At 33.9% G+C, this 57,671-nt stretch carries 45 protein-coding genes (2 of these 45 running past the window's edge); 38 read left to right on the forward strand and 7 right to left on the reverse strand.

Annotated features, from left to right (window positions below):
• A protein-coding gene (locus LDM93_RS01105) for a M48 family metallopeptidase (RefSeq protein ID WP_223890078.1) crosses the window boundary here: on the forward strand, window positions 1-835 show its 3' portion. The gene continues 275 nt to the left of window position 1, outside the view; only the last 835 of its 1,110 coding nucleotides appear in the window; the start codon falls outside the window, past its left edge; its stop codon occupies window positions 833-835.
• 4 nt (window positions 836-839) lie between these two features.
• On the forward strand, window positions 840-3,269 hold the full coding sequence (locus LDM93_RS01110; RefSeq protein WP_223890079.1) for a hypothetical protein: 2,430 nt from the start codon (window positions 840-842) through the stop codon (window positions 3,267-3,269).
• Window positions 3,270-3,487: 218 nt separating this feature from the next.
• On the opposite strand, the gene LDM93_RS01115 is transcribed toward LDM93_RS01110, so the two are convergent.
• A complete protein-coding gene (locus LDM93_RS01115; RefSeq protein ID WP_223890081.1) occupies window positions 3,488-4,960 on the reverse strand; it encodes a hypothetical protein in 1,473 nt (490 codons plus the stop codon).
• 303 nt (window positions 4,961-5,263) lie between these two features.
• Between LDM93_RS01115 and LDM93_RS01120 the strand changes: the two genes are divergently transcribed.
• The 4 genes from LDM93_RS01120 (at window position 5,264) to LDM93_RS01135 (ending at window position 14,453) form a co-directional block, all read left to right on the forward strand.
• On the forward strand, window positions 5,264-8,440 hold the full coding sequence (locus tag LDM93_RS01120; RefSeq protein WP_223890083.1) for a helicase-related protein: 3,177 nt from the start codon (window positions 5,264-5,266) through the stop codon (window positions 8,438-8,440).
• Window position 8,441: 1 nt separating this feature from the next.
• Window positions 8,442-11,915 (forward strand): Eco57I restriction-modification methylase domain-containing protein, encoded by a 3,474-nt coding sequence (locus tag LDM93_RS01125; RefSeq protein ID WP_223890085.1) that lies wholly within the window; start codon window positions 8,442-8,444, stop codon window positions 11,913-11,915.
• A complete protein-coding gene (locus LDM93_RS01130; RefSeq protein WP_223890087.1) occupies window positions 11,916-13,775 on the forward strand; it encodes an AAA family ATPase in 1,860 nt (619 codons plus the stop codon). It begins immediately after the preceding gene.
• Between the two features lie 459 nt (window positions 13,776-14,234).
• Window positions 14,235-14,453 carry a hypothetical protein gene (locus LDM93_RS01135; protein ID WP_223890088.1) on the forward strand — a complete coding sequence of 73 codons (219 nt, stop codon included), beginning with the start codon at window positions 14,235-14,237 and terminating at the stop codon, window positions 14,451-14,453.
• Window positions 14,454-14,630: 177 nt separating this feature from the next.
• Here LDM93_RS01135 and LDM93_RS01140 read toward each other — a convergent pair whose 3' ends face one another.
• Window positions 14,631-14,819 carry a hypothetical protein gene (locus tag LDM93_RS01140; protein ID WP_223890089.1) on the reverse strand — a complete coding sequence of 63 codons (189 nt, stop codon included), beginning with the start codon at window positions 14,817-14,819 and terminating at the stop codon, window positions 14,631-14,633.
• A gap of 128 nt (window positions 14,820-14,947) precedes the next feature.
• On the opposite strand from LDM93_RS01140, the gene LDM93_RS01145 reads away from it, so the two are divergent.
• From LDM93_RS01145 to LDM93_RS01195, 11 genes are all read left to right on the forward strand, one after another.
• Window positions 14,948-15,844 carry a GIY-YIG nuclease family protein gene (locus LDM93_RS01145; RefSeq protein WP_223890090.1) on the forward strand — a complete coding sequence of 299 codons (897 nt, stop codon included), beginning with the start codon at window positions 14,948-14,950 and terminating at the stop codon, window positions 15,842-15,844.
• A gap of 356 nt (window positions 15,845-16,200) precedes the next feature.
• On the forward strand, window positions 16,201-17,391 hold the full coding sequence (locus LDM93_RS01150) for an exonuclease SbcCD subunit D C-terminal domain-containing protein (RefSeq protein ID WP_223890091.1): 1,191 nt from the start codon (window positions 16,201-16,203) through the stop codon (window positions 17,389-17,391).
• Entirely contained in the window at window positions 17,388-20,981 is a 3,594-nt protein-coding gene (locus LDM93_RS01155; RefSeq protein WP_223890092.1) for an SbcC/MukB-like Walker B domain-containing protein, read from the forward strand. Before LDM93_RS01150 ends, LDM93_RS01155 begins: the two co-directional genes overlap by 4 nt.
• 35 nt (window positions 20,982-21,016) lie before the next feature.
• Complete coding sequence (locus tag LDM93_RS01160; RefSeq protein ID WP_223890093.1) at window positions 21,017-22,804, forward strand: DUF262 domain-containing protein; 1,788 nt, start codon at window positions 21,017-21,019, stop codon at window positions 22,802-22,804.
• 43 nt (window positions 22,805-22,847) lie between these two features.
• On the forward strand, window positions 22,848-24,599 hold the full coding sequence (locus tag LDM93_RS01165) for an ATP-dependent endonuclease (protein ID WP_223890094.1): 1,752 nt from the start codon (window positions 22,848-22,850) through the stop codon (window positions 24,597-24,599).
• Between the two features lie 52 nt (window positions 24,600-24,651).
• Window positions 24,652-26,457 carry a hypothetical protein gene (locus tag LDM93_RS01170; RefSeq protein WP_223890095.1) on the forward strand — a complete coding sequence of 602 codons (1,806 nt, stop codon included), beginning with the start codon at window positions 24,652-24,654 and terminating at the stop codon, window positions 26,455-26,457.
• Between the two features lie 10 nt (window positions 26,458-26,467).
• Complete coding sequence (locus LDM93_RS01175) at window positions 26,468-27,961, forward strand: DUF2779 domain-containing protein (protein WP_223891018.1); 1,494 nt, start codon at window positions 26,468-26,470, stop codon at window positions 27,959-27,961.
• A 170-nt stretch (window positions 27,962-28,131) separates the two neighbouring features.
• Window positions 28,132-29,361 carry a hypothetical protein gene (locus tag LDM93_RS01180; RefSeq protein ID WP_223890097.1) on the forward strand — a complete coding sequence of 410 codons (1,230 nt, stop codon included), beginning with the start codon at window positions 28,132-28,134 and terminating at the stop codon, window positions 29,359-29,361.
• 3 nt (window positions 29,362-29,364) lie between these two features.
• Window positions 29,365-29,967, forward strand: coding sequence for a hypothetical protein (locus LDM93_RS01185; RefSeq protein WP_223890099.1), 603 nt, complete (start codon window positions 29,365-29,367; stop codon window positions 29,965-29,967).
• Window positions 29,961-33,785 (forward strand): ATP-binding protein, encoded by a 3,825-nt coding sequence (locus LDM93_RS01190; protein WP_223890100.1) that lies wholly within the window; start codon window positions 29,961-29,963, stop codon window positions 33,783-33,785. The genes LDM93_RS01185 and LDM93_RS01190 overlap by 7 nt, the downstream gene beginning before the upstream one ends.
• Window positions 33,778-34,656: a hypothetical protein gene (locus LDM93_RS01195; RefSeq protein WP_223890101.1), complete on the forward strand. Its 879-nt coding sequence runs from the start codon at window positions 33,778-33,780 to the stop codon at window positions 34,654-34,656. The genes LDM93_RS01190 and LDM93_RS01195 overlap by 8 nt, the downstream gene beginning before the upstream one ends.
• A gap of 44 nt (window positions 34,657-34,700) precedes the next feature.
• Here the strand turns inward: LDM93_RS01195 and LDM93_RS01200 are convergent, their stop codons facing one another.
• On the reverse strand, window positions 34,701-35,879 hold the full coding sequence (locus tag LDM93_RS01200; RefSeq protein ID WP_223890102.1) for a site-specific integrase: 1,179 nt from the start codon (window positions 35,877-35,879) through the stop codon (window positions 34,701-34,703).
• A 598-nt stretch (window positions 35,880-36,477) separates the two neighbouring features.
• On the opposite strand from LDM93_RS01200, the gene LDM93_RS01205 reads away from it, so the two are divergent.
• From LDM93_RS01205 to LDM93_RS01240, 8 genes are all read left to right on the forward strand, one after another.
• Entirely contained in the window at window positions 36,478-36,834 is a 357-nt protein-coding gene (locus tag LDM93_RS01205) for a 4-fold beta flower protein (RefSeq protein ID WP_223890103.1), read from the forward strand.
• Between the two features lie 223 nt (window positions 36,835-37,057).
• The gene (locus LDM93_RS01210) at window positions 37,058-37,324 is read left to right on the forward strand and encodes a hypothetical protein (RefSeq protein WP_223890104.1); all 267 of its coding nucleotides are present in this window, start codon (window positions 37,058-37,060) and stop codon (window positions 37,322-37,324) included.
• A gap of 591 nt (window positions 37,325-37,915) precedes the next feature.
• Entirely contained in the window at window positions 37,916-38,218 is a 303-nt protein-coding gene (locus tag LDM93_RS01215; protein ID WP_223890105.1) for a hypothetical protein, read from the forward strand.
• A 365-nt stretch (window positions 38,219-38,583) separates the two neighbouring features.
• A complete protein-coding gene (locus LDM93_RS01220) occupies window positions 38,584-40,317 on the forward strand; it encodes a YdiU family protein (RefSeq protein ID WP_223890106.1) in 1,734 nt (577 codons plus the stop codon).
• A gap of 279 nt (window positions 40,318-40,596) precedes the next feature.
• Window positions 40,597-42,213, forward strand: coding sequence for a cation:proton antiporter (locus LDM93_RS01225; RefSeq protein ID WP_223890107.1), 1,617 nt, complete (start codon window positions 40,597-40,599; stop codon window positions 42,211-42,213).
• A gap of 130 nt (window positions 42,214-42,343) precedes the next feature.
• Window positions 42,344-42,793: a hypothetical protein gene (locus LDM93_RS01230; RefSeq protein WP_223890108.1), complete on the forward strand. Its 450-nt coding sequence runs from the start codon at window positions 42,344-42,346 to the stop codon at window positions 42,791-42,793.
• A 1-nt stretch (window position 42,794) separates the two neighbouring features.
• Complete coding sequence (locus LDM93_RS01235) at window positions 42,795-43,262, forward strand: hypothetical protein (RefSeq protein ID WP_223890109.1); 468 nt, start codon at window positions 42,795-42,797, stop codon at window positions 43,260-43,262.
• A 248-nt stretch (window positions 43,263-43,510) separates the two neighbouring features.
• On the forward strand, window positions 43,511-43,951 hold the full coding sequence (locus LDM93_RS01240) for a hypothetical protein (RefSeq protein ID WP_223890110.1): 441 nt from the start codon (window positions 43,511-43,513) through the stop codon (window positions 43,949-43,951).
• A 67-nt stretch (window positions 43,952-44,018) separates the two neighbouring features.
• Here LDM93_RS01240 and LDM93_RS01245 read toward each other — a convergent pair whose 3' ends face one another.
• Window positions 44,019-44,615: a hypothetical protein gene (locus LDM93_RS01245; RefSeq protein ID WP_223890111.1), complete on the reverse strand. Its 597-nt coding sequence runs from the start codon at window positions 44,613-44,615 to the stop codon at window positions 44,019-44,021.
• A 234-nt stretch (window positions 44,616-44,849) separates the two neighbouring features.
• On the opposite strand from LDM93_RS01245, the gene LDM93_RS01250 reads away from it, so the two are divergent.
• The 10 genes from LDM93_RS01250 to LDM93_RS01295 all read left to right on the forward strand — a co-directional run bounded on the left by LDM93_RS01250 (window position 44,850) and on the right by LDM93_RS01295 (window position 52,601).
• Window positions 44,850-45,125, forward strand: coding sequence for a GNAT family N-acetyltransferase (locus tag LDM93_RS01250; protein ID WP_223890112.1), 276 nt, complete (start codon window positions 44,850-44,852; stop codon window positions 45,123-45,125).
• Window positions 45,126-45,671: 546 nt separating this feature from the next.
• Entirely contained in the window at window positions 45,672-46,385 is a 714-nt protein-coding gene (locus tag LDM93_RS01255; RefSeq protein ID WP_223890113.1) for a carbon monoxide dehydrogenase beta subunit family protein, read from the forward strand.
• Window positions 46,386-46,397: 12 nt separating this feature from the next.
• Window positions 46,398-47,582, forward strand: coding sequence for a transketolase C-terminal domain-containing protein (locus tag LDM93_RS01260; RefSeq protein ID WP_223890114.1), 1,185 nt, complete (start codon window positions 46,398-46,400; stop codon window positions 47,580-47,582).
• Window positions 47,583-47,594: 12 nt separating this feature from the next.
• Entirely contained in the window at window positions 47,595-48,491 is an 897-nt protein-coding gene (locus tag LDM93_RS01265) for a thiamine pyrophosphate-dependent enzyme (protein ID WP_223890116.1), read from the forward strand.
• A gap of 1 nt (window position 48,492) precedes the next feature.
• Window positions 48,493-49,203: a 2-oxoacid:acceptor oxidoreductase family protein gene (locus LDM93_RS01270; RefSeq protein WP_223890118.1), complete on the forward strand. Its 711-nt coding sequence runs from the start codon at window positions 48,493-48,495 to the stop codon at window positions 49,201-49,203.
• Between the two features lie 12 nt (window positions 49,204-49,215).
• Entirely contained in the window at window positions 49,216-49,440 is a 225-nt protein-coding gene (locus tag LDM93_RS01275; RefSeq protein WP_223890119.1) for a 4Fe-4S dicluster domain-containing protein, read from the forward strand.
• A gap of 317 nt (window positions 49,441-49,757) precedes the next feature.
• Window positions 49,758-51,014, forward strand: coding sequence for a trigger factor (tig, locus tag LDM93_RS01280; RefSeq protein ID WP_223890120.1), 1,257 nt, complete (start codon window positions 49,758-49,760; stop codon window positions 51,012-51,014).
• Between the two features lie 17 nt (window positions 51,015-51,031).
• Window positions 51,032-51,697 (forward strand): leucine-rich repeat domain-containing protein, encoded by a 666-nt coding sequence (locus LDM93_RS01285; RefSeq protein ID WP_223890121.1) that lies wholly within the window; start codon window positions 51,032-51,034, stop codon window positions 51,695-51,697.
• A gap of 78 nt (window positions 51,698-51,775) precedes the next feature.
• Window positions 51,776-52,180: a group III truncated hemoglobin gene (locus LDM93_RS01290; protein WP_223890122.1), complete on the forward strand. Its 405-nt coding sequence runs from the start codon at window positions 51,776-51,778 to the stop codon at window positions 52,178-52,180.
• Window positions 52,181-52,235: 55 nt separating this feature from the next.
• Window positions 52,236-52,601: a hypothetical protein gene (locus LDM93_RS01295; RefSeq protein ID WP_223890123.1), complete on the forward strand. Its 366-nt coding sequence runs from the start codon at window positions 52,236-52,238 to the stop codon at window positions 52,599-52,601.
• Window positions 52,602-52,721: 120 nt separating this feature from the next.
• Here LDM93_RS01295 and LDM93_RS01300 read toward each other — a convergent pair whose 3' ends face one another.
• Window positions 52,722-53,165, reverse strand: coding sequence for a hypothetical protein (locus LDM93_RS01300; protein ID WP_223890124.1), 444 nt, complete (start codon window positions 53,163-53,165; stop codon window positions 52,722-52,724).
• Window positions 53,166-53,299: 134 nt separating this feature from the next.
• On the opposite strand from LDM93_RS01300, the gene LDM93_RS01305 reads away from it, so the two are divergent.
• Window positions 53,300-53,713, forward strand: a complete 414-nt coding sequence (locus LDM93_RS01305; protein WP_223890126.1) for a hypothetical protein — start codon at window positions 53,300-53,302, stop codon at window positions 53,711-53,713.
• A 104-nt stretch (window positions 53,714-53,817) separates the two neighbouring features.
• Window positions 53,818-56,442, forward strand: a complete 2,625-nt coding sequence (locus LDM93_RS01310) for an AAA family ATPase (RefSeq protein WP_223890128.1) — start codon at window positions 53,818-53,820, stop codon at window positions 56,440-56,442.
• Window positions 56,443-56,541: 99 nt separating this feature from the next.
• Here the strand turns inward: LDM93_RS01310 and LDM93_RS01315 are convergent, their stop codons facing one another.
• Both LDM93_RS01315 and LDM93_RS01320 read right to left on the reverse strand, forming a co-directional pair.
• Window positions 56,542-56,934, reverse strand: a complete 393-nt coding sequence (locus LDM93_RS01315) for a hemerythrin family protein (protein ID WP_223890130.1) — start codon at window positions 56,932-56,934, stop codon at window positions 56,542-56,544.
• Between the two features lie 134 nt (window positions 56,935-57,068).
• Window positions 57,069-57,380 (reverse strand): ATP-dependent Clp protease adaptor ClpS, encoded by a 312-nt coding sequence (locus LDM93_RS01320; RefSeq protein WP_223890131.1) that lies wholly within the window; start codon window positions 57,378-57,380, stop codon window positions 57,069-57,071.
• 277 nt (window positions 57,381-57,657) lie between these two features.
• Here LDM93_RS01320 and LDM93_RS01325 point away from each other — a divergent pair, with 277 nt between their 5' ends.
• Window positions 57,658-57,671: the 5' portion of a group III truncated hemoglobin gene (locus LDM93_RS01325; RefSeq protein WP_223890132.1), read on the forward strand. 319 nt of this gene lie beyond the right edge of the window; only the first 14 of its 333 coding nucleotides appear in the window; its start codon is at window positions 57,658-57,660; its stop codon lies beyond the right edge, outside the window.

Genomic DNA, 57,671 nt, shown 5'->3' on the forward strand with positions numbered 1-57,671 from the left:
CATAATTATTAGCTCAGGATTAGTTAATACAATGACTCAAGATGAATTAGCATTTGTAATTGGTCATGAGATAGGACATTATTTTTTTGGTCATTTAGATTATGCTGAAGTAAAAAGAGAAAAAAATGCATTACTGGATATGAAATTAAGCAGGATATATCAATCTCATGAGATTAGTGCTGATCGCATTGGTTTGATATGTTCTGGTTCATTAGAAAGCTCTTTACGTGCTATAGTAAAAACTGTTTCTGGATTAAATGATGAGTTTATTACACATAATCTTCATACATATTTACACCAAATCCAGTCCTTAAATTATGATGACTTGGCACATGCTTATTATACCCATCCAATTTTTCCTATACGTGCAAAAGCACTAACTCTTTTCTCAATGAGTGAGGTTTATTATTTATGGACTGGAAAAGATAAACAAGCTCCACTGACTGAGGATTCGCTAATAGCTAGAATCCGAAAAGACCTTGAATCAACAACAATGAAAAATCTAAAAGAGGAAAGTAAACATATTGTAGAAAAATTTCAACTTTGGTTTTATGTTAAATCATTTATAGATAATAATGAATTGGAACAAGATGAAATATTATTTTTAGAGAAAAACTTTGGAGTTGATACAACAAAAAAAGCTCTTCGACTTGCAAAAGAAAACACTAGTTCTGTAACCAAGAAATATGAAGAGTTCCGTAATCAAGTACACCATTTACCCTTACAATATAAAAGTTTAATGGTTAATGATATGAAAAATGCGTTAGATAGTATGTTAGAAAGCCATAATGTTCAAAGATACTTTAAAAACTTAACAAAGTCAATTTTAGGATAAAAGAATGGATGATTCAGAACTACATCATATTGCAAAGAAGGAAGTAGAAAGTAAAACCTATGATAAGGATATATGGAATAAGGCATTAGCCTTAACAGGTGGTAATGATACAAAGGCCAAAGAAAAGTATATTAAGCTGAGGATTCTCCAGCTTAAACGAGATGGCTATAAACCTAAAAAAAGTAGTGTCAACCAAAATACTGAGTCACCTAAAAAAAGTACACATGAGCCTAAAGAAGAACCAGAATCTAAGCAGAATTCTTCGCAATCTAGCATTTCAAATCTTGAACAAAGGCATAATAAGAAACCTTCTGATAAAAAAACTTCTTATGGATGGATTCTATGGGTGATTGCTGTCGTCTTCATTTTTGCTTTAGTTTACAATAATAAAAATACAACAAAAAATAGTTCTTACTCAAAAAGCAATAATTACTCTTCAAATTATACATCTAGAAAACAAGATAACTATGTTGAAAGTAAGCCTTCTGTGTCAGAATACACATTAAGTAAAAATGAATTACTTTATTGTGAAGCAGAAATGATTAGACTGGATGTAGTAAAAGATAAAATAGACAAGTATTCTCAATACGAAATAGATAAGTACAATGGTTTGTCTGATGATTACAACGTAAGATGCGCTAATAAAAAATATTATCAAAATGATATGTATAGTATAAATAAATTAATTAAAAATAGAAAATATGAAATAGAGCAAGAAGGATTAGCTAGATTTCAAAAGAATACTCAAAAAATAAAAAGTACTTTTGAAGATGGAGAAGCGTTATATATAAATACTTCTCCTGTAAGTGGAGATTGTAAAGTAACAATATTTAATGATGGAAGTATCGGTGCAACATTAAATGGCAAATTTAAACAATGGAAGACTATGTCTTCATGGGAAAGAAAGAAGTGTAAAGAGGCATTAAAAGAGGAGCAAGTTAGAGTTGGATATACAAAGGAAGAAAGAAAAAAAGTAAAAGAAACAATAGAAAAATATCCATTGACTATCATTGCAAATCCATTGGATGCACGGGTTCAGATTATGAATATAAAACCAAAATATTATCACGGCATACGTCTAGTTAAGGGAAAATATAAAATTCGTATTTCAAAAAAAGGATATGTAACACAGAATCATATTTTTGACCCATCAAAATATTCTACATACAATGTAATGCTAAAGAAGAGGACAAACAATAAAAGCAGTGATCGCAGTACTGTTGATTGCAAAGTAACAATATTTAATGATGGAAGTATAGGCGCAAGTATTGGAAATGGAGCATTTAATACATGGAAAAGTATGTCTGCGCAAGAACGAAAAGAATGTGAAAAGGCATTGAAAAAGGAGCAAAGTAGAGTTGGCAGAAAAGGAAATATATATGAAGCTAAAACAAGTGATGAAGGCTCTCAAGCGCTAAACTGTAAAGTAACAATATTTAATGATGGAAGCATAGGCGCAAGTATTGGGAATGGAGCATTTAATACATGGAAAAGTATGTCTGCACAAGAACGAAAAGAATGTGAAAAGGCATTAAATATTGAGCAGGAGAGAATTGGACGCAAGGGAAACACTCATAAAATAAATACAAACAATAGCAAGAAAAAAAGAACAGACAAATATCCATTAACGATTGAAACATTTCCTTCAGATGCACGCGTACAAATTATGAATATAAAACCAAAATATTATGATGGTATACGTTTAGTAAAAGGGGAATATAAAATTCGTGTTTCAAAAAAAGGATATACAACACAGAATAGTATTGCTGATCCAGCAGAAAAAACAACCTATCAAATTATTCTAAAAAAGAAAAAAAATAACATATCATATAGTGAAAAAATAAGAAACAAAAGTTATTCGAATAATGGATTGCCTGCCAATGCAAAGTTGGATTATTATGGTCATGGCTGGGAATGTAAAAAAGGTTATTATAAATATGGCAACAAATGTAATAAGGTAGCTATTCCTGCCAATGCAAAGTTGGATTATTATGGTCATGATTGGGAATGCAGAAAAGGTTATTATAAATATGCTAACAAATGTAATAAGGTAGCTATTCCTGCCAATGCAAAGTTGGATTATTATGGTCATGACTGGGAATGTAAAAAAGGTTATTATAAATATGGCAACAAATGTAATAAGGTAGCTATTCCTGCCAATGCAAAGTTGGATTATTATGGTCATGACTGGGAATGCAGAAAAGGTTATTATAAATATGCTAACAAATGTAATAAGGTAGCTATTCCTGCCAATGCAAAGTTGGATTATTATGGTCATGACTGGGAATGTAAAAAAGGTTATTATAAATATGCTAACAAATGTAATAAGGTAGCTATTCCTGCCAATGCAAAGTTGGATTATTATGGTCATGACTGGGAATGTAGAAAAGGTTATTATAAATATGCTAACAAATGTTTACCGGTGGGACAATAAAATGTTTTATTACTCGATAGAAATGGAATAATTGATTTAACAACTACTGGTGATTTAGTAAATCTTTTACAAGCTAAATTATTGAAACTAACAATTGAACGTACACTTTAAAAAGTAGCACATAATTTCATAAGGTTTATGGTTTTTTCTCTGGATATATAAAGAATCACAACATAATGCATATTATGTGGTCATTTTGAATAAAATTTCAGGGGGAATCAAAGTTTTCTAATAGCATTCATAGCTTTATTAATGAAGTTGTTTTTTTCTTTTTTGAACGCAATATCTTTAAGTGTTTTTTCGACTATATCATCACTTGATTGTTCCTTGTCTCTATCGCCAAAGAATTTCACAAAAGTAGAAGATGAGGCACCTATTTGTTCCAAAAAGTTAGTAAGTGCTTTTAGGATTTCATTATTTGCATGTAAGTTAGGAGTTTTGTATTCTGTTTCTTCTTCTATTAGTGCTTTTGTAGCTTTCAGTATTTTATTTGCTTTCAATTCACTGTTACGTTCATTTATGATACCTTGTGCTTGATTTACAACTTCGATATTTTGTTCATTTATGCTTTGGAGTTCTTTATTTGTTTTTACTACTGACTCAATTTCTTCTTCAAGTTTAACTACTTTGAACTCTGACTTTTCCATTTCTGTCTGCATGTCAAAAATGATGTTTTCCAAGATAGCTTCAAGTTCAAGTTCTGCATTTGCATAACTTAACGCATTTGTTTTAATGCGGTCCTCTAATTTCTTTATTTGTGATTGAAGTATTAAATCTTGAGATCGTTTAATTTTTTCAGATTGTAGTTTGAGTCGTATTTTTTTTGCACGAGCTTTCCAGGCTTCTTCTGCCTCTGCCTTTTCTTTTTTTAAATCCTTGATTTCTTCTTTAAGCATTATTATGGTTGCTGTGTGTACTTTTTTAACATCATTGATAGCATCAGTTATTTGCTTCCGGTGCCAATGCGAACCACGCATAGTATTGCTACCTTCTTTACCTCTGTCCATATTTAATGCTTCGGCTGTGATAGTCTGAAGTTTTCGCATATCTTCTCTGGTAGTTCTTCCCTTACCTGTGTCCAAATCAAATGTAGAATATAGTACATGAGCATGCAAGTTTTCAAATTTTTGTAGTACGCTCATATTAAATTTTGTCTCAAAAGTTTTAGAGGTATACCAATGATTATCATCTTCATTATAAAAAATATCACGATTAGGTCTATGTGCTATGATATGCTCAGTTACTTCTTTATTGTTTTTATCATACCATTTGAAATTTATTGAATCATAGATATAATTTTCAACGTTCCACTCTTCTGCCTTTTTCCCAATCCATTCAACGAAAACACCTTCATCCTTATGAAGCGCAGCATCGAAAATTGTATACCCACCAAACGCCTTTTTTAGTGACGAAAATAGATTATGTATATCATCAATTTTTGTCTTATTCTTTATATTTATGGCTGCTTCTTTAATGAGGGCATCAAATTGACTTTTTTGCATATTCTGCTTAACCCTTTTCTTGTAACTTTCTTGAGCTTGAACAATAAAGTTTTGAATATTAATTCCACTACTATAATACTCATTATCGATCGAATTATTATCGAGTAAATAAGTTACTTTTTGTTTTCTCATCATGTGTTTAAGGCTATTTTTTGTTGCATTGATGGTATGAAAACTCGATTTGGCCATGATGATATTACCTTTCTTTTTCAGAAATATTTTTATTTGGTACGTAGAATAAGCCCAAATAGGGTGCTAATATGCATACTAGCACCCTATGAGTTTCTATATCTGTTGTACTATACAAAAATGGTAAGTGTAAAATCAAACAGGCAGGTTGTTTTCAGAAGAAAAATATAGAGGGTTAACTTTTATTTTAGAGCATAATTTGGGGATAGGGTTTAAAATACTGTTTTGATTAAATGTATTCTCCCTCAAAGTTCACTATGGTAAAATATCTATAACATATTTTATGCTAGTGGGGAAGACTTAGTGAGTTCAAAATTTTTTACAAATCGTGATAATAATACTTTAGAAAATCGTCTTAAAGATATACTTACTTATCATAAAAATATTACTCACTTAGAATTTCTAATAGGTTATTTCCGTATTAGTGGATTTACCAAAATAGCAACACTTTTAAGTGGTATTACAAATGGACGGATCTTAGTTGGCATCAACATTGATAAGTTAACTCTTGAAGCCAAAGAGGCTGGGGTAAAACTGAACCTCATGGATTATGAAAAAATGAGTGGTCGATTTGTTGAGGAACAGTTGCTTGAACTAAATAAAGAGTCTTATTCTCAAGAAGTTGATGAAAGTGTTATTCTCTTTGCTCAAATGTTAGCAGAAAAAAAGATTGAAATTCGTATCTCGCCAGAGAAGAATATACACTCTAAAATATATATTCTCAGAGAAGATGAGATTACAAGACATGATGGAACTGTAGAGTACAAAGGATCTGTTATTACAGGGTCTTCAAACTTGTCTGAAAATGGTCTTAGTAAAAACTTTGAATTCAATGTTGAACTTAGAGATAGTGATGATATAGGTTTTGCACTGGAAGAGTTCAATAACTTATGGGCAAGTGCTATTGAAATTACTGACAAAGATGTAGATAACATAAAAGCAAAATCTCACCTTAAAGATATAACACCATATGAACTTTACTTGAAATTTCTTATAGAACATTTTGATGATCGGATAGATTATGATCCAAATGTTGTTTGGAATCTTCCTAAAGGTTTTATGAAACTAGCATATCAGATAGATGCTGTTACAGAAGGACTTTCTAAAATCAAAAAACATAATGGATTTTTCTTAGCAGATGTTGTGGGGCTTGGTAAAACAGTGACAACAGCTATGGTTGTAAAAAAACTACTGTTTGATCTTCAAGGTGAGGTGCTTGTCATTGCGCCTCCTTCCATTCAAAAAGAATGGAAAGATACTTTTAAAAAGTTCGAGATAGGAACATTGAGAAATTACAATGTTGTATCACTGGGCGCATTAGAGAAAATACGAGATACAGAAAGGTACTCCTTAGTAATTATAGATGAATCCCATAAATTTAAAAACTATGCCACTAGTAGATATGCAGAGCTTGAACGTATTTGTAAAGAACAAGTAAAGTACAAAAAAAAGGTGATACTCATCTCTGCTACACCACTTAACAATAGACCTATGGATATAGCAAATCAGCTCTATTTGTTCCAAGATAAAAGAAACTCAACCATCCCTTCTCATCCAAACCTAGAGAGCTTTTTTGCTAAGGTAGATAAAGAATATAAAGAGATTATCGCTCCTGATAAAGATGGTAAGCCCATTGATAAAGAGAAGCTACAAGACCTTTCGTTGAGAGTAAGAGAATCCATATTACGTGAAGTAATGGTAAGACGTACACGTACAGATATACAAACACACCCTATGTATTCTGCAGACATAAAAGAGCAAGGTTTAACTATACCTAAGGTGGCACCTGTAGAAGAGGTAACATATAAGATGAATGATAGTCTTGTCAAAACTTTTTCTGATACGATAGAAATTTTGACAAGTGAATTGCAGTACGAACGATATAAAGTCTTAGGTTACATAAAACCAAAGTCTCGTAGTAAGTATGGAAAAGTTAGTGAAAACATTTTCGAAAGAGGTGCATTAGAGTTAGCAAACTTAATGAGAAATATGCTTGTAAAAAGATTTGAAAGTTCATTTCATGCTTTCAAGACAACACTACAGCGACAAGAGAGTCACCTAATAGGACTTATTAAAATGTTTGAAGATGATAGGATTCTTTTAGGATCTAAAATTAATATCTTTGATTTGCTTGAAGATGAGGAGAGTGCAGAAGAGAAGATAGAGACTATGTTTGAACAAGGTAAAGTTAAGATCTTCGAAGCTTCTGACTTTGAAGAGGGCTACAAAGAAAAACTTGAAAAAGAACTCATTATATTTGAACGACTTAACCAAATGTGGAGAGATGTGAAAGAAGACCCAAAACTTAATACCTTTAAGGAAGTATTGAAAAAGAGTAAAGGTAAAAAGATGGTTGTCTTTACTGAGTCTAAGCAAACAGCAATATACCTAGAGGAAAACTTAAAAGAATTTAAAGTTCTTTGTGTGCATGGGGGCAATAGAGATAAGCTTAAAGATACTATTAGTCAGAACTTTGATGCCAATTATGATGAGAAAAAGAAAAAAGATGATTATGATGTTATCATTACCACAGATACCCTTAGTGAAGGGGTTAACATGCATCGTAGTAACATCATTTATAACTATGACATACCTTGGAATGCAACAAGGCTTATGCAGCGTATAGGTCGTATTAATCGTATTGGTACAAAGCATCATATGATTTATGTAAATAACTTCATCCCTTCAGCTCAAAGTGATGTTCTCATAGAACTTTCTAAAAAGGCTTTTGTGAAGCTTCAAACTTTTCACTCTACCTTTGGAGAAGACAATCAAATCTATAGTAAAGATGAAGAAGTGGGTACAGTTACACTCTTTGAAGATGTAGTAGAAGACATAGATGAAGAACTTGATTTTCTTGAAGAGATAAGAGACTACAAAGAGGCAAATCCTAAGAAGTTTAAAGAGTTAGTAAAACTTCCTATGAAGATAAGAGTACAACGTAAAGATGACATAATACAAGATGCATCTTTTGTGTTCATCAAAAATGTTGAGGCAAAGAGTTACTACTATGTGGATGAACAACGATGTGAACCAGTTAGTTTCATAAAAATGGCAAAACACCTTAAAGTTTCACCTCGACTACAGGGCGTCATCCCTTTTAAGGCTTTCCACTATGAGCAAGTAAGAAAAGCTGTAGATCATTATGATGAAGAACTTGCAAAGATAGTCCAATCGGTAAGTAGAACTAAAGTAGATAATGCAACAGATAAAAAGGCTATACGTTTACTCAAGGGGTGGCTAGATAATGGCATGATAAATAGGGAAACGCATAATATATTCAAAAAAATTTTTGAAGATGGTAGGCTTCTTAACTTAGGTAAGAAGATCAAAGTACTTGCAGGTAAACCATCACATGAAGTAGTGGCTGAACTAGAGAAGCTTCAAGCAGAGTACAGTTTACAAGAAGTTGATAGCACTAAAACACGTATCAAACGAGAGATAGAAGTTATACTCTCAGAAACATTCACAAAGGCCTAAGATGGATTTAAAAGCATTTCTAAGTAGCAAGTACGATAGTGATACATTTGAGTCATTCATAAAAGAGCGCTTTTATGGACTTGACATTTATGATAGTGGCAATACAGATAACTTTTTAAGCGAAAGTGAAAAGAAAAGTATAGATGCCTATCGTTTTCTAGGTAAAGTGGAACTTGAAGATGGTAAAGAGATAGGCTTTTTTGAATTTAAATCTAAGTCAATACACATAGAAAATAAACGGGTAGGCTACAATGCCATACTTAAGAAACTAGCTTATGAAGAGTACTTAGATGGTGCCATAGCTTCATTTTATCATCCAGATGGCGATGTATGGAGACTTTCTTTTGTGGGCTTTGAGTATGATGAAGGTAAGGCTAGTGTAACGAACCTAAAGCGTTTTACCTATGTGCTAGGAGAGGGGATACCAACTAAGACACCTTTGGCTCAACTAAAAGACCTAAAGTACCCTAAAATAAATGAAATAGAAAAAGCCTTTAGTGTAGAAGCTCTTAATGATAGGTTTTTTAAAGACTACAAAATGTTATTCGAAGAAATAAATACTTACCTGATTAATAATAAGTATACCAATTTTAATAGTGATGCAGAAGATGTAAGAGCTTTTAGTAAAAAATTATTAGGAAGAATCACATTCTTATATTTTCTTCAGAAAAAAGGTTGGCTTGGGGTTAATGAAACTTGGGGAGATGGAGATAAAAACTTTTTACAAAAAACTTTTCAAAATATACCTAAAGATAAAAATTTTTATGAGTTGTATTTAAAAAACATCTTTTTTGAAGCGTTAAATTTAAAACGACCAAATGATAACTTCAAATTACTGAATTGCAAAATTCCATTTTTGAATGGTGGTCTGTTTGAATGTAAAAATACAGATAAAGAAATATTATTTATTGAAAATAATATTTTTGAAAATATCTTTGAAATTTTTTCTCATTACAACTTTACAATCATTGAGGATTTACCACACGACAGTGAAGTTGCCATTGACCCTGAAATGCTCGGTAAAGTATTTGAAAACTTACTAGAAGATAATTACCAAAGTTCCAAGGGAGCTTTTTATACACCACGAGAAATAGTTCATTATATGTGTAAGCAATCTATTTATGAATATATGATAAATGATTTCATAGATAATAAAGAAGCAATTTATAATCTCATTTTTAAAGATATTTCAGATGATGATTTCTTTAAAAATAGCAAAAATGCAATAGCCGTAGAAAATAAAATAAAATCCATAAAAATTCTTGATCCAGCTATCGGTTCTGGTGCTTTCCCAATGGGATTATTGAGTGAAATTATAGGTGTATTACAGAATTTAAATAAAACTATTGATACTGTTCAAGCAAAGATAGATATTATTGAAAATAGTATCTATGGAATCGATATAGATGCTTCTGCCGTTGAGATTGCCAAGCTTAGATTTTGGTTAAGTATTGTTGTTGATGAAGATGAACCAAAACCATTACCTAATCTTGATTTTAAAATTATGCAAGGCAATAGTCTACTTGAAACTATTAATGGTTTTGACCCACTAGAGGAAAATGAACAGAACAAAGGAAATGGTGCAAGGTTAAAAAGAATGAAGAAAAAATTTCATGACTTTTACAATGCATCTTCAAAAGAAGAAAAATCAATTGTTTTAAAAAGTATAGAAAAAGATGTAAATGAGATTTTCACAACTGCATTAAGAAAAAGACAAATTAAACGACAAAAAAATCTTGATGTAAATAATGATTTATTTACAACAAACTCAAAACTTTTAAAAGAAATTGAAGAGCAAAAACAAGAAATAGAATTAATTGATAAAGTTTTGAGTGACTATCAAAAAACAAAATCTACCAATGAATTGTTTTTATATAAAATATATTTTGCAGAAGTTTTAGATAATGGTGGCTTTGATATTGTTATTGGTAATCCACCATATTTACGGGTTCAAGGCATTGATAAGAAAGTATCAGAACAATATAAAAATATTTTTGATAGTGCAACTGGTAGTTATGATTTATACGTTTTATTTGCAGAACAAGGACTTTCCTTGCTATCTAATGAAGGAGTTTTAAACTTTATTATGCCTCATAAGTGGGTAAATGCAAGTTTTGGAAAAGGATTACGAGAGTTAAGTAGAAATACAATTCATAAGCTCATCTCTTTCGATGCTTATCAAGTCTTTAATGCTTCAACATATACTTCACTTGTATGGTTTAAAAATAAAAAGGATGACAGTTATTTAAAGTATGTAGAATTAAATAAAGATTTATATACAAATAAAGAGCTTGAGAATTACCTTTTTGGTTTAAAAGATGATGAATTTACCAATATTAATAATAATGATTTAACTTCTGAAAGTTGGATACTAACAAATAAACAGACATATGAAATTTTGGAAAAATTAAAAAAACAACCTTTAAGAATGAACAATATATTTGAAAAAATATTTACAGGACTGCAAACAAATAAAGATAGTATTTATTTTTTAAAAAATTGTAGATATGAAGATGATTTAATTATTGCTTTTTCTGATGAGCTACAAAAAGAGATAAGAATAGAGCAAGGGTTAGTAAAGCCACTTCTGAAAGGTGATGATATTCATAGATATGAAAAAATAACCACTGATAAGGTAGTAATATTCCCATATTATATAGAGAAAAAAGATGATAAAGATAAAGCTATTTTATATACAGAAGATGAAATAAGTATGAAGTTTCCAAATGGATATAAATATCTTAAAGAGTGTGAGTCTATTTTAAGGGATAGGGAAAAGGGAAGATTGAGAAATGATGATTATTGGTTTAGGTATATTTATCCAAAGAATTTAACTCGCTTTGATAAAGAAAAATTAATTCAACCAGATATTTCAATGGGTGGAAATTTTGCTTATGACGAAAATGGCAAATTTTACCAGACTACAACACTATATGGCTATGAAAAGTGTAGTAATATACAAGAGAGTTATAAATTTTTTATGGCAATTTTAAATTCTAAACTTTTATGGTGGTATCTAACACAAACTGGAACTACCTTGGCAAATGGATATTTTAGGTTTAAGCCTGATTATCTAAATCCTTTTCCAATGCCAAAGATTAATAATATAGAAGATACAGAGCCTTTTGAAGTTTTAGTTGATTATATTATGTGGCTAAAATCCCATAAAAATGATCCTATTAATAAGTATGTAGATAACGAACACATAGCCAAAGAGTTTGAATCAGTCATTGATGCTATGGTGTATGAACTCTACTTTAAAGAAGAGTTTCAAGAGAAAGGACTTGAATTTATATCTTTTGCTAAAAGGGATTTTGAGAGCATTGCAAACATAACAGATGTAAAAAAGATATCAGAAACAATTCATAAGGGGTATCAAGTACTTAGAGAACGGGAAAATGAGATACGAAATAATACACAGCTTATGAAAGTAAGACTTTCTGACATTATTTTACCAATTGAACGGAGTATATAAATGAGGATTAACAAACTTTTACTTCAAGATTTTAAATTTTTTCTTGGAAAAAATGAATTGGAATTTGGTGGGGAAAATGTATTGATTTATGGTGAAAATGGTAGTGGTAAGAGTTCTATCTATTGGGCTCTTTATACATTTTTACAAAGTTCAATTAAAGAAGATCATGAGATTAAAAAATATTTTGATGCAGGTGACCCACAAAACCTTATTAATAGATATGCTGAAAGCCCTGACCCTAAAATAGAACTGGAACTAATAGATAATGAAAAAAGAAAAACAGTTTATACAATTTCAAATGATTTAATTAATACAAATAGAGGTGATGATACACAAATAAAAGAAGCAAATCTTGCTAGTGATTTTATCAATTATAGACTACTTTCAAGAATATATGATTTTAGAAATTCTGAAGATATTGATTTGTTTAAAGTTTTTGAACAAGAAATATTAGATTATATTAGTTTGTCAACAATATTAAATGCGGGGGAAGAGTGGCAAGAGTTGAAAATAGGATTAGATCCTCATCCCAGAATGACTGATCAAACTTATAGAGACTTTCAAGATAAAATGAGCTTATTTAATAGGGAGTTAAAAGCTTATCTACTAGACATAATAGAAGATGCCAATAATTTTTTACAAAATGATTTTTCAGTGCCTATAAAATTGACTTGGAGTTATGATAATGCTACTTATAATGACTTCGTACGTGGAAGTACTAGAAGAAGAAATCAGAAAACATTACCTCCTATAATACATCTCAAAGCAAGGTTCCTTGATGAAAATATTAGAGATAAAGACATCCCAAAACCTCATACCTTTTTAAATGAAGCAAAGCTAACCGCTATAGCACTTTCTATACGTTTATCAATTTTAAAGAAAAGGCTTGTTGGAAATATTTTAAAAATCCTTGTCTTAGATGACCTTTTGTTAAGTCTTGATATGAACAATAGAGATATTGTAATAGATATAATGTTGGATCAATTTGATGATTATCAATTAATTATTTTGACACATGATAGAATATTTTTTGAATTAGTTCAGCATAAAATTAAAGTATCAGACCGGAGAAAATGGAAGAATATCGAAATGTATGAAGGTGTTACAGAAGATGTTATATATCCTTTTATTGTTGATTCAAGTACATATTTGAAAAAAGCTGAAAAATATTTCTATTTGAATGAATATGAAATATCTGGAAATTTTTTACGAAAAGAGGCAGAAAGTTTTTGTAAAGATTTTCTACCTAAAAGGTATCATTATACCTTAGAGTATGATACTTATAATTTAGCTAACTTAATTCAACAATGTGTAAAGTATGCAAAAGATGCCAATTTAGATGATACATTGTTTAAGAAACTTGATAGTTATCGGCAATTTGTTTTAAATTCAACTAGCCATGATAGCTATGATGTCCCAAAGTTTAAAAGTGAAATAATAGGTTGTCTAGATACCTTAAAGGAACTGAGAAAAATTAAAAATGAAACCTTTTTAAAAAAGGGAGAGATTTTAGAATTTGAAATTGTTGACGAGAATGGAAGTGATGTATATAAATTTGAAATCAAACTAGAAGATGACTTTAGGCTATTAAAAATAGGTGATGATGATACTGTTATTTCCAAAGGGATGATAAATTATTGGATAGAAAAGAATGGAGCGTATATAGGTAGTACTAGTGGAAGGAAAAAAGATTCGACACACCATGCAAATATAACATTAAAAAAACTTTATGAAGATACATATAAGTCATCCAATAAGGTAATGAATCCTGACTTTTGGGAAGAAATTATTATTCGAGAGACAGGGAAAAAATTAAAAGAGTATAAAATCAACAATCCTGATCCAATAGTTCAAGTTTAAGTCAGTCTAACACATATTACAAGACATACTGTTGGTAAATTAAACATGATAAAATACTAGAACTTAATATATGTGTCTCTCTTCAGTCTCTTAAAATTATATAGTGAAAAAACATTATTACCAGCTCTGGAATAAAAAGACCAGGTAGTAAATTTGTAAAAAAATGATCTGATATGGTACTAACATGTATTTTTACATGACCTATGTTTCTCTATATGATCAATACCTGAAATATCGAATCCACTATTTTCTAAAATAAAAAACTTCATTTAATATATCAATTACACCAAAGATATAAAAATTTAATATTTTTTATTAAATTTTTAAAACCTTCAAAAGAGGTCTAGGACTGTCTTTCAGAAGCAATTATGACTAATTGCATAAAAAGTCATAGAAAAACGACTATCTTTTACACTCCTCATAATAGTAAGATAAAAAATCAAAAAACTGGAGAAGACTATGAGCAACTATGAAAATGAAATAGAAGAAGAAATAAAGGTAATGTTAGCGAAGTTTGGCAAATCAATTTTGAATAAGAAGGACACTGCATTTTACTTGGATATCTCCACGATGACCCTTGATAGAATGAGGTTGGCAGGTGATATTCGCTCAATTAGGGTAGGAGGACAAGTGAAGTTCCGGGCTAAAGAAATTGCCCGCCTCATCGTAGAAGGCTAGGTATAGCTATGGCATGTATATTACAAAGTATGTCTTATCCATATAGGAAGAATCTAATTTTCAATGATAAAGTGTATATTCATTCAGGTATGATACTGACATGCAGTTGATTAGAGTCCGAACCTAAATTTTTATATTATACGCCTAACTACACTATGAAAACTTTCCCAAAATTTATTATTTTTCTAATAATTTCTCATTAGCCTTCTTATCTTCTAACTGTTGTTTGATATTATCAACAAACTCAACAGGTAAAGCCTCAAGTGTTCTGTATAGGAGGTGACGTTTTAGGTCAGGATTATTTTCCCAATTGTTCAGTGTTTTTCTATCTATCCCAAAATTTTCAATCATTTCTTTTTTTATCATAGGTCTAATTATCCTTTACTTGTAAAGAATTATTCCATAAATAAATAAATATACCCTTTTTTTAAGCTTTTATATGGAATAATTACATTTATAGGGATTTATGCTATACTAGAATGAAAGGAAGAATGATGAACCATGAAAACAGAGAGAGAAAGACACTTAAAAAACGTTTTGTACACTTTAAAGAGATAGCTATTAAGAAACACGGGGAAGGAAGATACGATTACACTTTTACAGAAGTGGACTATAAAAGAACAAGAGATAAAGTTCGTATTACTTGCAATGTATGCAATGATACATTTATGACATTTCCTCAATCACATACATCTTCTTCAGCAAGAAGAAATGGTGGATGCAAGAAGTGTTATACTTGCAGTGAAAAAATACGTAAACTTATTAGTAAACGTTGGGAAAAAAACAGATTGATGCGCATAAACGAATTCTTGGGGAGAATGGAACAAAGACATAAAGGATTATATCAGTATCCTCTCATACATCAAGAGTTTAAAAATGAGCATTCAAAGATAACAGTGTTATGTACAAAATGCAAGAATACTTTTAATCGAAATTGTAAATCTTTAAAAGATATAGATAGATATGCTGGGTGTGAAGAGTGTAATGCTGAGAGTATGATAAAAACGATAGCAGAAAAGAACAGTGCAAGACAGCTTCGAAATCATGCTATTAAGGATGTAGAACATCCATATGGTTTCATATACAGGATAACAAATAAAAAAAATGGAAAGTTCTATATAGGATATACCAATATGACTGCAGAGAGAAGATTTAAGGCACATAAAGATGAGAGCCGAAGATTAGCAAGGGGTCATAGAAAGTGTATAAGTTATCTTCACAATGCGATGAATTATCATGGTATAGAATCATTCGTATTGGATGTACTTGAATCCTTCAAAAAGATTACTCCAAGAGAGTTGGGTGAGATAGAAAAGGAGTATATCGCTGAGATGAATCCGGACTATAACTTAAGTGCTGGTGGAGAACTAGGAAGGAAACTTGTATCTTAGTTCCCCGCCCAGGGAAAAGATTATAAAAAGGAGATTCAACGTATGAAAAAAGTAATATGAATAGAGCTGGTACTAAGTGAACAAGGTCTATAGAAAGAAGTGGATTATTATGATGAAGGAGCGAGGAAGATGGTGCAATATCTTTTCAAGATAAAATATGACATAAATATTACAAGTAATGGGATATAATAGTTTAGTTGATGAGATTTAAAATGAAACTAAGCAGTTATTTTAGCTAAAGTTATAAAATGAGTAAATAATTTGAAAGAATTCCCCTAATTTAGCTCTGTGTCTGACACTTTTTTTATTAGAATTTTCATGATAAGACAAATTAAGTATTGTATAAAAAGGCACAGATGAAAATCTTACATACATCAGACTGGCATCTAGGTCAAAACTTTATGGGAAAAAGCCGTGAAGAAGAACATCATGCATTTCTTGCTTGGCTCCGAGAAACTATTGAAACTGAATCTGTTGATGTTCTTATTGTAGCAGGTGATATTTTCGATACAGGTACCCCACCGAATTATGCTCTAGAACTTTATTACAACTTTCTCAAGGAACTAGCTTCATCTCATTCATGTAAGAATATTATTATTACTGCAGGCAATCATGATTCCATAGCTACGCTCAAAGCACCTAAACAGCTTCTCAAAGCGCTCAATGTCCATGTTATTACAAGTGGCGATGAGAATGAAGATGAACTTATTCCTATCTACGATAAAGAAGATTTGCAAGGCATTGTCTGTGCTGTACCTTTTCTTCGAGACCATGTTGTTCGAAAGGCACAAAGTGGGCAAACAATGCAAGACAAAGAGCTTTCACTAAACGAAGGTATCAAAGAGCATTACAATGATGTCTTTGAACAGGCGAAAAGACTCCGAAGGGATTTGAAAGTACCTATTATTGCTACAGGACATCTAACTACGGTAGGGAGCAGAAGCAGTGAATCTGAACGTGACATCTATATTGGTGGTACTATAGATATTGGCGGTGATTTTTTGGGCAAAGACTTTGACTATGTAGCCTTAGGCCATTTACATATAAATCAGACTGTAGGTAGTGACCATGTTCGCTACAGTGGTTCACCTATACCACTTAGTTTTAGTGAGTCAAAGACTCAGAAAAAAATAAACATAGTCACCTTTACAGATAATGTTCTAAATGTTAAAGAAGTCAATATTCCACTACATAGACCTCTCTTACTTCTCAAAGGTGATGTCGCTTCGATTACAAAAGAACTAAATATGATAATAGATAAAAGTACATGGGTCGAAGTCCATCTAAGTGATAGTAATCCTTTTGCTTCGAATCAGGCCATACGTGAACTTGCAGAAGAGTTAGACTTAACGCTTCTTGCTGTAAAGATAGATAAATTAGAGCAGGCCCTTTATGCTGAAGACTTTGATGTTCTAAGTCTGGATGAGTTAACACCTTTAGAAGTTTTTAACCGTCGATTAGAGGTAGATGCTTTTGACGAAGAGGATCTAAAAGAAGACCTCATTAAAAACTTTAAAATTATCGTAGACGAAGTAGAAACATTATGAAGATATTACGTCTCAAATCAAAAAACATCAATTCGCTCAAGGGTGACATATCCATAGACTTCTACGAGCTATTAAAAGACAACGCTCTCTTTGCTATAACAGGTCCTACAGGTTCTGGTAAGAGTACTCTTTTAGATGTCATTACCTGTGCCTTATACGGACAAACACCGCGTCTTAAAAACCCCAGCGACTTAATGTCCAGACATAGTGGTGAAGCTTTTTGTGAAGTAGAGTTTGAGGTCAAAGGAAAAGTCTACCGTTCTTCATGGAGACAAAAAAGAGCACGTAACAAACACGATGGAAAACTGCAACCTGCCTCTATGGAACTTTCCGATGTTAAAGCCGAAGAAGTGATAGAGACAAAAGTAAGTCGAGTGCCTAAGTTCATAGAAGAACTTACTGGTTTAGACTTTGATCGATTTACTCAATCAATGATGCTAGCTCAAGGAAGTTTTGATGCCTTTTTAAAAGCTAAAGAGGGTGAACGATCCGCTCTTTTAGAAAAGATAACTGGCACAAAGATATATGCAGATATCTCAAAAAGAGTTTATGAAAAGTACAGTGAAGGCAAACAGGCTATCGAAATCGATGATAAGTTACTAGAAAACATTGAGTTTATGAATGAGGAAGTCTTAAAAGCGAAAACAGAGACCCTTGCTCAAAATAAAAAGCAAAAACTTGAAGATGATAAACACCTCAAGGAATTAAACCTAGCCTTACACTGGACCGACACACTGTCTAAATTAATCCTAGAGAGCGAAAAGTATCATCAAGGCTTTATCGAAATTAGCAAAGAAAAAGAGGATAAAAAAGAAGATTTTATCAAACTAGATTTGGCCAACAAAGCTTTAAATGTATCATCTCTTTATACTCAAAAATCAGGCCTAGAAAAAATAGTCCAAACAGATAGTACTTCTTTAGAGGTATTAGACAAAGAGCTTAAAATATTAGCTGCAGATATCGTCATAAGCAGTGAACTTTGTGAGCAGACTAAAATGCAAAGTACTCAAGCTAAAAGCACTTTCGACAGTGAAGTCCAAAAGCTAAAACTCGCCAGAGAGATCCAAACTCAAGAACAAGAAAACCAAAAAGCTACTACTGAGATACAAAAGACGATTGAGAGTAAAACAGCATCCGAAAAATTCCTCAAAGAGAGCCTTGAAAAAGTCAACGAAAATTTTAAAAATCTAAGCATAGAGATTGAAGCGAAAAACAACTACCTTCAGACAAATATTAAAGATGAAAAGCTCATAAGTAGTATGAGTCTCATCGAAGAGAATCTTAAAAAATTCACCCAAGAAGAGACTCGATTAACCTTACTGCTAAATGATAAAGCAAAAGTAGATGCCAGATTAAAACAAACACAAGAGTCAGAAAAAAGCTTTCAAGCAGAGCTGGAAACACTGTCTTTGACTTCAAAGAACAGCGAAACAGCCTATGTAGATATTGAAAAGAAAACTTCTGCCGATGTCACTGTAGAGCCACGTCTGCAAGCAGAACTAAAACAGATCGAGACACTACTTTATGAGCTAAAGATATATCATGAGCTATTAAAGAAAAAAGAGCAGGAGCAATTAGGCATCACACTTAATAGTGAAAAAGAGAAAAGCTTAACAGAAAGTGTAAAAAGTGCTACAGAAAATATCAAAGAGTTAAAAGCCCATATAGAGACACTTCGTATCAAAAAAGAGCAAGAACTCAAAATTAAAGCATACGAAGCAGATAGAGCCAATCTTGTAGAAGGCGAAGCCTGTTTTCTCTGTGGCTCTAGAGAACATCCCTTTGCTGAACACTCAGAAGCTATCTCTACAGATGAAACGACATCTCTGATCAAAGAAAAAGAGTCTCAACTGCTGCTCAAAGAAACAGAGCTCAGATCACACGAATCAGCTCGTTCAAGTATCAAAAATAAGATCGAAACTTCTACTTTAGAGATAGCTAAACTTGACAGATCTATTGCCACTATCACAGAGATCTTTAAAAACAGCTCTTTTGAGATAACCTCAAAAAGTAAAGCCAATCTCAAAGAGAAACAGACCTCTATCGAAGAGAGTCTAAGAGAGATAGTCAAAAGACGACAAGAGAAAGAGACATTATTAAAACAAAGAGATGCAGCAGCTCTTGCACTACGAACAAAAGAGAATGAGTTAAGTGCTATCAAGACAGAAACAGTCAAGCGCTTAGAACAGCTAAAACAGTTTCATGTCAATGAAAAAGCTTCTATAGTTGTTATTGAGAACTTAACAAAAGAGTTAACTACCCAGTGGAAAGAGTATGGGCTAGTCTTTGATAAAGAGAGAGTCTCTCTGCAGATAAAAGATCTGTTGGATAAAAGAGATGCTTACCTAGCCTGTAAAACAAGCTTAGAGACACTAGAAAAAGAGTTAGCGGGCTGTGGCATCAGTAAAGTAGAAAACGAGACAAAGATTGCCTCACTGACAGCAGAACTTTCGATAGACAATAAAAAGCTAAACGATCTTGCTGTGGACCTAACAGCCTTAATAGAAAAACGCATCTCTATACTCAATATCGTCAACCTCGATGCGCATGATAAAGAGATACATGAGACCTTTAAGATGATAGAGTCAAAAGTTCAGGCAGCCACTCAAAAGCTCCAAGAGCTAACAACTAAGAAGAGTGAAAAAGAGATACAGACAAAAGCACTCTCATCTAAGATTACCAAAGATAAAGAGACTCTAGATGCACTCGCTAAAGACTTCACAGTACAGTTAAAAGCCAATGGCTTTGATACGATAGAAGAATTGAACCAAGCTTCTATGGAAAACGAAGCACGACAAGCACTAGAGCTTTCATGTAAGACTATAAACGATAAGTTTAACGAGATAAAGACACTTCAAGAGGAGACTGTCAAACGTTTAGAAGAGCATAAAAAAACACCTCAAAGCGACAAGCCGATCGAGCTTTTGAAAGAAGAGCAAGAACTTTGTCAGAAAAAAGTTGATGATTTACAGCTTTCTATAGGTAGAGATGAAAAAGAGTTGGAACTTAACCGTGAAAACGAGACCAAACACAAAGACAAGATAGCCTCTCTAGAAAAGAAAAAAGAAGCCTTCAAAGTCTGGGCAAAGATGCAAGAACTCATCGGTTCAGCAGATGGAAAAAAGTTCGCCAAGTTTGCCCAAGGCATCACTCTCGATCAGCTCATAAGTCTAGCAAATCAACACCTAAACATCTTAAGCCAACGCTACACACTCGTACGAAGCCAAGAAGAGAAACAGCTCCTAGAGATCGAAGTCATAGATGCCTTTCAGGGTAATGTTATGCGTCCAGTCTCTACACTCTCAGGTGGGGAGAGCTTCATTGTGAGCTTGGCATTGGCTCTAGGGCTATCAGAGCTTGCCTCTCAAAAGATCTCTATCGATTCACTCTTTTTAGATGAAGGCTTTGGGAGTTTGGATGAAGAGAGTTTAGAGACTGCTTTAAATGCTTTAAACCTTTTACAAAGCTCTGGCAAGATGGTTGGAGTTATTTCGCATGTGGAGGCTCTAAAAGAGCGGATACCGTTGCAGATAAAGGTTGTGCCTAAGGGTGATGGGACGAGTTTTGTTGAGATTGGGGGAATCTTATAAATGGGTAATACTTTAAAAACAATTAAGGAAATTAAATGAATGATAATGGTGTAAAAAACAGAAATTTTGATAGTTTATTTAAGCATCCTGTTCAATTTGAAATTCCATTCTTTCAAAGAGGGTATGCATGGGAAAAGAAGAATTGGGATCAACTTTTTGATGATATCAAAGAGCAAATACTAGAAGATATGGAAAGTACAGAAGACTTTAATGAACATGATTATTTTTTTGGTCCGATAGTTGTACTAGAGAGAACCAACGCCGACCCAGAAATTAAAAAGTTCCTTGTTATTGATGGTCAGCAACGAATAACGACCATCTATCTATTGTTAGCTGCAATTAGAAAACAATTACATTCTAAAACTGAACTCTCTGAAAATGCAGCAGATCATTTTGCAGAATTGTCAAAATATATTATTAATGACGTTGATATTGGCAATGAAGATTATCGCCAAATAAAAGTATTTAGTACAAAAGGGGATCGACTACCCACATTTTTATCAATTTTTGATTCAAATCCTAATTCTCCTTTACTAGCGGCAGATCAACAGCTATATATTGCGTCACAAAATAAAATTGATAAATTTAATAAGTACTTACATAAAAAATTATCAAATGACTATCCTGATGTACCAAGCCTGTGGAAATTATCTCAAGCAATATTATTCGCATTAAAAATAGTATGGATTCCTTTAGATGACACAAAAGATGATCCTCAAGCTATTTTTGAAAGTTTAAATGATAAAGGTATGCCTTTATCAGCAGGCGAACTTTTATGTAACTATATGTTTAAGCCGATTATGGATGGGAAACAAGACCACGAACAATTGCATACGGATTATTGGCTAAGTACACGTAAATTACTTGAAAATGAACAACATTTTGAAGATTATTTAAGAGCACTATTTTCAATTGGACAGAAGAAGATGATTGGTAAAGGTAGACGTGTATATGTTTACTTCAAGAATAATCATAAAAAACTTACTGAAGAAGTGTCAGTTAAATATCTTAGAGATATTAAAGTCGGTGCCAATTTTTATAAGCAAATAACATCACCAATCGCTAATCCACACAAAAATTCTAAAATTAAATCTTCATTGTCAGCTATACAAGATACTAGAATGGAATCATCTGTACCATATATTTTGTCACTATTACTTGCATTAAATGATAATCTAATCGAAGAGGAAATAGTTGGAAAACTACTAAAACAATTACTTGTTTTACTGGTTAGACGTAAAATGAAAGAATTGCCTACTACAAAGTATGATGTTTTCTTTCCAGCACTAGGCTCTAAAGTAATTGGAATGGAAAATCCTATTCAAAAATTTCATGATGAAGTGAAAAATGAAGGGCTATGGATAAGTGATGATGACTTTAGAGATGGACTTATAAATAATGCATTGTACAGAAAAAGAGACTTGGCATTTTCAAGATTGATTTTACGGGAAATAGATAAATCTATGCAAGTGTATGGGCAACTACCTGATTATTCTACTCTACACACGATTGAGCACGTATTACCACAAAATTTGACTGATGAATGGAGATCATATCTGGGAGATGATGTTTTAAATGATAAGTTTACTATTGTAATTAATACGCTAGGTAACCTATGCTTTTTGAGTCAAAGTGCAAATAGCCATGCAGGACAAGATCCATTTACTTCCAAAGTAACTGATTACACGGATGTGACAGCTTTAACAAAAGATCTTAAACAACGAGTTGATAAGAATATACACTGGAACACTAAAGCAATTAATGATAGATCTGAAGAACTAGCAACAAAAGCTATTGAAATATGGAGTTGGACAATCATTTAAAGATAATGTCTAAATGGGTATTTAATGTAAAAAAGGATTATATGTGAAAATAAAGAAAGTTACGATATCAAACTTTAGGTCTATTATTGATATTGAAATAAGTTTTGAAAATTTAATGATGTTTATAGGACAAAACAACCATGGTAAATCAAATATTTTGTATGCCATACTTTTCTTTTTTGGAGAGATAAAAGTACAGGATTTAGATTTTTTTGATGGTACAGAGGAACTTTATGTAGAAATATTATTTGATAATTTAGATGAAGATGATAAAGCAACTTTCAATAAATATTTAACAATAGATAATGAAATTTTGGTTAGAAAAACCGCTTATAAAAATGGTAGTTTTGAATATAATGGTTATATACAAAATCCTCAAAATGAATATCTACAAGAGTCTAATGCTACTAATTATAGAAGTCGTGCAGCTGCTCAAGAACTACCTTTTTATGATGACCTTCCATCGGAAGGAAGACTGACAATAGATATTATACAAGTAGCACAACAACAATATATTTCAAATAACAGAGACAGAATTGAATTTGTTTATGAATTAGAAGCAACTAATTTCTTAGGTGCAAAAAATGTTGCGCAGGGAATATTCGGAGAAATCTTTTTCATTCCAGCAGTTAAAAATATTAATGATGATTTGTCTAATAATAAAACAAGTGTTTTTACTAAATTATATTCAAAAGTTATTGAATTAGTCACAACAAATGATGATGATATATCTGAGATTAAAGATCAAATAAATGCACAGTTTCGTAAGTTTCAAAAGTATAATGAGGATTCGACGGAGAATGAAAATAGACCTAGTGAGTTAAAAGAGTTTGAGGATAGACTTTCAGGTAATTTAAGAGAATGGGGAGTAAACCTCGAAGTTGAAATTCTTCCACCTGATATTGACGAGGTATTTAAATCGGATGTAAACGTTTGGATACATGATGGTATTAAGACTGACATTAATAGAAAAGGACATGGATTGCAAAGGGCAATGACATTTTCGTTAATAAAAACTTTTTCAGAACATGTATTATCAATGCCAGAAGAAGAAAGACCCAATAGACAAGCATCGAAATCTTCATATTTTATTTTTGAAGAACCAGAATTATATCTTCACCCACAAGCACAAAGAGCATTGCTAGATTTATTAATTAATTTATCTGAAGATAGTCAAGTTGTATTATGTACGCATTCAAGCTCATTAATCAGTTTAGATAATTATAAATCTATTGCAATTGTAAGAAAAGATGGAATGACAAACGAAACGAGTATTACGCAATATCAGGAAGAAATATTTGTAGGAGATGAAAAGAAAAATTTCAACTTGTTGTCTTGGATAAATCCAGATAGAGCAGAGTTGTTTTTTGCTAAAAAAGTAATTTTAGTTGAAGGTGCAACTGAAAAATCAATCATTCCATTTATTGCGAAAAAGCTAGAAGTTTTTAAATTTGAGTATACGTTAATTGATTGTGGCTCTAAAACTCAGATTCCTTATTACATACATTTATTGAACAAGTTTAAAATACCATATATTGCTGTTTATGATAAAGATCATCAATCTGGCAAAGGACAACAAGCAAAAGATATGGCAGATAGAGATACTAATAAAATTGAAGATATTATTGCTGCGAGTATAGGAAAAAGCGTTGTTTTTGTAAATGATATTGAAGAAGAGCTTGGCATGACCGCAGGTACAGTTAGTAAGCCTTTTTCTGCATTAGAAGAAATTAGTAAAGATGAATTTGAAATACCTGTAGATTTAGAAATTAAAATTAAAGAAATTTTTTCATAATAAATAAAAAATTAAATATGCTTATGAGCATGTAAAATAGGGTGAAACAAATATGATAGAATCGGCAGTGGAATTATGGAGAGACATAATTGGTAAACGAAATTTTGATGAAAAATATTACGACTTTAAAGAAGCAGACTTGATAAAAGATCGATTGAGATTACCAAAAGACAAATCAATCCTGAAGGGTTTAAAAAAACTTAATATTTCTTTGGAAGAATTTATAGAAGTATTTTTTGAAGCAAATAGTTCGTATACGGCCATGATGAATGACCTATTAAATATGTTTCAAGAAATTGGAGCCAAGCAAACAGATGTCAACTTAGAAATTAGTTTCGAATTTGATAAAAACCAACCTTTAACTATTGATATTAATAATTTCAAAAAACAAATCGAAAGATGGAAGTTAATAGAAAAAGAAGTACTTATATCTGGAGCAACAGATATAAGAGAATATCACCGTATTACAGGTGAACTTTTAGAACTAAATTTTCCTATACAATTAAACGATAATGAACGTGAATACAATGATTTTATAATAGATTTGGAAACTACGGATGATAATGAGTTCAATGAATTAATCGATAAATGGAAGATATTCTTAAATAATTTTGTTCAAGAAGTTATGAAGTATGGAACTGATAAAGCTAGTTTGGCTGCATCTAGCCGCAAGGTCAAAAACAATGTCCATATCGAATTAGGAATTGATAGATGGCCTTATCAAATACATAGTCAACTTCAACAGATAACGATAAAGTTTGATACTTTAGGTACAAAAAATCAACAATATATAATAAAAATATTAGATGGTTTTTTAAATAATATTGGAGTTCAAATAACTACTATTAAAGAAAGAGTAAAAATACTAGATGATTATTTAGAGTTGCCTTTTTGGAAAAAACGTTATGAATTATATTCGGTTTGGATATTTAGTCAAATTTATGATGTAATTAAAGAGCATAATCATCAAGTCCATGTGTTAGATGGAAAACTTTCTTTTCCCTTTAAAGAAACACATTTGGCAACTATCTATTCCGATAATAATAAGAATATCTATATTTATTGTGAGAAAAGAACACCTATTAATAATCCCATAGGTTCAGGAAGAACTAAAAATATTCAGCCAGATTATTCTTTTTATCAAGAACCCCTCAGTAATGTAAATTCTTCAATATTGGAAATAGAATGCAAACAATATAAAAAACCTAATAATGACTCATTTGCAAAGGCCTTAATTGATTATTCAAATGGACGACCTAAAAGTCAAGTTTTTTTAGTAAATCATGGAGAAATGAAAGCCTCTAATGTTATTAGTAAAGCTGAAAAACTTGAAAGTAATTTTAAAAAAGAAAGATGTCAACTGTTCTCGTCAATATATGCAAATTCAACTGAATTGTATACATTTAGATCTAGTATAAAAGGCATATTATTTGACAATAAAGTATTTAGTCAAAGTTCAAATATCGAGATACAACTTATTTGGGCAAAGGAACCACAAGACTTAGACCTTTCTGTTAGATGTTTAGATATAAATAATAATACTATGGGTACTGTTTCTTATAAGAATAAAAACTTTGAAGGCATGACCTTTGATACAGACATCAGAACTGGCTCTGGACCTGAAGAAATTTCTTTAATAGCACAGGAAAATTATACTTATGTTGTTCAAGTAGAAAATTTTTCAAAAGAAATACCATTAATAAAGTCAGAAGCAAAAGTGGAAATCTCTGTTAATGGACAAAGTATAAAACAGTTTGATATTAATAGTAATGATATTGAAACAGTTTTCTGGAAGGTATGTACAATGAAGACAATTTTTTTAGATGAAGAAAAATTATATTTGACATGGCAGGATTAATATGCAAAGAATGAACTTCTCTAAATCACTCTACACAAAAGGTATCCAGTGTTCTAAAGCCCTCTGGCTAAAAAAATACAACAAAGAGGTACTTACAACTCCTGATGCAACTGTACTGGCACACTTTGAAACGGGTAATGTCGTCGGTAATCTTGCAAGTAAGCTTTTCCCTAATGGTCTAGAAGTAACTTATGATGCCAGCAATTTCAACAATATGGTCGAGACTACAAAGCAATGGATGGATGAAGGTCTGGAATACATCTATGAGGCGACTTTTTTATATGATGATATCCTTATTCTAGTCGATGTCCTGAAAAGTACACCGGATGGTGTCGAGATTTATGAAGTGAAAAGCTCTAGCAGTGTTAAAGAGATTCACTTGCATGATGTCTCTATTCAGAAGTATGTGCTTGAACAGCTAGGATATACAGTTACAAGCAGTAATATTGTACATATTGACAGTTCCTATGTCCGAGGTGATGAACTTGACCTGAACAGGCTTTTCAGGGTCATAAATGTAAGTAATGAAGTCAATGCTCTGCAAGTAGACATCCCGCAAAGGCTTAAAGAATTTGAAACCTGTCTGTCTGACCATGAGAACGAACCAGATATCGATATCGGGGCCCACTGCAACAGGCCTTATGCATGTGATGCAAAAGACTACTGCTGGAGGACTCAGAGGAATATACCTGACTACTCAGTATTCAACATTTTTAATCTTGGCAGTAAAAAACAGATAGAACTCTACAAACAGGGGATTGTACGGATCGAAAATATTCCCGATGATCTATCTATGACACCTATACAAAAACAAAAAGTAGATAACTGGAAAAGTCAGGTGAGCTACATTGACAAGGAAAACATTAAAGCCTTTCTTGATACGTTAACTTACCCTATCTATCATCTTGACTTTGAGACCTTTCAACAGGCTGTTCCTGAATGGGAAGGGATGAGCCCATATCAACAGATACCTTTTCAGTACTCACTTCATATTGAACATGAAGATGGGACTTTGGAGCATAAAAAGTTTCTTGGAGCTGATAGCATCGATCCCCGTTACAATTTGGCCAGAAGACTTATTGAAGATATTCCACGAGATGTAACAGTTTTGGCCTATAACATGAGTTTTGAAAAAGGCGTCAATGTAAAGTTGGCTGAAAGCTTTGAAGAGTTCTCAGAGCATCTATTGGCTATCAATGAAAATATGAAAGATTTGATGTACCCATTTCAAAAGCAGTACTACGTTATGCCTGAGATGCAGGGAAGCTATTCGATCAAATATGTCTTGCCTGCACTGATACCTGAGATGGCACAAGCATATAAAGAGTTGGACGGTATCCAAAATGGCAGTGATGCGATGAATGCATTCCCTCGACTTTCCAGTATGGAAGTACTAGAGAAAGAAAAGACGAGAAATGCTCTGCTTGAGTACTGTAAACTTGATACGTTGGCAATGGTAAAGATTTTAGAGAGGCTGAAAGAGCTAAATGAAGAAAATGTATAACAGTCAAATTTTATATTATCAAATGCTTCAAATTTGTTTTGGGCTTGCACATGATGATATTACAATCGGCACCTAAATCAAGGTAAATTCGCCGATATTTAGTTAAGTACAATGATTTTTTCTAATTTATTAGATACACTTTTTATAAAGACAAAAATTAAAGTAGACACATGGCAAATAAAAGTATCAAAGATGCACAAAGTCTTTTGAACATCATGACAATGAAGAAGAACCGCGAACTTCTGGCTCAATTATATGAAAGAAGAGGGGTTGTTGTAAGAATGTCTTCTATCTCAAACATAGAAGAGGAAGATGTTGCTCTTGCAAGACTAAAAGATTTTGACCTTATTGAAACCGATGATGACAGAATATCTATCTCTCCAACACTTGAAACTTTTTTTGATGCCACACTTGATGCAACACAGGAGATAAGTATTGCCGGTATCAAAGAATCTATGGAATACCTTTCTCAGCATCTTGATGACTATGAGGATGAGAATATAAAAGAAAAGGGAAAATCGATAAAAAGCATAAGAGGGCATCTGCGAAAGATGAGTAGAACTCTTGCGCATACTTACAGGATTATGAGACATAGAATTCTTTTAGAGTTTGAAAACCAGGATGATTTTTATAAAAAGAAAAAAGAGCTTGAACGATATCGCAAAAAAGTAATGGAGCTTGATCAAGCAAAAGAATATATTTATAAAAAACTTGTATATCGACAAAAAACTTTTGAAACTATATTAAACAAAGATGTGCATATAAATCTCAATGAACTCTATCTTGTCCTCAATGAGATTACCTCATCTCTTGTCTACTTACAGAAAGAAGTGATTACTTATCTCTATAAACTTGAAGAGAAGAAAAATTTTGTAGACAGGTTATTTGACTTATCCAACATGGTGCGAAATCAAGAGATACTTTATGAAACAAATATTGAAGATGTTATCAGGAAAACACCTGTAAGAGTGGATCATGTATTATATAAAATTCCAGAACTCTACGGACAAATAAATGCCAGTTCAGATGAGCTCCTTGAGTATTCAGCAATATATGATGAATTGGTTATTAAATCTTTAGAGGAAGCAGGCATTAAAAGAGATCTGGTTGCAGACCCAAAAGAACGTCAAGTTACAACAGACGTTTCGTGCTTTGGGAAAAACGTTATAGTTGAAGAAGATGTGGATATTGACGCACTCTTCACAATTTTTAAAGAGCAAGGAAGAGACCTGTTTAGCTTTATTTTCTATAAAAAGTTCAGTAAGGAAAAAACACTGGACGAAAAAATAGATATCTTTGTACAAACTGCAATTCAATATGAAAGAGAAACTATTATAGATGCCACAGAGAGAATTAGGCACCAACGATACAATCTTGCAAAAATACACTACAAGGAGTAGGAAGTGGCATCAAACGAAACAACTGCAAAAGTTTATAATCTTTTTCTTCAAAAAGGAAAAGGAGGATTTTTAACAAAAAATTCTTCAAGTTTGGCAGAGCAAAAACTCTTTGAGTTCTGTGTAAAAAACTTTGAAGAGATGTACGATTTTTTTGAAAAGATGGGGTATGAACTTGTAGATGGAGGTGACTACTTTTATCTCAATGCAATCATCAAAGATAAAGACCTCGAAGAATACCTAAAGCCAAGAATAGACGCACTTATTAAGGCCATAAATATTTTTCGATTTATCTACACTTGCAAAAAAGACCTTGATGTTGATTATATTGTAACAAGTAAAGAACTTGCCTCTGCAGTGACTGAAGATATGGCTGCAAAGGAACAACTTGGTGTAATCATGGCTATGAGAAAAGGGAAGACACTTATTGACGATATCGAGGGAAAAGCACTTAATGTTCTAGTCAAGATGGGATATATGGAAAAAACAGATCAGTATGGAGGAGAGTACAAAGTATTAAGCTCCTATAGGCATTTTCAAAAGATGGCGAACTCCATTGAAAACTTAAAAGTCAAAAGAAAAGAAGAAGAGGATGAAGAAGAATGGTAAGCGAACTTGTGAAGGTCACATTGATAAACAGCGCTGATTATGGATTTGGGGAATTTGACTTTAGGGGGAATACACTCCTAACAGGTACGAATGGCGCCGGTAAAACTACACTTATCAGGGCAGGACTATTCTTTTATTATCCCAAACTTGATAAAAAAGATCTTGGGATACAAGCTCAGAAAAAGAGTTTCACTGATTATTATCTTCCTGCCGATACTTCAAATACCTATGTGGTTTACCAATATAATAATCAGAACGGGAAGAACATGGTTGTTCTATTCAGAGAAGAAGAGCAGAGAAAGATGCGTTTTAAATTTTTTAGCTTTGGTGAAATACAAGAAATAGATATGAAAAGTCTATTTTTTGATGGACAAATAGCAAAACTACCTAATGATCTGTTTACAAGTCTTAGAACACTGTGTACTTCTGAAAGTCGAAACATTTCTACGGCAACAAAGTTTGAACGGATCATATATGGAACAATAGATGATACCGAACTTAGAAAATATTCCCCTTTTCAAGGTAAGAGAATATCCTCTAATGAAAATAACCTTGTAGGCAAAACGATACGAAATATTTTTGTGAACAACCGCATAGATTCAGAAAGCATAAAAAGTATCCTGACCTCAGCGATAGATAATTCCAGTAGTAGTGGCTTTAGGCTCTCTAAGTTCAAAGAAGACACTAGGATTATTCTTCTCAAAAAAGAGGAGATAGAAAGAGTAGATAAGAAGAGACCTATTGCAGATGAAATTGTTTCCCTCTATGATTCTGTAAATAATAATCTGCAAATAATCAATGACACTGCCATATCTATAAAGATGAGGTATGTGTATGTAATGAATGAGCTTACGACACTAAAAGCAGAAGAGGTAGAGATACGGAAAGCACTAAACCTTGTTTCAGATAAGAAAGATAAGCAGGACAGGGAGCACAAAAACCTTGAAACTCAGGCTACAAAGAGAGAAGGTATCTACGAAGAGAGACTTAAGGATGCTCACAAGAAAAGAAAAGAGTATCTAGAAAAGGATATTGACTCAAAGGCTAAAGAAGTAGCACAGCTAGATACAATGAGAGAACAACACTCTTCTCTTTATAGACAAATAGTGGTACTTGAAAGCAAAGCTGAGGATCTAACACGAGAACTAAAACAAGAAGTTGAAGCAAGTAAGCAGAGACTTGAGAGTGTGAAATTTAAAGAAAAAGAAGAGCTGTTATTAATGCAGAAAGCTCACGCAGATGAACGTGAGGTGCAATTGGATGAGTTGCAGAAAGCATATAATAAAGAAGAAGTACTTATTAACGACAAAGAAGAAGAGCTAAAAGAGAAGCAGAATCAACTCACTGATAAAAAAATCACCAAGAATGATGAACTTTCGAAAATAAAATATGCTTCCCATGAAACAGAAGAAATGATTACACTTAGAGAAAAGATAGATACTTTAAAAACTAAAAAAGAAGAATTGAGTTTAGAAGAAGCAGTCTTATCTGACAACATGCGTGAGCAAGACCAGGCTTTGGAGTCTGCGAATAGAGAAGAAGAAACACTTATAACTGCTAAGATCAATGCTGCAGATATAAAGAAAGCTCCGCTTGTTTCAATAGTTAAAAAAGTAGAAAGCCTCATAAAATATGAGGAGGGCACTGTTATTGATTTTATTTTAAAAAATGACATAGTTCGAAAAGATGAGGTAATTTCCTTACTTAGTAATGAAGTCTTGTTAAAAAAAGATGCTGAGCCAACGTATTTCGAGAATGAGAGTTCCTTGTCAATATATGGTGTTGTATTACAGAATATAGAAATAAAAGATATAGCGTACTGGGAAAAAGAAAAAAAACAGGCAGAATCCCAGATATCTGAAATAAATGTACATCTCAATGGCGAAACTACCAGGATACAGGACGAATTTTCTTCAAAAAGAATGATGATTGAAAAAGACAGACAAAAAATAAATAAAAGAAAGAGCGAGATCTCCATAGAAGTGAGTAGGGTAGAGACATCTATCTTGTCCAACACGACAACACTTATAGGATTGGAATCGCAAGCTCAAGATGAGAAGAAAAATAGAATAGCTGCTCGTCAAAAAGAAATAGATGAGCTTGTTGTAGTGGAAAAAAGTATTCAAGAGGATGTAACGATATTAAAAAGGGAGAGGAATCAAAATAAACTTCTTTTAGAACAAAATAAAGAGGCAATAAAAAGAGAAATCCTTCAAAAACTGGAAGTAGCACTTCATAGAGCAAAAGAGATATATGCGGGATTAATGAAGGACATTATTAGGGAAATAGAAGAGCAGGAAGAGAATATTGAAAAAATACAGCATAAAGAGGGTGTTGATGTAGATACCATAAAGCAGTTAAAAAGAAAAGTGGAAGACATTAGCTCTCATATAAAGAGAGTTGATAGTTTCTCTGGAGAAGTAACGCTTTATATGCAATTTAAAAAAGAATATATTGATAAGATAGATGACATTGAATATGAGTTGAATGAGATACAAAATAAAAATGAACAGGAAAAGAAAACTAGAGAAGCAGAACGGAAAAAAGTTGCTGAAGAGATAAAAAATATAGAGGAAAAACACAATCAACTCATAGCTAAGATAAAGAATCTTCATGAGAATGATATTGATAAGTATACTAAACTCATGTCCTCGACTATAGAGACAAATAGATTTTTGGCTTATACGGGAAGAACAATAACAGCGATAGAAAATCTTGATAGTCTGGAACAAGTAAGAGAATATCAAGATATGCATGGTGTATCTGAATATATAAGACTTACCATTATTCAGCTTATTGCGAGACTGGAAGCTGCAGAGACCCAAAAACTATTTGATGAAAGACAACTTGGATACAAGATAAACAATTTCTTTTCTGGAATTTCGGATTTTAATTTCTTCGGTCTTGAAAAAGTAAATATGGAAAAAAGTGGTTCTGAAGAGAATATGCGTGTTGCAAGAAGTGTGAAAGCTTTTATTGATAAGGGATACACTGATATGGTTATTGTCGAACTTGTCAGATTTCTTATGCTTCACCTTTCAGATACTTCTAACCAGATAAGGATTTTGGAGGGGAAATTAGATGAGATTAGAGTATATTTACGAAAGATAAGAACTCAACTCGGCAGTGTGACAGGGATATCGGTAATAAAGTCTATAGAGATAGAGATGCCGGATGAAGATAAAATCAAAGGTTATCAGAGTGACAGCAGTGAGATACTAAAGCTTCTAAAACGACTAAGGAACGAGTTTGAGGAGAGGGAGAGGGCATTTGTCGGCCAAGGACTCTTTGAGCACTTCTATACGCAAGAGAATAGTAAGACAAGCCCTTCTGAGGATAGGAAACTAATATCACTCCTAGGTTTAATTAATACAAGACTTGAGGAATCAAAAAATGAAGAGCTTACGCTTGAAGATTGTTTTGATATCCGGTTCAGGGTAGTAGAGAACAATAACGATAGCGGGTGGCAAATGTCTCTAAACGGGATAGGTTCTGAAGGAACTGATGCACTCGTCAAGATGCTGATAAATATTTCTTTCCTTGATATCCTTAAAAAAGAAAGTATTGGTGAAGGAAGAATCCATTGTATGATAGATGAAATAGGAAAGCTCTCTGAGGGATATTTTAAAGAGGTAATAATTTTTGGGAACGAAAGAGGAATAAGTTTCATCAATGCACTTCCAGCCAAAATGTTGGTCTCTACACATAGAAATGTATATAAGCTACAAAAAGTAGGGGATCAAAATGTGACTGTTCCACATCTGCTAGTAAGTAGAGAAGATGTAGTGAATGAAGATGAGGTATTGGATAATGCGTAAAATACCTCTTAGCTTTGCGAAGGTTATCTTAAAAATAATAGAAAATAGTGAAACGGGCGGTGTTAGGGGTGGTGAGATTAAAGACAAGAAAGTGCTGTTGGAATTTGTCTCACACAGGCTCATCACAGAAAAACGTGAAACGAAAACACGGAAGTCATATACTGTCACTAACCTTCTTGCACTTCAAAGTTATCTCTTAAGTGTATATGGAATAAAAGATATCAAAAAGTATGTTGAAACTATGCAGGATAAAGATGCCTCTAGAGGCAATATGCTAGAGTCGTCAACAAGAGACAAGGAAAAGCAAATAGGCACACAAACGGGTATATATTTAAAAAGTACCTTTGCTCTGGAAATATATCAAGGGATTAGTGTTCCAGCAAATGCCGATATTGATGGTCTTTCTTATTTCTTGACAGATTATACTCAGATAGTACTCGATAAAGATATCTGTATTATAGGTGTAGAAAATTCTGAAAATCTTATGAAAATAAGCTCACAGATTCATTTGTTTTCCGGTTACGGAAGTAGATTACTGTTTATGCTAGTTAATCCATCAATGCTCAATCTACTGCCAGGAACAGATAATAAATACGTTCATTATGGAGATTTTGACTATGCAGGTATATCAATCTATTTACATAAAATAAAGACAAAATTAAAGGGGAAGAGTGAGTTTTTTGTTCCAGATAATATTGGGCAGCTTCTCAAAGATGGAGATAGCACAAAATATTTTCAACATAAGCATCTTGAAAAATCAATTACGGGTAGTGAGGAAAAAATAGATATGCTCATAGAAAGTATACGTAGTTTACAGAAAACTGCGTATCAAGAAGCACTTATTATTAAAAAACAACCAGTAAAGAGATGATTATCTTTATGGCTACTAAGACACAAAGAGTATCTAATTTTCTTTCAGAGCACATCAACAAAACTATCAATGTCTCCTTTAACATTAAGATATTTCTGAGTAGTTGTTACATTAGTATGGTTAAGAAATAGCATAGCCTGAACGATACCTTTGGCTTTATATATTTTAGTACCACTTGTTCTTCGTAGAGAATAAAATGAAACCCTATCCATCACAGCACTAGTTGGTATACCTACATTAAACAGTTTATCAAAAATTTTTTGTCCTGCACGTCTTATTCCAGAATAGTTTGCCGGCTTTTGTTTTGCCAAAGAGCTTTTTGTACTTTGATAGGTTTGTGTGGGATAAAAGAGGTAGTCTCCGTATTTTAATTCATGTTTTTTTATCCAGTCGGATATCAGATCCATTACTTCAGTATTTACATGTTGTTGGTAACTTTTACCTTTTTTCATAGCTTTTAAATGAATTTTATTCTGATTAAAATCACAGTGTTGTACTTGAACATCTATAATGGCGCTTGGACGTGCACCTGTATGATATAAAAGTTTAGCAAAAAAGTATAATCTTGGTTGTGGAGATATACCCGACTCAGGAAGTCCATCATGAAAAGCATCAAACATAATTTTTAATTGTTCATCACTTAATATGATACCTGGTTCATGTTCTTCTGCTAATTTTGGAATAATATATCGATCTACAGGGTTATAATCAACCCATTTTTTTCTAATTGCAACATTGTAAAGAGCACGTAATTTATCAATAGTATCATTAACAGTTTTAGGTGCATACTTCATTGCGATCAGTTTATTTTGTAACAGTTGGATATCATCATGATTAATTTTTGATGCAACTTTGGTACCAAGGATAGGGATTACTCTTTTGGAAAATTTATTTTTATCTTTTAGGTTTTCTTTTGTTTGTCTCTGCTCATAATATAAATTTGCAAGCTGTATTAGAGTGAGTTTTTTCATATTTTTGGATCTTTGTAATTCTCTTTGATCTGATTCCAATCTACGTTTCAATTTTTTCACATTTGCTTTTATATTATTCAGTTCAATCAGTGCATCATCTTTATCAAGTGTATGTAGCTTTTTCTTTACAGCTTCACCGTATTCATCTCTGTAGCTTATGTAGAGTGCACGTGTTTCTCTATCTGTAGATTTAGGGTTATAGTATTCAGTTATCCCATTATATTTTTTTGCTTTGATTTTTCGAAAAGCCATATTTGTCCTTGTATAAAAAGTTTTCCACAAAAGTTTCCACAATTAAGTCTAGATTTGTAGAGAAACACATAAATCGGATAACTAATTCAGCTATATTTATTTGTTTCAATTATTTTTAATTTTTTGAAAAGAAATATCCATTCTATATAAAATGTTTTCCACAAAATGTTTCCACAATTATACCTAAACTTGTGGAAAAATGCATAAATTTGATAAAATTTTAAATTTCATATAATGCTATATAGCCATTATATACGTGAGTTTTGAGAAGGTTTGAGTAGTATTGATAAAACAATGAGTCGGGAGTTCGAGTCTCCCCCGACCCACCACTTTAATCCCCCAAAACACGTACTTTCAGACTAAGAAATTTTGGACTCTGCCAAATTTATTCCAATTTTTTCGGAACTCAAGTATTATTTAGGTCTCGGGAGGTCATGTCTCTCATCACCCGCCGTTATAATTTAGATTATTCTTACTGCTAGTTTCTCATAAATTAATGTAAATATCCAAATGATTATAAATTAATCATTTTTTCTTTCATTTTGGTTCTTTTTTAAGTAATAATAATTATAGAAATAATTCAAAGAAGGTGAAATTTATGTTGTTGAAATTTTATGATCAAGAAAGAAAGCCATATGCTTACACAGAAGATAATAAAACAATTTATACATATGATGGTGAACCGATAGCTTATATAGATATTGAAGATATCTATGCGTTTACAGGAACTCATTTAGGTTTTTATGAAGAAGGTAATATTTGGGATCATAACGGCGATATAATGTTGTTCACTAAGGATTCTATACGTGGACCATTAAAACCCCGAAAATCTCTCATGCCATTAAAAAAGCTAAAATCAAAAAAGCCTTTAAAGGGAACAAAAGCACTTAAACCTAAAAAGCCTTTAAAAAGTAACAAATGGTCTTCATGTAATCTAATAGATGTTTTTATCTAGAAATAAACTAAAATTTTAGTGGTTTTACTCTATATATTTTATAAGGTTTCTACATTTTCGTAGACTCTGCCAAATATGTACGTTATTTGTATGCCAACAGCAACTATTTAATTTAAGATTGCCCGTATCTAGTACTGCTGTTTAGAGTTATGGAAACATCATCTGTACAAATAGATGAGTTTTAGATATCCTACCTAATAAGAACAGTAAAAAGGATAAACAAATGGCTAAGACAACAACCGAATTAAAAGTATTCTCAGTATGTTACAGACCGCCTTTCTCTCAAAGTATGAATAAGTTTATAATAGATCATGTCACATCTTCTATGGTTTCACCACATAAAGGCACGCTAGAGGAAAGAGAAACGGAACATTATCTTTTCTCGAAGATCATTGAGGCGATTGAACAATATAATCCAAGTATTTTAAAATCAGACCAACTAATTCTCGATAAACTGTATGAAGCTGAGATTGAATTCGTGGAGTTGTAATTGTAATACTCCCTCTATTTCGTTATTATAATAACCTTATAAAGTTATATATTTTATAAGGTTTTTACATTTTGGCAGACTCTGCCAAATTTGTATGTTAATTGTTTGCCAACAGCCAACTATTTGATTTAAGATTGCCCGTATATAGGGCTTTCAGAGGATTGAGAATAGATTTCGAGTCTCCCCCGACCCACCACTTATTAATCCCCAATATAACGTAATCTAATCACTTTTAGCTAACCATAGTATCATCATAATTTAACCATAGGTGTCAAGATAGGTATCACTTTTATAAGGGTATTTATCCACTTGAATATCTTTTCGTCAACTCTAATTACTATATGAATATTGAGTTAAACTGTATATACCTATTAGTGCATGCTGTAGAGCTTTGAAGGCACTATCTTTGTCAAGGTGAGAAGATATATTCCCCCCCCATGCCAAAAGCTCTCAAATATAATCTGACATATCCTCCACAGAAAAATATTTCACATTGTCATAATCATACATTCTTCGGTAGTAAAAGATACCTACACAAAAAATGCACACAAGATTATTATATTAAAAAAATACATTTAAAAGGATATAGCTATGAAACAATTCAAAATGCTTTTACTTTCAAGCATGGTCATACTTTTCATTGCATGTGGTGGAGGTGTAGGTGAAGTATCTTATGATACTAATACCACTTACCCACCAATAGCTATATTTAACATAATATCCTATGCTGATGATGATACTCAACCTGTTCCAACAGTAGAAGATTATACTGATGCAGGTGTAGTCGGTGTGACGGTAGATAATATTGATGATATCAATGAAGTTGTAGCAGGTTTAACATCTAGTGATGTGGACACTACAGAAGAGATTCAAAAGATCATCTCGATGATTTAGGTATTAGTATTCTACCTACACACCACTACCAATAATATCAAATAATAACGGGTTTTAGTTTATTCTTAATCTGATGTATTAAAGCTATTGGCGTGTTTGAAATAGGCTTTATACCATTTACAAGTGTGCTGTAGACATTTGAGAGCGTACACCTTTTTTCTCGTTCCCATCGAGATTATGGGAACGAGAAAAAAAGATATATGTAGCTGAATAGGCTGGGTAACTATATCATTGGTGCATTTGTTTTATGTTACATCTGATATAGTGCAAACAAAAATGAAGATTCCTATGAGCAGCTGGATTATATTGGGATACGGTTGTTGTAATTTTCAAATATATGTACGTTTTTAAAATAAGGAAAACCTATGAACTCAACAAATAAAACCTCTGTAGAGGTAGAGACGCTCTACGATCTCGCGACGATGGCAGATTATTCACTCATGGATACGCTAAGCTCTGATCCTGAAGCTACTGCAGACGGTGTTGACCATGCTCCAAGACAAGTCTTTAGTGGGCATTTTGTCCCCGTGAATCCTATGCCAATCAAAGATCCCAAGTATATCGCGCATAGCAAAAACTTTTTTAGTGAACTTGGTTTTGCAGATAGCTTGGCAACATCAGAGGATTTTATCCGGATGTTCTCCGGCGATAGCTCGCGGCTTCCAGGACCGATGCGTAGTTTTGGTTGGGCAACGGGATATGCGCTTTCCATCTACGGCTCCGAATACTACGAACAATGTCCTTTCCAAACAGGTAACGGATATGGAGATGGTCGAGCTGTTTCCATCTTTGAGGGTGTCATCAACGGACAGCGCTGGGAGATGCAGCTTAAAGGAGGCGGTAGAACACCTTATTGCCGGGGTGCTGATGGTCGTGCCGTCTTGCGTTCAAGTATTCGTGAGTTTTTGGCACAAGAGCACATGCATGCTCTGGGTGTGCCGACATCACGCTCTTTGAGTCTCTACACCTCAAAAACAGAGACGGTAAGGCGGCCATGGTTTACAAACGGATCATACTCAAGAGACCCTGAAGTCATGATCGATGAGGCTGTTGCTATCACAACACGGGTTGCACCCTCATTTATTCGAGTGGGGCAACTTGAACTTTTCGGTCGTCGTGCGCGTAAAAATGAGCATCCAAAAGCGATGGAGGAGCTTGAAAAAATAGTGTTGCACTTGATCGATCGTGAGTACAGTGATGTCATCGAAGAGCATTTACCCACCCAGGAAAAAGTGCTCTTACTGGCACGTGAGTTTCGAAAGCGCCTCACCTCTTTGGTGGCAAACTGGATCCGTGTTGGCTACTGCCAGGGGAATTTCAATAGCGACAACTGTGCCGCAGGTGGCTTCACTCTCGATTACGGACCATTTGGGTTTATAGATATGTTTGACCCAAGATATCAGCCATGGACGGGTGGGGGAGTGCACTTTTCATTTTTAAATCAACCTCAAGCTGCCGAGCGTAACTTTCATATGTTTTGCTTGGCGTTAAAGCCGCTCCTGGAGTCGAGTAAGAATGCTCTAAGCCAGTTAGATGAGATCAAAAACGACTTTCCAAAAGTCATGCAAGAAGAGTTACAAAAGATGTGGTCCGCCAAGCTTGGATTGAGTACCTTTGATGCTGTATTGTTCAAAGAGCTCATAACACTTATGATAGAAACCTCTGTTGATTATACGATCTTCTTTCGTGAACTCTCCAAGATACCTGAGGATATCTCTCCACTCATAAAAAGCTTTTACGGTGACTCCATATTAAATGAAAAGATTTTAAAAAGCTGGTCAGCATGGCTGGAAAAATGGAAATCACTCATCCATACTGCAAACCCTGCCGACATCAATGCCAATTCGGCTGAATCCTGTAAAAAGCTTTCTAAGCAAATGAAAGCTATTAACCCAAAATACACTTTGCGAGAGTGGTTTCTTGTCCCTGCCTATCAACAAGCCACCAATGGAGACTATACACTTATTAAAGAGTTGCAAGAAGTGATGACAAGCCCCTATGATGAGCAATCTAAAGAAATAGAGGAGAAATACCATAGAGAAAAGCCCTCTGAGCTATTTGAAATTGCCGGTATATCCCATGTCACCTGTTCTTCGTGATTTTCGATGCATTCTTATATGCGTCTAGGTTTGTACATTTTGGCAGAGTCTGCCAAATTTGTACGTTAATTGTCTGCCAACTGCCACCATTTAATTTAAGATTGCCCATATATAAGGCTTTCAGAGATTTACACAGCGAATTCGAATCTCCCCAGAACCACCACTTTTTATCCCCTTAATTAACATTCTATGAATGATCAGTACGGTTAAATACATGTAATGTCTAATTTATATACAATATTTTCATACTGAGCATTCCATTTCTGATTATAATTTCGCATGGACACTTTATTACTAGCAATTTTTGCAACGATTTTCATTGCAACACTACTCAATATCATTTTCAAAAAACAGAATATTTCGCATATTCTTGGGTATATCTTCACGGGTACCATTATTAGTTATCTTTTTGATTTTAATACCCTAAAAATTGATTCTCTGGAATTGGTAGGGGAGTTTGGTATCGTCTTTTTAATGTTTACCATCGGTCTGGAACTGAGTTTTGAAAAGATTAAAAAAATGAAAGAGACGTTGCTCATTAATGGTGCCATGCAACTTTTTTTAAGTGTGCTGTTCTTTTTCCCTTTGGCTTTTTATGCGTTTGATTTAGATGTCACAGGTTCTATTATTATTGCTCTGGCATTCTCTTTATCCTCAACGGCGATCGTTCTTCCGTATTTGAAAGAGTCTAAAGATATCTATACGCCGTACGGAAAAAAATCGGTCGGTATTCTGATTTTTCAAGACATATCGGTCATTCCTATTTTGCTACTTATCACATTTTTATCCTATGGGGCGTCTGGAACAGATATATCCATCATGGAAGTAATGCTAAAAACAGTGTTGGCTCTTGTTTTTATCGTACTGTTTATTCGCTATATAGGTGATAAGATCGTGGATGCTATGCTGAAGTTTGCAGCAAGAACACAACTGGAAGAGATATTTCTTGGAGCCATTTTCACGATTGTCCTGGGTATGGCAGTCTTGATGCATTCTATAGGCTTTACCTACTCTCTTGGAGCATTTATAGCCGGCGTTTTGATCGCTGATACTAAATACGCCATCAAAGTAGAGTCAGACATCTTAAGCTATAAAGATCTGCTTTTGAGTGTCTTCTTTTTTAGTGTGGGAACAAAGATCGATATCGTTTATCTGTTTTCTAATCTTCATACGGTTTTCTTTATTTTCATATTGGTATCTCTAGTGAAAATGGGGGTTATCTATCTTATTATAAAGAGAAAATCAGATACCAATACCTCTATGAAAACAGCGCTCGCCCTAGCACAGATAGGAGGCTTTTCTTTTGTCGTATTTGATTTGGCTGCGGCCAATCATCTGATCACGCATGATATGGCAAATTTTTTATTTTTAGTCACTTTTGTATCCATGATCGTCACCCCGTTTGTACTGAACAATATCTATAAACTCTCTTCGTATTTTGAAAAAGAGTTTTATGAATCTGATGTTATTACCCCGATCGATAAGAAAAATCACATTATTATCGTGGGATTTGGTACCCTAGGAAGAGCTGTTGCCAAAGAGCTTCATGCAAAAAATATCGATTTTATTATCATCACAGACAATTTGCAACATGTCTTATTGGCAAGAAGAATTAATTTCCTTGCTTATTTTGGACACCTTAACAAACGCCCTGTTATGGAGTCACTTAAAGTGGAAGAGAGTTCCAGTGTTATTATTACTATGCAAGATGAACATTCGAAAGATCTTATTAGTCAAGCTGTCACAGAGTACTACAGTGATGCAAACATTATCATAAAAGTCGACACTGATGAAGAGAGACAGCATTTCCAAGAGATGCGCAACATTGATTTTGTTGATTCAAACTATGAGCTGTCCTCACGTCTTGTTCAGCTTTCATTAAAGCATCAGAATTGAGCAGCTGTCTTTTTAGGTGCTCAAATTTACAAATAGCTTATTATTTATGGTCTAATTCAAAAAAGTAATGAAATTACAGATAAATTATGCTAGTATCACACAAAATTTGTATTATTATAAAGGATAACAGATGACAAGTGGAAAAGTATTATCATTATATATGACTATGCCTGATATGATACGTTCTGGTCACCGTATGAGGGTAGAAGACATGGAATGTGATGAAAATGGTATCATGGGCAGCAGAGACTATGAAAATGGAAAAGAACATACGATGGTACTGGTTTCAAAAAAGAGTTATGATATTATAGAAGAAGCGGAACTTGCTTTTGAAAGAGGCCTTTTGATGGAAGACATTTATGTAGATGTTGACCTGTATCATCTTAAAAAAGGATCCATCATTGAGATAGGTGAAATGCTCTTTGAAGTGACTGGACCGTGCGAGGATTATCGATATCTTTATGCATTTGCACCTGAGCTTCCTGAACTCATCCAAGGAAAGCGCGGTCTTTTTATATCTCCGATAGAGTATGGAAGAATTGAAGTTGGAGATGAAGTGAACGTGGTACAAGAGGCTTAAGATGAAAAAAGTAGGTATCGGCATAGACTATAGTAACATCTGTAAAGATTATAATACTTCATATTTGGATAGAGACAATACAGACCCCGCAACCAAGAAATGTATGAAACAAGTACTTGCCTGGACCCAGGATTTTTTATCTGAACTTTTAGAAAGCTTCGGATATCAAATACATCACTTACACTCTTCTACTTCAGTAAAAGTAGAGGATGTCGCTTCGAAAAGATTTCTTTTTTACTCTCTAGAGAAAGAGATAACATTACAAAGCTATATTATACAAAAAGAGTATGTAGAATATGAATCTTTAGCAGCATGGGAAACAGAAAACAGTGGGGGAATACTTATTCAAAATGATGAGGATGGAGAAGGGATCTATCTTTATCTCGATGAAAACTCCAGTGAACATCAATGGATACTCGATAAGCTGCAAGACTTCTCTTTAGACGAAGTTCCTTTTCATGCAAAATAAAAAAGATGCCATGGTGGAATAACAGATTTTTTTATTCGTCACTATAAGCCATCTTAATCCATTATATGTATCACATTGCGGACAATTACCCTTTTTTAGAGAACTTTTCATTTTTTTTATACACTTCTGTTTTATATATGATACAATTGTAATATGAGGTGGCGATAGATCTATAAGAAGAACATACTATCATATCTTCATGCTTTTCATTGAACATGATCAGCTAACTTATTTTAGGAGAAATTATTATGAAAGAAATTAAAGAAAAACTGGAAGAAATTGTAGCACTGATGAACGATCCGGAAGAAACGGTATTGGAAAAAGAAGTGAAAGAAAAACTTGAATCAGTGATGTCTCTTCTAAATAATCCTGAAGAAATTGAAATGGGTGAAAAAGAAACGAAAGAGAAATTAGAAGAGATTGTTGCACTTGTCAATAATGTGATGGTAGACCCAGAGATCGATATTGAATATTGTATACCTGATGTAGCGACAACATCAGAGACTTGTGATGTTTCTGGAGATCCTTATATTTTAGCGACATATGTTGTGAGTGAATACACAAGACCGACACGTAAGATCCGTTTATCTGGTTCAAATATGCAAAATACACCAAAAGTGATAGCTGATTTGGTTACTTTCTCTATTGAACAATTTAAAAGTGAGATAGACTCTGTAGAGATGGGTTAAACCATCTCTTGTAGGAAGATTTTATTTAGGCTAAAAAAGTTTTATATTTAGCCTGTAAATTAGCAGCTTATTTAACAATTCCATGGAATTGTTCATAAACTCTTTTGACATATTTTGGTTTAAGACCTGTCGTTTTGATCTCTGCCAATTCTTCTTTAAGATGCTCTTTTGTAATTGCGATGAGATTTTCCCATCTTTTCACCAAAAAGTTTCTTACATCTGCTTCAAAGTCACCGTTATAATCAGGGTATGCAGTATTTAATTTTTCTACAACATCATTAAACTCTGTTTCTTTGATCAGCTCTAATTGTTCTTTTGGATGCGTTTTTTCGACTTCTACAAGGTGTGCCCAACCTATTTCCAATATAGTTTGTAGTTCTTGAGCATAATCTCTCTCTTCATTTGGAAACTTTTGGATCAATGCTGCAGCGATATCTTTGAGTGCATTGGCATTTACGATTTCTAACTCTTCTTCAAAAGCTTTTAATCCCTCTTCATACTCTGCTGCATCTTCATACATTTTTGCAATTTCAGCATTTTTACTATTATCTCTAGTATTTTTTGTAGGAGCAGAATTATTTTCTTCTCCCTCTGCCTCTGCATGAGCGGCTTTAAGTTCTTCCATTTGTAATTCTAAATAACGCTTTGTTTTCTGTTCAGCCATAGTATCAATACCCCAAAATGATTTTTTTGTATTCTAGCATTAGTTGTTTAATTACAAATTAAACAACTCACCTTGGAAATCAAATAAACAAAGGGGTGAAAGAGCTATACATTGACTCACTTAGGCGATCCTTGATACACTCAAAAGTAAGTTAAATACGTATCAAGTATACATATTTAATAAACAGTAGAGAAAAAAATGATAAAATACACAAAAAAATAAAAGGAAGATATCATGTCTCATACACTCATTCACAATGAAGACGAATGTAAATATGAATACCATATAGATGGCTATGTAGCCTATATTACTTATGAGGATCAAAATGGAAACATGCATTTAACAGAGACCCAAGTACCTAAAGAGTTAGCTGGAAAAGGTCTTGCTAGAATGCTTTTGGAAGATGTACTGCAAGAGATACAAAAAGAAAATAAAAAAGCTGTAGCTAAGTGCTCATATATAGTAAAGTATCAGGAAAAAAATCCAGAAAAAGACGATGTATTTGCATAGATTTACACAATGATCAGGTCTAAATCTCCTTAGACTTGATCATTGATCCATGCTTTTCTCTATTATATTACTCCATTTATCAGATCTCATTAACAACCGCAACATCCACACTTGAATCTTTTTATTATAGCTCTTTTATCACATAATAAGAGATACAATTGCTTCGTATTAAATGAGAAGCGTATAGCCATAAAACGACGCAGATATCTCTATTATCATTATATCATGTATGATTTTATCTCTTTCTCAACGTAACCGCTGCAACATATGGTAACGAATTGACTAACACCTGCATCATATGGTAACTATTTTACTCCTGAATAGGGTTTAATATGGGTCTTGTCTTCTATATTTAAATTATATTCGATACTATTAGACACAAATTCATGTTTTTCAAAGAACAGATCGTACATAGTACTTTCTATTTGATAAACTTTATATCTACTGATAATGAATTTTAAATGTTTAATACACTGGAATTTAAAAATGTTTAATACACTTTTAGTGTATTTTTCGAAACTTTTTCATACATATAAGGAGTCAACAATGACGAAAAGAGTAACAGAAGGTCCTGCTGGGTATATGCCACAGTCGGCACCGGAGATGGGGGTAGAGCTTGCACCAGAAGGTTCAGCTTTACTTTATGGTGATGTTGTCACACCTGAAGAGGCAATGAGAGATGCTGCAAAAGCATTACTCACAAGGGACAACCCAACAATCTTCCCTGGTCCTCAAGTTCTATGGGACTGGAAAGATGATGTTGCAGATAAAGCAGCAGCAATTTTAGATCTTGCATCTGAGATTCCAAACTGTAAAATCATTCCAATGCCAGATTACAGACCAAAATATCCAAAAATCGATGTGAAGGCTGAAATCAATCCAAATCACCCAAATCTAACGATCTTAGACAACAGAATCAAAGCATGTGTTTTTGTTGGTGTACATTGTCACTACGCTAACCTTTCACTTAGAATGATTCGTGCTGGTACTGATTGTTACACAACTGCATTATGTGCTTATATGGGACATGAAGAAGCAATGGCATCAATTAGAGATCTACATGCATCAGACATTCAAAAGTTCAAAGAGATCGTAATTGAAGAAAGAAACAAATTAGGAATTGAGTGGGAAACTACTCTACCACCTGAAAATCCATCTTTACAAAAAGAAGATTACAGTACATTATCACCGGCTGATTATGGCGAGTATAGAAGTCTCATCATGACCAAAAAAGGTGAGCACGTTACTGAAGTCGAATAAAGGAGAAAATCAATGGATGCAAGTCAAAGACCACAATTAGATAAGAAAAAAGCAGATATAAATTATATACTTAAAGAGGCTCCGAGAGAGCAGCACTTTATTACAGGTGCGCAGGCAATGGCGGAAGCTGTTAAAAGAGCAAACGTAGATATGGCGATTGCGTATCCTATTACACCACAATCAGAGGTAATGCACCTTGTTGGTGATATTTATGCGCAAGGTCACATTAAAGAGTACTATAGAGCTGAAGAAGAGCTTGGTACTATGTCAGCTATCGCTGGTGCTGCAAGAGCAGGTGTTCGTCTATTTACAGCAACATCAGGACCAGGACTTCTTAGAGGTCTAGAAGCGATCGTATCATGGTCAGGACATAGAGTTCCAGCTGTACTTGGTATCTTAACTCGTGTTGTAAATGCGCCGTTATCAATCCAGCCAGATAATATCGAAATGGCATACATGATGCACTGTGGTGCTGTAATGCTTCATGCTGAAAATCAGCAAGATACATTTGACTACACATTGGCAGCATTTGCTATTACAGAAAAAGTTGATGTTTATATTCCAGTAGCTGTTGCAACAGAAGGTTTCTTCGTAACACACGCTAAGGGTTATGTTGATATGACAGCTGACGATATTTGTCTAAATGACTTTGATCCAGTTGCAGCGCCAGTTCCAGCTATGGATAATGAAACTCCACCAGCTAGAATCCAGCGTGATGCTCCAGTTCAAAAGTCAAACTTCATGTCTTACTTGATTCACTCAGTATGGCAGCAAGAGATCTGGGATTCAAACAAGCGTGCGATGAAATATATCTATGAGTACCTTGGTGGACCAATCGAAGTTCAAAACCCTGAAGCAGATGTATTTGTTCTTGGTTCTGGTTGTGCAGCAGCACAATGTAGAGAAGCGCACAGATATGCTCAAGAAGATGGACTAAGTGTTGGTTTCGTTAAAGTAAAAGCGATCAGACCATTCCCAACTCAAGAGATCAGAGATGCATTGAAAAATGCTAAAGCAGTAATCGTTCCTGAACACAACATTATTGGTTGGTTATGTAAAGAAGTTAAAGCAGCTATTCCAAATGGTGGAATCGTTGTAGAGGGTCCAAGAGTATATGGTGGTATGACACTTCCAGTGGAATTGATCATGAAAGAAATTCATACTGCTCTTGGCCTAGAGTATGATCTAAAACTATAAGAAAGGTATAAAATGAGCTTAAAATATATAACTCCAGCAGAGAGATTTAAAAAATATTTACCAAAAGATTATGTAGAGTTAGTTGACTACGGTCCGTTTGGAAAGACTCAAGATGAAGCTGGTCCAGGTAACATGGGACAGTTTAAAGAGTTAATGGAAGAACACCCAATGTGTTCTGGTTGTTGGATGGCGTATTACATCAGATTGATCTTCGCTTCACTTCCACAACCTGAAGAGACTGTAACATTAGGTACAGCTGGATGTGGTCGTTTGGCTATTTCTCAAGCAGCTGTTCCATTTATCTATGGTAACTATGGTGACCAAAATGCTATGGCTTCTGGTCTTACACGTGCATTTAGACTACGTTTCCCAGATAAACATAAAGACGTTATCACTATCGCTGGTGACGGTGGTACTATGGATATCGGTTTCTCTATGACTATGCACTCATGGATCCGTGGTGAAAAATTCACAACGATCATGCTTGATAACGAAGTTTACGGAAACACTGGTGGTCAAGAGTCTGGTATGTCTCCTAAGGGTGCTATCCTTAAGATGGCTCCACTAGGTAAAAAAGGTGAGAAAATGCCTGCAACTGATTTAGCAAAAGCTGCTGGTTGTGTGTATACTGTTAGAATGTCTCCAACGAACATCAAAAAAGCTGCAAAAATCATCAGAAGAGCGATCTTTGTTGCTAGAGAAGTTGGACCAACGTTTATTCACGCGTATACTTCATGTAACATTGAGTACTCTATTCCTACTGAAGATGTATTTGCGGATGCAAAAGAGAAAGAGAAAACAAGATTCCAGTTTGAAGAGTACATGACTGATGAAGCTAAAGCTGTAATCGAACGTGTAGAAGCTGAAGAAAAAGCGGCTAAAAGAGCAAAAAAAGCAGAGGTGGTTTAATATGGCTGAGCAAAAGAAAAGAGAACGATATAATATTAGAATCTCAGGACTAGGTGGGCAGGGTGTTGTAACTACTGCTCACATCCTTGGTTCTACTATGGATAACGCAGGTAAATATGCATCATTGGTACCATTCTTTGGTTCTGAAAAAAGAATGGCACCTGTTGAAGCATATGTACGTGCTTCTAATCAACCGATTTATGAAGTGGGTGAAGTTGTTTACCCTGACATTATTATGATCTACCACTCACAAGTTGTTACACATGGTAAATCATATACAATGCCTTTCTATACTGGCCTAAAGCCGAACAGTTTGATCATTATCAATACTGATTTTGATGTTCTTACTGAAGACGATATTACCGTTCTTGAAGAGCTAAATGCAACTGTTGTACAATTTGATGCAACAGCATTGGCACTAAAAATTGCAGGTACTGAACTTGCAACGAATATGGCAATGATGGGTATGCTTCTTGGTCTTACAAAACTTGTAACAACTGAAAACATTGAAGCAGCGGTAAGAGAAAGATTCTTGGGAACTTCATTCGTTTCTTCTGGTGGTACAGCTATGCTGGATTCTGCTATTGAGAAAAAGTTTAAGAAAAAAGAACAATTACTTGAAGCGAATATGAACGTTATCAATAAAACTTTTGAGATGGCTGACTCTGTAGATATCAGTGGATCTGAACTAATTGTCAGATTTGACATATAAGGAAGGAATTAAATGTATTATGTAGCAAAAGTAGACGCAGACAAGTGTGCTGAATATAAATGTAACACGTGTACTTTATATTGTCCAGAAGCGAATACGCTTATGTTCGATAAAGAAGGTAACACATCTTGGGTAGATGAAGATAGATGTAAAGGGTGTGCACTTTGTGTATACGTTTGTTCTGACATGCTTGATCGTAATTGTATTACAATGGAAATGGCTGGTCACGAAGAGTAAGCTCTTCAAGCCATAGTCACCCTCTTGGGTGACTAAGCTAAATGATCTCTCTTATCATCTAGCAATAGTATTAATCCAAACCTTCATATAACAAATTTTAAACCGTAAAATCAAAATATTTTAATAGCTTGAAATGATAAATTTCAACACACTTGTATGATTAGCATGACTAACTTATAACATTATAGAAGCTTTTTTTCTTTTGCCATATAGAGGTTTTATGCATATTTTACACCGCTATTCAGTGGCTCAATGCCCTCAATGTTAATTTTAGACAATAATGCTAAAATTACGCAATTAAAACCGAAAGGATTGTAGTGAAAGTTACAGTAGAAAAAGTAGATGATATAAACTACATTATAAGTGGTACAGTTGAGAACAGTGTGATTGAAGACAAGGTTGCTAAACTTAAAGAAGAAGCAGCCAAAAAGCCCAATGATGAAAAGTCTACAGATGAAAATATTGAACAGGATGCAGCAGGACAAGTCTTTCAAGACTTTATCAGTGCTGGAATTAAAGAAGGTAATTTAAATGTTGAAAATCTTTTGGGGCAACCTGGGCTTAAAAAATATGAGCAACAAGATGATTCCATTTACTTTGAAGTAGAAGTAGCGGTGAGCCCTGAAATCGATGTAGACATTGATTACAAGGATATCGCACCGACTTACACAAAACCTACGGCAAGCCCTGAAGCTGTAGAAGCTAAACTTGCAGAATTCGCTCAAAAACAAGCACCATTTACCAAGCTAGATGAACCAAAGCCTATTGAAAATGGTGATGTTGCTGTGATCGATTTTACAGGGTATATTAATGGTAAACCTTTTGAAGGCGGTAGTGCAGAGAAGTTTAATATTCAAGTGGGTTCCAACAAGTTTATTCCAGGATTTGAAGAGCAGCTTGTAGGTATGGAATACGGCGAAGAAAGAGATGTTATCGTCACCTTTCCAAAAGATTATTCAGCAGATGATTTAGCGGGTAAAGAAGCTAAATTTGTTGTAAAACTGCATGAAATTCAGGAGCAAAAACCAGAGACGATAGATGATGCTTTTGCAAAAAAAGTATTAAATAATGAAACAGCAACAGTTGAGACACTGAAGAAACAATTTGCAGAACAAACCACTGCTGAAGAACTGTCACAAATTTATATGCGTGAACTTAAGCCAAAAATTGTTGAAGCTTTACTTGAAAAATTTGATTTCACCTTACCTAATAACATCGTAGAACAAGAGATCGATGCAAAAGTCCGTGAAAAGACAAGAGGATTCAGTGAAGAGCAACATAAAGCGTATATGGAGGACAAGGGTAAATTTAAAGAGCTTAGAGAATCTGTACGTGATGAAGCAAGAAAAAGTATCAAGTTGGCGCTTATAGTTGAAGCCTTAGCTAAAAAAGAGGGTATTGATGTACATGAACAAGAGGTCATTGCTGCACTAGGATACCAAGCTACGATGACAGGTCAAGATCCACAGGCATTATTAAAGTACTACCAAGATAACAACTTGATGACATCAGCGAAAATGGGACTCACAGAAGATAAACTGTTTGGGCATATACTTGGGTTTCATAAAGCATAAGTAAGCCTTGGTCAGTGATGCATAAAACAGATGATATATGGATTCAAACACTGTGGGATTGGGCAGATGCAAACGCTGTTTCCGATCTACAGTGGATTGAACATGATTCATATTTAAAAGGTGGTTATTTTAGAGGGTTACCAAGAGACAAAGAAAAGTTACTGAATCTAACCGAACTGAATCTTCTTGGTGCTCAACTCACTGCATTACCGGCAGAAATAGGAAACCTGATACATTTAAAGAAGCTTTATCTTTTAGGTAACCAACTCACTGCATTACCAGCAGAAATAGGTAAACTTATTCATTTAGAGGAACTTTACGTTCCAGGGAATCAGTTAAAGGCGTTACCAAAGCAAATAGGAGCTCTAAGAAATTTAAAGCTGCTTCTTCTTCAAGAAAATCAAATAACAACATTACCAAAAGAGATCGGAGATCTTTTAAGTCTGACGACTTTAGAGCTTGGAGGTAACAAGCTTACATCCCTGCCAGAAGAGATTGGAAAACTTATAAAGTTGTGTAAATTGACCCTTTGGAAAAATCAGCTTACAAAGCTGCCAGAAGAGATAATACATCTTTTAAACTTAACAGAGTTAGATTGTATTTACAATAAACTAGCGTTAACACAAGAACATGTTCAATGGTTAGAGACCTTACTGACCAAAGAGTGTTCAGTGAATGTGTAATGTTGTAAAGCTCTATACCCGTAAATACACTTGTAGTATAGTTTAGCTATACTCTCGACATTAATAGTAGGAGAGACAATGCCTTATGATTCAGTTGACAGACCTTCCATAGAGAGAATGGTACGTGAGTTTTATACTGATGTACTTCAAGATGATATCCTAGGTCCTATCTTCACTAAAGCTCTGGGAGATGATCTGACAAATGGTAAATGGTATGAACACCTTAACACCCTATATAATTTTTGGATGCAGATGATGACAGGCGAGTCTCCGTATCAGGGACACCCTTTTCCTCCGCATGCATTTATAGGACCGCTTTACCGTGAAACTTTTGAGCGTTGGTTAGAACTTTTTCACGCGACAGTCTATCGGCTCTTCGTTCCTGAGATCGCCGATAAGTTTTATAAAAAAGCCAACATTCTGGCAGAGCAGTTTATGGACAATCTTGGTATGAATGATGAAGACGAAGATGAAGAGTACTAATAAGTATCGATAAAGTGCTTATAAAAGCAAAAGAGATCATTAAAAAGGAGATACAATGAGTGAACAGGCAAAAATATTAGCAGAGATGCAAGAGATCATTATGACCATTTTAAAAAATGGATCGGCCTCAGAGGCGGAAGCTAATAGGATCGATGAACTTGAAGCCTTGTTACATGAGCAAAAGTGTTATAAAGAGATCGATCATGAAGAATATGAGTATCAAGGAGAAGAGATAGCAGGTCTTTTTGCTACTGACCATTCTATGGAAGCCATAGATAAAATGTGTGAGTGTGAAATTACACCTGATGATTTCTTTGGGTTCATAGCCTATCATGATGAAGATGAAGAGTTTACAGAACTGTTTACAGATACCTTTATCGCAGAGGTAGAAAAGGTCTATCAATCAAAGTGTAAATCCTAGTAGCAACGGTGTAAAGCTTATTCAAGCCTTGAAGTCTCTTCATGTTTACACTTTGTTGCATAGAAAAGAGATCTTCATTTTTAAGTTCTCTAGACTGCCCATAAAGAAAGATAGAAAAAGTTACTTTGCCGTCTTCGCTTTTATCACTGGGTTTTTCATCACAGCTGCCCGGACATCTTCATTTTCATCTATCATTAAGAGATCCAATGTCTCAGCGGGTGTACTTGTATTGACTGCAACAGAGGATCGAACATTTTCATCTTCATCTTTACTGAGTGTATTGAGTATCTCTACAGGTGTATTAGGATTTCCTGCGATCCAATAGGCAAGATCACTATCTTTACTTAATTCAACTAAAGTCTCCATAGGTGTATTTAAATGTTCTGCAACAAACTGTTTTACCAGAGGCGTTTCATCTTTACTCAAGTTCACTAATGTTTCTGCTGATGTGTTCATATGTGCAGCTACTCGTACGCGGACAAATGGATTGTCATCTTTACTTAATTGATCTAAAATCTCAGCCGATATATTTTCATCTTGTAAGAGTTCTAATGCGTTTGTCATATGTGTTACCTTTATCGTTTTTCATTTTTTTTAGCAATGAATTATTTGGATGAATTGTAGCTTTTATATCTTAAATATTAAAGCATCATAGTATGCTCAAAAGTTTGAAATAGGGTTTTAAGTGAATTTACAATATGATGGCCTACAAAAATCCTAAAGGAAAAGAAAGATTAATGGATACCACTATTGATATACACTTTAATGTAACACAAGAACAAAAAGAGACGATAGATTTAAGAGCGTCAGAAAACGGGTTTGATGACATCTCTGCGTATGTGAAGGTCGTTGCACTTAAAACGCAGGCATTTACGCTTACACCTGCAGGTTCATCCACGGGAGAAGCATCTGTAGAACTTGGATTTAAAGTCACAGAGGCACAAAAAACGAAAATAGAAGAAAAGATGAAAGAGAGCGGTTGTGAAGACCTTACAAGTTATCTAAAATATGTTGCATTGCATGCAGTAGTTACGGCAGTCGTAGAAGTACGTTCAACTGGAGATTTTGATGCAATGTTAGCGCGTATTGCTAAAGCAAAGAGTAACGGCTAGTTTTCACCCTCTAGCTTGATACTCCATAATTAAGATAGAAAAGCTACAATTCACTTTATTGATTATAGACATAATATAGATTCAAAACTAATAAGAGTAAAAACATGACAGAAACAGAAGCACTGGTCAAAGCAAATATTGAAAAACATAAGAAACTAGATGAAGATGATTGGGATGACGAATCCCTCATAGAGGCACAAAACAATATAGAATTTGTGAAGCAATTCAAAGAAGAACTCTCTAAAGATCTTTTTGGACAAGAACAAGCGATCAATATTGTTGCCAACAGTATGAAAACCTCCATCAAAGACGAAAAAGGACCTAAGGCCACCTATCTTTTTTTAGGCCCCCCGGCTACAGGTAAGACCTTCCTTGCTGAACTGATGGCAGAACATATGCCTAAATATAAGATCATGAAGTTTGACATGACACAGTACCACCAGCAAAATGGTGGAGAGTTGTATGGTTATCCTGCCGGATGGAAAGGTTACGGTGTCGGTCAACTTACTGGATTTGTACACAGAAATCCTAAGGCTGTTATCGTACTTGATTCCTTTGAAAAGTGTGACAATGTCATTCAAAACAACCTTTTTTCCATATTTGAAGGTGGTAAGATGCGTGATGCATGTGGTTGGGACAAGATCACTGATGAACCGTGTAATGAAGATCCTGACATCATCTATAACGATGAAAATGCAAACTACCTGGTGGACTTTACCGAGGCAATTTTTATTATTACGACAAGTGTAGGTAAAGAGCTTTACCAAGACTACAGGTTTCATGATTTGGTTGAAAAAGACTATATTCAAGCCGAATCGATGATCCTTGAAGCCATAAAAAGAGAAAAGAAAAGAGAAAGTAGAAGTGGCGGTATCCAGGAAGCTATCGTACCGGAACTTGTTTCCAGATTTTCTAAAGCACATATTGTCTTGTTTAATAAGCTTGAGTATGATGCCTTTGAAAAAATATCCAAAAGGGTGTTTTTAAACTATAAAGATGAGTTTTATGACCAATATAAGATCGATTTTGTCGTAGGTAAAAATTTCGACAACTTTTTGAAAATACAGATGCTTAACTTTGCTCCAGAACTCGATGCAAGACGTCTTAAAGAGAAAGTGAGCACCATCTTTTTTAACAGAATCACTGAATTCATGCAAGAAACAGACAAACCGATCATGAGTTTCAAGCAGATAAAAGTATCCCTGTCTAAAGAGGCTGTAGCATTTTTAAAAGAAAGGGTCAGTCCGCTTATTGAAAATGAAACACTCGTAAGAGAGTTGTTTAGGAAAAACACGACCCTTGATATCAATGATACCATCACCGAGAAAAACGGTATCATAACCTATAAGGTCAATTCATGCAAGTTTTCACAAGTGGTGAGGATCAAAGACTTCAGCGAAGATGGTCTTGTTTTTGATATCCCTAATGTCTCTTTTGATGATATTGCAGGCCACCATAAAGCAAAGCAGAGACTAGGGGAGGTCATTAACTTCTTTAAAGAGCCAAAACTCTTGGAAAGTTTTAATATCGTACCACCAAAAGGTATGCTTCTTTATGGACCTCCAGGTACAGGAAAGACGATGCTTGCAAAGGCTTTTGCCAAAGAGGCGGAACTGCCTTTTATCTCGACTACGGGACTTGAACTGCTCCAACCTGAAAAGACAAAGTCAATCTTTACCAGGGCAAAAGCGTACGCACCTGCGATCATCTTTATTGACGAGATCGATACCATTGGAAGACGTGATGGAGAAAATGGCAGAGAAGTACCTATTAATAAACTCTTATCGGAGATGGATGGCTTTTCGGGCAGGAAAGGTGAAGACATCTTTGTGATTGCTGCAACCAACTACAAAGAAAATATTGATCCTGCCATTATCAGACCGGGAAGGGTAGAGATCCATATAGAGATCAACAATCTTGATAAAGATGCAAGACAGTACTTCCTGGACAAAGTAATTAATGACAAGCCTACAAGCGGTTTATTTGATATGCAAAAACTGCTCATGTATACCACAGGATTCACAGGTTCTCAACTTGAAATGCTAGGGAAAGAAGCTTCATACTACTGTTTACGTCATGGCTTGCCTGCAATCACCCAGGATATTTTAATTGAGCAAATCAATACGATCAAATATGGTGAGAGACAGTCTTACCTATCGCTTGAACAGATGTTTGAAGAGACAGCGGTCTATGAAGCAGGACGTGCAGTTATTTCTAAGACATTAATGCCTCATGTAAGTATTGAACATGTAAGTCTTACACCAAAAGACAATAATGAGCACTTTATTTCACGCAACTACAGTGATGTTCAAGAGAACATGACAGTAAAAGATTTTAAAGACAAAGTTTGTGTATCATTGGCAGGAAGAGCGGCCCAGATAAAACAGTTTGGTGAGATAGAAGGCATGGATTCAGGAGCTTCAAATGACTTACAGCAAGCTACACGTGATGCCTACGTTGCTATAGCCCATTATGGAATGGATAAAGAGGTCGGTTATATCAATATCAATGGTGTGATAGATGCACAACAAAAAACTGTTGCTAATAAAGACACAGAACACTATCATGAGAAAATAGACTTGGCACTTGAACGCTGGATGGATGAAGGTCAAAAAACAGTGACTGATCTGGTAAATGAACATTGGAGTACTATAGAAAAGCTATCTAAAATACTGCTTCAAAAAGAGATCATTTATGAAGATGAATTGGATGAGATAGTAGCTGGATAGTCTACTATGGGAGTGAGACTTTTAAAAGTCTCACTCCATAAAGCGTATTTAAAAGCAAAAATCCATTCTAAAGTGGAACGGTACTTTTAAATAGGTGAGTTAGCCAATGTTCGGAGCAGTTTGTGCATCCCATTTGGAAATATGTTGTGTGTACCACTTTTTAAAATCTTTTTCCAAAAAACCTTGTAGCTCTTTTGGACCTTTAAGTATTTCCCATCGTTTATGAAACTTTTCTAATTTTTTTCTTATTGCATCATGATCGCTTTTGTGCATCTGCATGTCTGAGTAATCACTTTGCTCCATCATATCTTCTTCTGTTTTAAAGTGAGTTTCTATTTCAGTTAAGAATCCTGGGAAGAGTTCGTCCACTTTTTCTACATCTTTGGCTTTCACAGCATCATAAAAGTTGTTGATCACTTCCATCTCATCTTCATGCAGCATATTCATCATAGCATTTGCCACTTGTTGTACATCTTGTTGTTGAATTAGCATTTTATCTCCATACAATTAGGTTTTTAAAAAAGATTATAGCTACAAAAAGTTTATACTTACTGACAGATATCAAAAAGTTTCAATATATAAGTGTAAAGGAGGTTGTAAAAGTAAAAGATAAAGTTAGATTAGGACTAAACTTCCTCGATCAAGCATATTAGAGAAAAACCTTCTTTTTTGGCTTTTTCTTCAATCATCTCTGCTTTGGTTTGGGCTATTTCAAACATGTATCCGCCACAAAACCCTTCACCATTGGTTACGATCTCATGGGCAATGGCTTCTGCCTCTTCTAGATCTTTATGAAAGACCTCCTTGAGTATTCTCATACAAAATTCCCATGAAACGTGCTTATCATTAATGATAGAAACAAGGCACATTTTAGGTGCATTGAATTCTATCTTCAAGTAAGATTTGAGTGTAATGGGCTTTTTAATCGTTATTGGCATAGTGTTCCTGTATGATCTAAAGATAATTCATAGTTTAGTATTATACCCAAAAAAACTATAGGTTACTTCGTACGAGTTCTATGATGTATATTTGACACAGCTGATACAGATGAAAAGAATGTTCTAGTTTTTTATAAATCCTGCTATAATTCCATTTCAAAAAAAAGCATCTTTTTACCTTGACTATACTTGTGTTTACAGATGGTTTGTACAAAAAGGATGAAGTATAGAACTTCAAAACAGTATTACTAGAGAAAACCTTAGAATCTTGATGACTTTGTTTTATGAAAA

Origin of the sequence: Sulfurovum sp. TSL6, from assembly GCF_019972115.1 — a bacterium.
Lineage (GTDB): Bacteria > Campylobacterota > Campylobacteria > Campylobacterales > Sulfurovaceae > Sulfurovum.

Coding starts and splice junctions, on each gene's coding strand:
- LDM93_RS01180 (WP_223890097.1), top strand. CDS start 28,132: ATGGCAAATAAAAGTATCAAAGATGCACAAAGTCTTTTGAACATCATG.
- LDM93_RS01125 (WP_223890085.1), top strand. CDS start 8,442: ATGGATTTAAAAGCATTTCTAAGTAGCAAGTACGATAGTGATACATTT.
- LDM93_RS01240 (WP_223890110.1), top strand. CDS start 43,511: ATGAAAGAAATTAAAGAAAAACTGGAAGAAATTGTAGCACTGATGAAC.
- LDM93_RS01155 (WP_223890092.1), top strand. CDS start 17,388: ATGAAGATATTACGTCTCAAATCAAAAAACATCAATTCGCTCAAGGGT.
- LDM93_RS01300 (WP_223890124.1), bottom strand. CDS start 53,165: ATGACAAACGCATTAGAACTCTTACAAGATGAAAATATATCGGCTGAG.
- LDM93_RS01175 (WP_223891018.1), top strand. CDS start 26,468: ATGAACTTCTCTAAATCACTCTACACAAAAGGTATCCAGTGTTCTAAA.
- LDM93_RS01145 (WP_223890090.1), top strand. CDS start 14,948: ATGAACCATGAAAACAGAGAGAGAAAGACACTTAAAAAACGTTTTGTA.
- LDM93_RS01315 (WP_223890130.1), bottom strand. CDS start 56,934: ATGCTAATTCAACAACAAGATGTACAACAAGTGGCAAATGCTATGATG.
- LDM93_RS01320 (WP_223890131.1), bottom strand. CDS start 57,380: ATGCCAATAACGATTAAAAAGCCCATTACACTCAAATCTTACTTGAAG.
- LDM93_RS01270 (WP_223890118.1), top strand. CDS start 48,493: ATGGCTGAGCAAAAGAAAAGAGAACGATATAATATTAGAATCTCAGGA.
- LDM93_RS01245 (WP_223890111.1), bottom strand. CDS start 44,615: ATGGCTGAACAGAAAACAAAGCGTTATTTAGAATTACAAATGGAAGAA.
- LDM93_RS01115 (WP_223890081.1), bottom strand. CDS start 4,960: ATGGCCAAATCGAGTTTTCATACCATCAATGCAACAAAAAATAGCCTT.
- LDM93_RS01285 (WP_223890121.1), top strand. CDS start 51,032: ATGCATAAAACAGATGATATATGGATTCAAACACTGTGGGATTGGGCA.
- LDM93_RS01290 (WP_223890122.1), top strand. CDS start 51,776: ATGCCTTATGATTCAGTTGACAGACCTTCCATAGAGAGAATGGTACGT.
- LDM93_RS01160 (WP_223890093.1), top strand. CDS start 21,017: ATGAATGATAATGGTGTAAAAAACAGAAATTTTGATAGTTTATTTAAG.
- LDM93_RS01250 (WP_223890112.1), top strand. CDS start 44,850: ATGTCTCATACACTCATTCACAATGAAGACGAATGTAAATATGAATAC.
- LDM93_RS01205 (WP_223890103.1), top strand. CDS start 36,478: ATGTTGTTGAAATTTTATGATCAAGAAAGAAAGCCATATGCTTACACA.
- LDM93_RS01110 (WP_223890079.1), top strand. CDS start 840: ATGGATGATTCAGAACTACATCATATTGCAAAGAAGGAAGTAGAAAGT.
- LDM93_RS01140 (WP_223890089.1), bottom strand. CDS start 14,819: ATGATAAAAAAAGAAATGATTGAAAATTTTGGGATAGATAGAAAAACA.
- LDM93_RS01200 (WP_223890102.1), bottom strand. CDS start 35,879: ATGGCTTTTCGAAAAATCAAAGCAAAAAAATATAATGGGATAACTGAA.
- LDM93_RS01170 (WP_223890095.1), top strand. CDS start 24,652: ATGATAGAATCGGCAGTGGAATTATGGAGAGACATAATTGGTAAACGA.
- LDM93_RS01295 (WP_223890123.1), top strand. CDS start 52,236: ATGAGTGAACAGGCAAAAATATTAGCAGAGATGCAAGAGATCATTATG.
- LDM93_RS01265 (WP_223890116.1), top strand. CDS start 47,595: ATGAGCTTAAAATATATAACTCCAGCAGAGAGATTTAAAAAATATTTA.
- LDM93_RS01225 (WP_223890107.1), top strand. CDS start 40,597: ATGGACACTTTATTACTAGCAATTTTTGCAACGATTTTCATTGCAACA.
- LDM93_RS01260 (WP_223890114.1), top strand. CDS start 46,398: ATGGATGCAAGTCAAAGACCACAATTAGATAAGAAAAAAGCAGATATA.
- LDM93_RS01135 (WP_223890088.1), top strand. CDS start 14,235: ATGAGCAACTATGAAAATGAAATAGAAGAAGAAATAAAGGTAATGTTA.
- LDM93_RS01275 (WP_223890119.1), top strand. CDS start 49,216: ATGTATTATGTAGCAAAAGTAGACGCAGACAAGTGTGCTGAATATAAA.
- LDM93_RS01150 (WP_223890091.1), top strand. CDS start 16,201: ATGAAAATCTTACATACATCAGACTGGCATCTAGGTCAAAACTTTATG.
- LDM93_RS01190 (WP_223890100.1), top strand. CDS start 29,961: ATGGTAAGCGAACTTGTGAAGGTCACATTGATAAACAGCGCTGATTAT.
- LDM93_RS01310 (WP_223890128.1), top strand. CDS start 53,818: ATGACAGAAACAGAAGCACTGGTCAAAGCAAATATTGAAAAACATAAG.
- LDM93_RS01255 (WP_223890113.1), top strand. CDS start 45,672: ATGACGAAAAGAGTAACAGAAGGTCCTGCTGGGTATATGCCACAGTCG.
- LDM93_RS01195 (WP_223890101.1), top strand. CDS start 33,778: ATGCGTAAAATACCTCTTAGCTTTGCGAAGGTTATCTTAAAAATAATA.
- LDM93_RS01215 (WP_223890105.1), top strand. CDS start 37,916: ATGAAACAATTCAAAATGCTTTTACTTTCAAGCATGGTCATACTTTTC.
- LDM93_RS01130 (WP_223890087.1), top strand. CDS start 11,916: ATGAGGATTAACAAACTTTTACTTCAAGATTTTAAATTTTTTCTTGGA.
- LDM93_RS01220 (WP_223890106.1), top strand. CDS start 38,584: ATGAACTCAACAAATAAAACCTCTGTAGAGGTAGAGACGCTCTACGAT.
- LDM93_RS01210 (WP_223890104.1), top strand. CDS start 37,058: ATGGCTAAGACAACAACCGAATTAAAAGTATTCTCAGTATGTTACAGA.
- LDM93_RS01230 (WP_223890108.1), top strand. CDS start 42,344: ATGACAAGTGGAAAAGTATTATCATTATATATGACTATGCCTGATATG.
- LDM93_RS01235 (WP_223890109.1), top strand. CDS start 42,795: ATGAAAAAAGTAGGTATCGGCATAGACTATAGTAACATCTGTAAAGAT.
- LDM93_RS01305 (WP_223890126.1), top strand. CDS start 53,300: ATGATGGCCTACAAAAATCCTAAAGGAAAAGAAAGATTAATGGATACC.